At 61.9% G+C, this 56,020-nt stretch carries 53 protein-coding genes (2 of these 53 only partly in view); 31 read left to right on the top strand and 22 right to left on the bottom strand.

Translation table 11 applies throughout. The features are described from left to right. Both HMPREF3149_RS07895 and HMPREF3149_RS07890 read left to right on the top strand, forming a co-directional pair. A protein-coding gene (locus tag HMPREF3149_RS07895) for an AAA family ATPase (protein ID WP_070537390.1) crosses the window boundary here: on the top strand, window positions 1–1,289 show its 3' portion. 61 nt of this gene lie to the left of the window's left edge; the window shows 1,289 of its 1,350 coding nt (coding positions 62–1,350); its start codon lies off the left edge, out of view; it ends in the stop codon at window positions 1,287–1,289. Then, window positions 1,289–1,750: a hypothetical protein gene (locus HMPREF3149_RS07890; protein WP_070537373.1), complete on the top strand. Its 462-nt coding sequence runs from the start codon at window positions 1,289–1,291 to the stop codon at window positions 1,748–1,750. Before HMPREF3149_RS07895 ends, HMPREF3149_RS07890 begins: the two co-directional genes overlap by 1 nt. Before the next feature lie 35 nt (window positions 1,751–1,785). Here the strand turns inward: HMPREF3149_RS07890 and cls are convergent, their stop codons facing one another. Genes cls through HMPREF3149_RS07870 form a run of 4 tightly spaced genes read right to left on the bottom strand, consistent with a single transcriptional unit; the run spans window position 1,786 to window position 5,683 of the window. Continuing rightward, a complete protein-coding gene (gene cls, locus HMPREF3149_RS07885; protein ID WP_070537372.1) occupies window positions 1,786–3,249 on the bottom strand; it encodes a cardiolipin synthase in 1,464 nt (487 codons plus the stop codon). 6 nt (window positions 3,250–3,255) lie between these two features. After that, window positions 3,256–4,065: an exodeoxyribonuclease III gene (locus HMPREF3149_RS07880; protein ID WP_070537371.1), complete on the bottom strand. Its 810-nt coding sequence runs from the start codon at window positions 4,063–4,065 to the stop codon at window positions 3,256–3,258. Between the two features lie 5 nt (window positions 4,066–4,070). Next, window positions 4,071–5,069, bottom strand: coding sequence for an N-acetylglutamate synthase, CG3035 family (locus tag HMPREF3149_RS07875; protein ID WP_070537370.1), 999 nt, complete (start codon window positions 5,067–5,069; stop codon window positions 4,071–4,073). Beyond that, entirely contained in the window at window positions 5,069–5,683 is a 615-nt protein-coding gene (locus HMPREF3149_RS07870) for a peptide deformylase (protein WP_042533452.1), read from the bottom strand. Before HMPREF3149_RS07870 ends, HMPREF3149_RS07875 begins: the two co-directional genes overlap by 1 nt. 16 nt (window positions 5,684–5,699) lie before the next feature. Here HMPREF3149_RS07870 and HMPREF3149_RS07865 point away from each other — a divergent pair, with 16 nt between their 5' ends. From HMPREF3149_RS07865 to HMPREF3149_RS07855, 3 genes are read left to right on the top strand one after another with little or no spacing between them, the layout of a single operon-like run. After that, window positions 5,700–5,942: a DUF3263 domain-containing protein gene (locus tag HMPREF3149_RS07865; RefSeq protein WP_042532429.1), complete on the top strand. Its 243-nt coding sequence runs from the start codon at window positions 5,700–5,702 to the stop codon at window positions 5,940–5,942. A 42-nt stretch (window positions 5,943–5,984) separates the two neighbouring features. Continuing rightward, window positions 5,985–6,929, top strand: coding sequence for a LytR C-terminal domain-containing protein (locus tag HMPREF3149_RS07860; RefSeq protein ID WP_070537369.1), 945 nt, complete (start codon window positions 5,985–5,987; stop codon window positions 6,927–6,929). Window positions 6,930–6,977: 48 nt separating this feature from the next. Then, window positions 6,978–8,114: a glutamate--cysteine ligase gene (locus tag HMPREF3149_RS07855; RefSeq protein ID WP_070537368.1), complete on the top strand. Its 1,137-nt coding sequence runs from the start codon at window positions 6,978–6,980 to the stop codon at window positions 8,112–8,114. Window positions 8,115–8,146: 32 nt separating this feature from the next. On the opposite strand, the gene HMPREF3149_RS07850 is transcribed toward HMPREF3149_RS07855, so the two are convergent. The 8 genes from HMPREF3149_RS07850 to HMPREF3149_RS07815 all read right to left on the bottom strand — a co-directional run bounded on the left by HMPREF3149_RS07850 (window position 8,147) and on the right by HMPREF3149_RS07815 (window position 17,346). Beyond that, window positions 8,147–9,385: a glycosyltransferase 87 family protein gene (locus tag HMPREF3149_RS07850; RefSeq protein ID WP_070537367.1), complete on the bottom strand. Its 1,239-nt coding sequence runs from the start codon at window positions 9,383–9,385 to the stop codon at window positions 8,147–8,149. Between the two features lie 83 nt (window positions 9,386–9,468). Beyond that, on the bottom strand, window positions 9,469–9,849 hold the full coding sequence (locus tag HMPREF3149_RS07845) for a monovalent cation/H(+) antiporter subunit G (protein WP_042532420.1): 381 nt from the start codon (window positions 9,847–9,849) through the stop codon (window positions 9,469–9,471). Further along, on the bottom strand, window positions 9,846–10,118 hold the full coding sequence (locus HMPREF3149_RS07840; RefSeq protein WP_042532418.1) for a monovalent cation/H+ antiporter complex subunit F: 273 nt from the start codon (window positions 10,116–10,118) through the stop codon (window positions 9,846–9,848). Before HMPREF3149_RS07840 ends, HMPREF3149_RS07845 begins: the two co-directional genes overlap by 4 nt. Beyond that, entirely contained in the window at window positions 10,118–10,636 is a 519-nt protein-coding gene (locus tag HMPREF3149_RS07835) for a Na+/H+ antiporter subunit E (RefSeq protein WP_070537366.1), read from the bottom strand. Before HMPREF3149_RS07835 ends, HMPREF3149_RS07840 begins: the two co-directional genes overlap by 1 nt. Next, window positions 10,633–12,429, bottom strand: a complete 1,797-nt coding sequence (locus tag HMPREF3149_RS07830) for a Na+/H+ antiporter subunit D (RefSeq protein ID WP_070537365.1) — start codon at window positions 12,427–12,429, stop codon at window positions 10,633–10,635. Before HMPREF3149_RS07830 ends, HMPREF3149_RS07835 begins: the two co-directional genes overlap by 4 nt. After that, window positions 12,422–12,922 (bottom strand): Na(+)/H(+) antiporter subunit C, encoded by a 501-nt coding sequence (locus tag HMPREF3149_RS07825; protein ID WP_070537364.1) that lies wholly within the window; start codon window positions 12,920–12,922, stop codon window positions 12,422–12,424. Before HMPREF3149_RS07825 ends, HMPREF3149_RS07830 begins: the two co-directional genes overlap by 8 nt. Further along, a complete protein-coding gene (locus tag HMPREF3149_RS07820; RefSeq protein ID WP_070537363.1) occupies window positions 12,922–15,831 on the bottom strand; it encodes a Na+/H+ antiporter subunit A in 2,910 nt (969 codons plus the stop codon). Before HMPREF3149_RS07820 ends, HMPREF3149_RS07825 begins: the two co-directional genes overlap by 1 nt. A 147-nt stretch (window positions 15,832–15,978) precedes the next feature. After that, window positions 15,979–17,346, bottom strand: coding sequence for a dipeptidase (locus HMPREF3149_RS07815; RefSeq protein ID WP_070537362.1), 1,368 nt, complete (start codon window positions 17,344–17,346; stop codon window positions 15,979–15,981). 96 nt (window positions 17,347–17,442) lie between these two features. Here HMPREF3149_RS07815 and HMPREF3149_RS07810 point away from each other — a divergent pair, with 96 nt between their 5' ends. The 6 genes from HMPREF3149_RS07810 to HMPREF3149_RS07795 all read left to right on the top strand — a co-directional run bounded on the left by HMPREF3149_RS07810 (window position 17,443) and on the right by HMPREF3149_RS07795 (window position 25,259). After that, a complete protein-coding gene (locus HMPREF3149_RS07810) occupies window positions 17,443–19,416 on the top strand; it encodes an OPT family oligopeptide transporter (protein WP_070537361.1) in 1,974 nt (657 codons plus the stop codon). A 274-nt stretch (window positions 19,417–19,690) separates the two neighbouring features. Further along, window positions 19,691–21,340 (top strand): chaperonin GroEL, encoded by a 1,650-nt coding sequence (gene groL, locus HMPREF3149_RS07805; RefSeq protein WP_070537360.1) that lies wholly within the window; start codon window positions 19,691–19,693, stop codon window positions 21,338–21,340. A 485-nt stretch (window positions 21,341–21,825) separates the two neighbouring features. Next, on the top strand, window positions 21,826–22,002 hold the full coding sequence (locus tag HMPREF3149_RS13610; protein ID WP_168162192.1) for a PorH family porin: 177 nt from the start codon (window positions 21,826–21,828) through the stop codon (window positions 22,000–22,002). A 59-nt stretch (window positions 22,003–22,061) separates the two neighbouring features. Next, window positions 22,062–22,166: a porin gene (locus tag HMPREF3149_RS13755; RefSeq protein ID WP_210385430.1), complete on the top strand. Its 105-nt coding sequence runs from the start codon at window positions 22,062–22,064 to the stop codon at window positions 22,164–22,166. A 362-nt stretch (window positions 22,167–22,528) separates the two neighbouring features. Further along, window positions 22,529–23,428 (top strand): polyphosphate kinase 2, encoded by a 900-nt coding sequence (ppk2, locus tag HMPREF3149_RS07800; RefSeq protein WP_042532401.1) that lies wholly within the window; start codon window positions 22,529–22,531, stop codon window positions 23,426–23,428. Between the two features lie 172 nt (window positions 23,429–23,600). Next, the gene (locus HMPREF3149_RS07795) at window positions 23,601–25,259 is read left to right on the top strand and encodes a metallophosphoesterase family protein (RefSeq protein WP_070537359.1); all 1,659 of its coding nucleotides are present in this window, start codon (window positions 23,601–23,603) and stop codon (window positions 25,257–25,259) included. A 7-nt stretch (window positions 25,260–25,266) separates the two neighbouring features. Here HMPREF3149_RS07795 and HMPREF3149_RS07790 read toward each other — a convergent pair whose 3' ends face one another. The 4 genes from HMPREF3149_RS07790 to HMPREF3149_RS07775 all read right to left on the bottom strand — a co-directional run bounded on the left by HMPREF3149_RS07790 (window position 25,267) and on the right by HMPREF3149_RS07775 (window position 30,673). Beyond that, window positions 25,267–29,205 (bottom strand): Pls/PosA family non-ribosomal peptide synthetase, encoded by a 3,939-nt coding sequence (locus tag HMPREF3149_RS07790; RefSeq protein ID WP_070537358.1) that lies wholly within the window; start codon window positions 29,203–29,205, stop codon window positions 25,267–25,269. Further along, the gene (locus tag HMPREF3149_RS07785) at window positions 29,206–29,682 is read right to left on the bottom strand and encodes a MarR family winged helix-turn-helix transcriptional regulator (RefSeq protein WP_070537357.1); all 477 of its coding nucleotides are present in this window, start codon (window positions 29,680–29,682) and stop codon (window positions 29,206–29,208) included. Window positions 29,683–29,743: 61 nt separating this feature from the next. After that, entirely contained in the window at window positions 29,744–30,073 is a 330-nt protein-coding gene (locus HMPREF3149_RS07780; RefSeq protein ID WP_042532393.1) for a type II toxin-antitoxin system HicB family antitoxin, read from the bottom strand. Window positions 30,074–30,370: 297 nt separating this feature from the next. After that, entirely contained in the window at window positions 30,371–30,673 is a 303-nt protein-coding gene (locus HMPREF3149_RS07775; protein ID WP_070537356.1) for a rhodanese-like domain-containing protein, read from the bottom strand. A 94-nt stretch (window positions 30,674–30,767) separates the two neighbouring features. Between HMPREF3149_RS07775 and HMPREF3149_RS07770 the strand changes: the two genes are divergently transcribed. Next, on the top strand, window positions 30,768–31,580 hold the full coding sequence (locus HMPREF3149_RS07770) for an endonuclease domain-containing protein (protein WP_070537389.1): 813 nt from the start codon (window positions 30,768–30,770) through the stop codon (window positions 31,578–31,580). A gap of 142 nt (window positions 31,581–31,722) precedes the next feature. Here the strand turns inward: HMPREF3149_RS07770 and HMPREF3149_RS07765 are convergent, their stop codons facing one another. Further along, window positions 31,723–32,379, bottom strand: a complete 657-nt coding sequence (locus tag HMPREF3149_RS07765) for a LuxR C-terminal-related transcriptional regulator (protein WP_070537355.1) — start codon at window positions 32,377–32,379, stop codon at window positions 31,723–31,725. Further along, a complete protein-coding gene (locus tag HMPREF3149_RS07760) occupies window positions 32,376–33,074 on the bottom strand; it encodes a sensor histidine kinase (RefSeq protein WP_070537354.1) in 699 nt (232 codons plus the stop codon). Before HMPREF3149_RS07760 ends, HMPREF3149_RS07765 begins: the two co-directional genes overlap by 4 nt. 110 nt (window positions 33,075–33,184) lie before the next feature. Here HMPREF3149_RS07760 and HMPREF3149_RS07755 point away from each other — a divergent pair, with 110 nt between their 5' ends. The 3 genes from HMPREF3149_RS07755 to HMPREF3149_RS07745 are packed head-to-tail and all read left to right on the top strand — an operon-like array spanning window position 33,185 to window position 36,197. Further along, window positions 33,185–33,871, top strand: coding sequence for an ABC transporter ATP-binding protein (locus HMPREF3149_RS07755; protein ID WP_070537353.1), 687 nt, complete (start codon window positions 33,185–33,187; stop codon window positions 33,869–33,871). Beyond that, entirely contained in the window at window positions 33,868–35,268 is a 1,401-nt protein-coding gene (locus HMPREF3149_RS07750; protein WP_070537352.1) for an FtsX-like permease family protein, read from the top strand. The genes HMPREF3149_RS07755 and HMPREF3149_RS07750 overlap by 4 nt, the downstream gene beginning before the upstream one ends. Continuing rightward, entirely contained in the window at window positions 35,265–36,197 is a 933-nt protein-coding gene (locus HMPREF3149_RS07745) for a S41 family peptidase (RefSeq protein WP_070537351.1), read from the top strand. Before HMPREF3149_RS07750 ends, HMPREF3149_RS07745 begins: the two co-directional genes overlap by 4 nt. Before the next feature lie 11 nt (window positions 36,198–36,208). Here HMPREF3149_RS07745 and HMPREF3149_RS07740 read toward each other — a convergent pair whose 3' ends face one another. Both HMPREF3149_RS07740 and HMPREF3149_RS07735 read right to left on the bottom strand, forming a co-directional pair. Then, entirely contained in the window at window positions 36,209–37,048 is an 840-nt protein-coding gene (locus HMPREF3149_RS07740) for an endonuclease domain-containing protein (protein WP_246819965.1), read from the bottom strand. Between the two features lie 121 nt (window positions 37,049–37,169). Then, window positions 37,170–37,643: an inorganic diphosphatase gene (locus tag HMPREF3149_RS07735; RefSeq protein WP_042532375.1), complete on the bottom strand. Its 474-nt coding sequence runs from the start codon at window positions 37,641–37,643 to the stop codon at window positions 37,170–37,172. Window positions 37,644–37,712: 69 nt separating this feature from the next. On the opposite strand from HMPREF3149_RS07735, the gene dacB reads away from it, so the two are divergent. From dacB to HMPREF3149_RS07670, 13 genes are read left to right on the top strand one after another with little or no spacing between them, the layout of a single operon-like run. Continuing rightward, the gene (gene dacB, locus HMPREF3149_RS07730) at window positions 37,713–38,999 is read left to right on the top strand and encodes a D-alanyl-D-alanine carboxypeptidase/D-alanyl-D-alanine endopeptidase (RefSeq protein WP_070537350.1); all 1,287 of its coding nucleotides are present in this window, start codon (window positions 37,713–37,715) and stop codon (window positions 38,997–38,999) included. Next, on the top strand, window positions 38,989–39,972 hold the full coding sequence (tilS, locus tag HMPREF3149_RS07725) for a tRNA lysidine(34) synthetase TilS (RefSeq protein WP_070537349.1): 984 nt from the start codon (window positions 38,989–38,991) through the stop codon (window positions 39,970–39,972). The genes dacB and tilS overlap by 11 nt, the downstream gene beginning before the upstream one ends. Next, a complete protein-coding gene (hpt, locus tag HMPREF3149_RS07720) occupies window positions 39,956–40,543 on the top strand; it encodes a hypoxanthine phosphoribosyltransferase (RefSeq protein WP_042532369.1) in 588 nt (195 codons plus the stop codon). The genes tilS and hpt overlap by 17 nt, the downstream gene beginning before the upstream one ends. Window positions 40,544–40,591: 48 nt before the next feature. Further along, window positions 40,592–43,135, top strand: a complete 2,544-nt coding sequence (gene ftsH, locus HMPREF3149_RS07715) for an ATP-dependent zinc metalloprotease FtsH (protein WP_070537348.1) — start codon at window positions 40,592–40,594, stop codon at window positions 43,133–43,135. Continuing rightward, window positions 43,125–43,715: a GTP cyclohydrolase I FolE gene (gene folE / locus HMPREF3149_RS07710; protein WP_042532365.1), complete on the top strand. Its 591-nt coding sequence runs from the start codon at window positions 43,125–43,127 to the stop codon at window positions 43,713–43,715. Before ftsH ends, folE begins: the two co-directional genes overlap by 11 nt. Window positions 43,716–43,721: 6 nt before the next feature. Further along, complete coding sequence (gene folP / locus HMPREF3149_RS07705; protein ID WP_070537347.1) at window positions 43,722–44,651, top strand: dihydropteroate synthase; 930 nt, start codon at window positions 43,722–43,724, stop codon at window positions 44,649–44,651. 2 nt (window positions 44,652–44,653) lie between these two features. Next, the gene (gene folB, locus HMPREF3149_RS07700) at window positions 44,654–45,025 is read left to right on the top strand and encodes a dihydroneopterin aldolase (protein WP_070537346.1); all 372 of its coding nucleotides are present in this window, start codon (window positions 44,654–44,656) and stop codon (window positions 45,023–45,025) included. Then, entirely contained in the window at window positions 45,025–45,498 is a 474-nt protein-coding gene (gene folK, locus HMPREF3149_RS07695) for a 2-amino-4-hydroxy-6-hydroxymethyldihydropteridine diphosphokinase (RefSeq protein WP_042532359.1), read from the top strand. The genes folB and folK overlap by 1 nt, the downstream gene beginning before the upstream one ends. Then, complete coding sequence (locus HMPREF3149_RS07690; protein WP_070537345.1) at window positions 45,498–45,971, top strand: DUF3180 domain-containing protein; 474 nt, start codon at window positions 45,498–45,500, stop codon at window positions 45,969–45,971. Before folK ends, HMPREF3149_RS07690 begins: the two co-directional genes overlap by 1 nt. Before the next feature lie 5 nt (window positions 45,972–45,976). Then, the gene (locus tag HMPREF3149_RS07685) at window positions 45,977–47,281 is read left to right on the top strand and encodes a DUF6779 domain-containing protein (RefSeq protein WP_070537387.1); all 1,305 of its coding nucleotides are present in this window, start codon (window positions 45,977–45,979) and stop codon (window positions 47,279–47,281) included. Then, on the top strand, window positions 47,282–47,959 hold the full coding sequence (locus HMPREF3149_RS07680) for a Rossmann-fold NAD(P)-binding domain-containing protein (protein WP_083280807.1): 678 nt from the start codon (window positions 47,282–47,284) through the stop codon (window positions 47,957–47,959). Continuing rightward, window positions 47,941–48,714 (top strand): pantoate--beta-alanine ligase, encoded by a 774-nt coding sequence (locus tag HMPREF3149_RS07675; protein WP_256366433.1) that lies wholly within the window; start codon window positions 47,941–47,943, stop codon window positions 48,712–48,714. Before HMPREF3149_RS07680 ends, HMPREF3149_RS07675 begins: the two co-directional genes overlap by 19 nt. Before the next feature lie 40 nt (window positions 48,715–48,754). After that, window positions 48,755–49,702, top strand: coding sequence for a 2-dehydropantoate 2-reductase (locus HMPREF3149_RS07670; protein ID WP_070537344.1), 948 nt, complete (start codon window positions 48,755–48,757; stop codon window positions 49,700–49,702). A 14-nt stretch (window positions 49,703–49,716) separates the two neighbouring features. Here the strand turns inward: HMPREF3149_RS07670 and HMPREF3149_RS07665 are convergent, their stop codons facing one another. Further along, window positions 49,717–51,819, bottom strand: a complete 2,103-nt coding sequence (locus HMPREF3149_RS07665) for a PhoX family protein (RefSeq protein WP_070537343.1) — start codon at window positions 51,817–51,819, stop codon at window positions 49,717–49,719. Between the two features lie 168 nt (window positions 51,820–51,987). Between HMPREF3149_RS07665 and lysS the strand changes: the two genes are divergently transcribed. Both lysS and HMPREF3149_RS07655 read left to right on the top strand, forming a co-directional pair. Further along, entirely contained in the window at window positions 51,988–53,562 is a 1,575-nt protein-coding gene (lysS, locus tag HMPREF3149_RS07660) for a lysine--tRNA ligase (protein WP_070537342.1), read from the top strand. Between the two features lie 251 nt (window positions 53,563–53,813). After that, window positions 53,814–54,749: a hypothetical protein gene (locus HMPREF3149_RS07655; protein WP_070537341.1), complete on the top strand. Its 936-nt coding sequence runs from the start codon at window positions 53,814–53,816 to the stop codon at window positions 54,747–54,749. Window positions 54,750–54,753: 4 nt separating this feature from the next. On the opposite strand, the gene HMPREF3149_RS07650 is transcribed toward HMPREF3149_RS07655, so the two are convergent. Then, window positions 54,754–55,095, bottom strand: a complete 342-nt coding sequence (locus HMPREF3149_RS07650) for a hypothetical protein (RefSeq protein WP_070537340.1) — start codon at window positions 55,093–55,095, stop codon at window positions 54,754–54,756. A 203-nt stretch (window positions 55,096–55,298) separates the two neighbouring features. Between HMPREF3149_RS07650 and HMPREF3149_RS07645 the strand changes: the two genes are divergently transcribed. After that, window positions 55,299–56,020, top strand: partial view of an MDR family MFS transporter gene (locus HMPREF3149_RS07645; protein ID WP_070537339.1) — the 5' portion only. Its footprint extends 679 nt past the window's final position; the window shows 722 of its 1,401 coding nt (coding positions 1–722); its start codon is at window positions 55,299–55,301; the stop codon falls past the right edge of the window.

Genomic DNA, 56,020 nt, shown 5'->3' with positions numbered 1-56,020 from the left:
TACTCACGCTACATCCGGTGACTTTTCTTACAGGTTTAAACAGCTCCGGCAAGTCGAACGCCTTAGATGGGCTTGAGGTTTTGTCGCGGTTATCTTTGGGCTCGGAGCTCAGCGATGCTCTTGATGGACGTATGACGCACGCAGGGCCAATTAGGGGAGGCTCCCGTGGCTGTGCACCACACGGCGAAGATAGTTTTGAGTTGGGCTGCACTGTCGAAGCTGGAAAAGATGTTTTTCGCTTTGACGTAGAAATACAGGTGCTTCCGGAACTGCGAGTGCTAAAGGAAAGCCTGGTGGGGCCAGGGTATTCCGTAAAAAGTGGGGTCAGAACTGAAGAAGCAGAGCTTTTCAAGACTCAACCTGCGGCAGATAAGCTTGCTGGAATTTATACGGAGATTTTCAACGGAAAGCGTGGCGCGAACCCAGCAACCCTTATGCGGGACTCCCGTCTAATTCTAGGGCAGGTAAATGCAGTTCTTGCAGGGAAAAACCGCGCGGAGAATTCAGTGTTGAAGGGCGCATCGATTGTGAGTACTGCACTTCGATCTGTGTTTCACCTTGACCCGGTGCCAAGTCTTATGCGCACTTACGTTGCGAAGAAGAACGCTCAGCTCAAACGTAGTGGCGAAAATCTGTCGGCGGTACTGTGGCAATTACGCAGAGATTCGCCTGAGACCTTCCACGATTTAGGGCAGTTGGCGGCACACGTTACCGGCGTGGACTCTACTTTGGATTTCATTGACACTCAGCTGGATGAAGTGATGCTAACTCTCGTCGAGCACTTTGCGGATGGAAGGCATGAAAGCACACCCGCACGTGAAATGAGCGATGGGCTTCTTCGATTCCTGGCGATTGCAACGGCATTAAAAACAGCTCCCAGAGATTTGGATATCGAGCAGCCTCTTTCAAGCGGAGATGATGTGGACAGCGCCGTAGCGCAAATCGTCGTCGAGGAAATGGAAAACGGTCTCCACCCGTCACAGGCGCAAAGAGTTATGCACATGCTTAACGAATCAGCACACAAGCATGACTCTCAGGTTCTTGTAACAACTCATAGCCCCGCGATTTTGGATCAGATTTCTGGTGAAACTAACGGTCAGGTTGCGGTGTGTTACCGAGATGAGAAAACCGGGAATAGTGAACTTTCACCATTGGTGGAATTACCGGATTTCGTGGATTCTATTTCGAAACACAGTCTGGGAGCTGCTGTAACTGCCGGCGAATTGGTCGATGACACCGATACGAAGGCTAGCTTCGACAACCTGAATAAGCTTTTTGGGATTGGCTGATGCGCGTTTACTTCATCGACACTTCTGTGCTGGACAATCTGCTTGAGATTCCGAAAAAATGCCAGGATCGAGAACAAGTGAAGTACGACTTTTCTCAGCGTCAGTCCGAAGACTCTAGGTTTATCTTGCCTATCACTGCTGTTATCGAAACCGGAAATCATATTGCGCAGCTTTCGGACGGTCGGGTAAGACGCGATATTGCGGAGAAGTTTTCGAGCATGCTCGAACTGACAGCGCAACGGCAAGCTCCGTGGATTCTGCACGATTTTCAGTGGAATAAGGAATTTATTACTGAGTTGATTTCACAACATCGAGCGGGTCAAACGATGGTGGAATTGATGATGCAGCAGGTCGGCGGTGGAGACCTTTGTATTTTGACGGAACGGGAGCTGTACAGGCGAGCTACCGGAATAACCGCAGAGGTGTGGACATATGACGCCATGCTCGCCAGTAGTTCCTAGCGGGAGTGTCTGAGCGCTGAGCAGCTTAAGGCGCTCTACTGCAGCGCCGAGGTCAGGCGCATGACGTTGTCCACGTAGCGGCGCAGCAGGCCGCGCTTGTTCCACTCTTCAAGGGTCAGCTCGTGGCAGACCTTCTTGTAGTTAATGGCCAGCTGGGTGAAATGCTCGATGAGGTCGCCCTTGGCCACGAGCATGGTGGACTCATAGTTGAGGCCGAAGGAGCGCATGTCCATGTTGGAGGAGCCGAACATGCACAGCGGATCGCGGTTCGGCAGGTTCGGATCCGCCAGCATGAACTTCGAGTGCAAGACAAACGGTTCAGGAAACTGGAAAATGCGCACGCCTGCTTCCAGAAGGGCCTGGTAGTAGGAGGACTGCGCGTGGTCGACCATGAACTGGTCAGCTTTCTTCGAGACCAGGAGATGGACCTCCACGTCGCGGTAGCAGGCGGTGGTGACGGCTTCGAGCAGGGACTCGTCCGGGATGAAGTACGGTGAGCACATCACCAGCTTCTCCTTGGCATGGTGTACCACAGAGTTGAACATGCGCAGGTTCGGCTCAGTGGTGTAACCGGGACCGGAGGGGACAAGCTGGAGGTGGTTGGCATCGGGCGTCACAGCATCGTCATAAGGCTGCATGTCCAGGGAAAGCTGTTCCTCGGACTCCAAGTACCAGTCCACCGCGAAGACGGCGGCCAGGGAGGTGACTGCCGGGCCCGTGATTTCCACCATGTAGTCAATCCACGCGCGGTCCTTGGTCTTGTACTGGCGTTTGATCATGTTCATCGAGCCGAGGAAACCCGTGTGACCATCAATGACCACGATCTTGCGGTGGTTGCGCAGATCGGGGCGGCGGAAACGGCCCTTGTGTAGCTGTAGCGGCAGCATGAGGTGCCATTCCACGCCAATCTCCGTCAAGCGCTTGCCCAGGGAAAAGTAGCCCTTGTACTTGTAGCTTCCAATCTGGTCCAGCAACAGCTTGACCTCCACGCCGCGCTCGCGGGCGCGCTTGAGGGACTGGAAGAAGACATCCGTGACCTCGTCCCAGGACTGGATGTAGATCTCAACGAGCACGTATTTCTCGGCGCGATCCACAGCCCGTGCCATGGCCATGATGGCCTCGTTATAGGAAGCATGAAGCCCCTTGTTGTGTCCAATGAGTGCCGGGTGCCCGGTGAGGTTGCGGTTGAGCTGGATAAGTGACTCGATTTCTGGGGACAACCTGCCCTTCGGGTGGTTCGGTGTGGAGGCGGTGACGTCAGCTATCAGCGCGTTGGCCTCTTGTTGAATGCGGTGACGCCGCCGGTTGATGTAGGGCGAGCCCATGAGCAAGAACAGGGGCAGGCCTACGATGGGCAGCACGAGAATGGCCAGCAACCAGGCGGTAGAGCTGGATGGCCGGCGGCCTTCGGGGACGACGCCGATGGCGACAATCTTGATGCCATAGTCAAGGATGAGCAACGCCAACTGCCATGCAGAGAGATCAATATTCAGGCTCATATTTGCCTACCGCACCGAGTCGAAATCAGGAACGTCGAAATCAGCAATGAGTGGCACATGGTCTGAGGTTTTATCACCCGCACGTTCCACCAGATCCACCTGGGCGCCCTGCACGAGCTCGGCCAAGGGGGCGGTGGCCAGCTGGAAGTCAATCCGCATGCCTTCGTTCTTCTGGAAGCGCAGGGACTTGTAATCGAAGTAGGTCCAACGCTCTTTCTCCGTGAAGCGGCGAGTGACCTCTTCCAAGCCGGCCTCTTCAAGCATCTGGAAGGCCGCGCGCTCCGGTTCGGTGACATGAGTCTTGCCGCGGAACAGGCTCATGTCCCACACGTCCTCATCGCGTGGGGCAATGTTGAAATCGCCCGTGAGCAGCAGCTTCGACTGCGCGCGGGTCTCCACATAGCGCGCGAGCGCGTAGAGGAACTGCAGCTTGTAGTCGTAGTGCGGGTCAGTCATTTCGCGCCCATTTGGGATGTAGAGCGACCAGATTTCGATTCCGCGGATGCGCGCAGATACCGCTCGGGCCTCGCGCTTTTGCTCCTGTGCCGGGTCCTTGTGAAACCCGGGCTGGCCGGGGAAGAAGGTCTGGACCTCGTCCGGCTCGTCCTTGGACACAATGGCTACGCCATTCCACTGGTTCAGACCGTGGCTGGTGACGTGGTAGCCGGCCTCCTCGAAGGGCGCGCGGGGAAACTTCTCATCCGACACCTTGGTTTCCTGAAGACAGAGCACGTCGATATCGTGCTTGGCCAGCAGATCCACCGCGCGGCCGACGCGGGTGCGGACGGAGTTGATGTTCCACGAAGCGATGCGCATGTGAATCAGGGTACTTGAGCAACGCGGCAGGCGTAACGGTGGCGGTGCTGCTCCAGGAAGCCGAGCTTCTCGTAGAGACCAATCCCGGCTACGTTGTGCGCCACGACCTGCAGGTAGGCCTTCTGTGCGCCGTGCTCCTTGCCCCACGCCAGCATGTGCGCGCCGAGCGCTGTTCCCAGCCCCTTGCGCCGCCAGCCTTCAGCCACCTCAACGGCCGAGTAGCCTAACCACAGCGTGCCATCGCCGGATTCGGTGAGCGTGCCGCGCGTAATGGCAATTGTTTCGCCCGCGTCGGACAGCAGGCGGCCAAAGCCCATCGTGCCGTCAATGTGGCTGCGCAGATACTCCAACGCCAGTGGTGGGAGTGACTGACCGCGGAAATGGTAAAGGCTGAGCCACTCGGGGTCGGGTTGCTTGTCGACGACAAAGTGGACGTCGCTAAGCTCCGGCAACTCCCCGAGCTCCCGCACCATGACCAGGATCTCCGGCTCCAAGGACCACGCCTCGGGCGAAGCCGCGATGAGCTTCTCGGCAGGATTGCCAATGCGCTCCGGGATGGCCAGGCGCGTGGGCAGGTCATGGCGGGCATAGAAAGCGTCGATCTCCTCGATGGGCACCGGCATAAAGCCCGCCGAGGGGCCCAGGGGAATGGCCGAGTTGGAGCGTCCCGTCACGCCGTCACCAGCGCGCATGAGCCACTGGCTATCGGCGGTCCACGTGTGCTCCTTGCCCGGGAAGGCGGCGGCGGTGGCGACCTCGACGGCGCGGATATCGGAATTGCGCACCGTGCGCGGCGAGAGGCGCTTAATAATCTTGAGCTGCTCCTGCGGGATCTCTACTGCCTCCAGCGAGGAGGGGTATCCGCCCACCTCCTGTGGGCGGATGACCAGTGGATCCACGCTCACCACGTGGCCAATGACATCGCTGTGAACCCCGCCAAAATCGCGCCGGGCCACAACGCGCTCGCCCACGGAGACGGCGTCGGAGCGGAAAATGCGGGACATTAGTCGTCGTGCCCGAAAGGATCCTCGTCCTCGCCTGGAACCCAGGTCAGGCCCGCTTCGGTCCACCCGTTGCGCTTAATGGTCTTCTTGGCCTGGCGCTTGTAGCGGCCGGTGAGAACGTCGGTGTAGACGAAACCATCAAGGTGGCCGGTCTCGTGCTGCAGCATGCGCGCGAAGAAACCGTAGCCCTCGATGGAGATGTCTTCGCCCTTTTCATTCTTGCCGGTCACGCGCGCCCAGTCGGCACGGCCGGTGGGGAAGCCCTCGCCAGGAACGGAGAGGCAGCCTTCGTCCTCGGTGCCATCATCGGCCGGCATGGTTTCTGGGATTTCGGAGGTCTCCAGAACGGGGTTGATGACGCAGCCGCGGCGCATGCCGCCCTCCGGCAGCTCGGTGCCGTCGGGCCCGTCGGTGTCGGGGCAGTGATAGACAAAGAGGCGCTTGTTTACGCCAACTTGGTTGGCGGCCAAACCAACGCCGTGCGCGGCGTCCATGGTTTCGTGCATGTCCGCGATGAGCTCCTGCAGCTCGGGGGAGTCAATGGCTTCGGTCACGGGCTCGGTCGGATTGTGGAGGACCGGGTCGCCGTGGATAACGATGGGGCGAATAGTCATGGCATACAGTTTAAGCATGCAGTCCCTGTCAGACCTAGACGCCGCCATTTTGGAGTTCGAGTCCCACGCTCCGCGTGATATCAGTGCCAAGGAGGAGGCCATCCGCGCGCAGTTGGATATGTCACCGGTGCGTTATCATCAGCGCCTCAATGTGCTTCTCGACGCCCCAGCGGCCCACGCGTCCCACCCTCTCCTCGTCACGCGCCTTCGCCGGCTTCGGGATGCCCGCGAGGACGTTCGCCGCGCCGCGCCGCGCTAAGCAATCCACGCTACGCCCGTTGCAGATACTAGAGTTTCCTGTGTGACTAATGTGAATCCGGAAAACTCTGCTTCGTCCGTTAACGGCGCGCGCCCCGCCGCCGATTCCACCGACCCTGCTGCAGCTGGCGTCAACCCTGATGCTCGCGCTGGAGATCCAGTTGCCGCACCGGCTACTGCATCGGCTGCCGCACCAGCTGCCGCACCGGCTGAGGCGCCAGCCGCCGAGCCTGTCGCTGCGGGTACTGATGCCGGCGCTGCCGCAGCACCCGCCACTAAGCTGCCCGTCCGTGGCCTCGCCATGGTGCTCATCGCCGTGGCCGTGATGTTGGGCATGTGGGCCCTCTATGCCATGACCTCGGATAACTCCGAGAACGTTGCCGAGGATGGCGGCAATAACGATTCCGCCGTTTCAGGTCCCGCCAACGGTGGCGCCGAAGGCGAGGGACAGGGCGGCCAGGCGGGCGCCGGCAACAAGGATGCCGGCGCGGCTGGCGGCGCGGCTGGCGCCGATGCTGATAAGGACGGCAACGCAGCAGGCAGCGACGCCAAGAAAGACTCCGGCAAGGATACTGATGCGGCCGGCGGTGACGCCGATGCCGGTCAGGATGCTGCTGCCGAAGGCGACGACGCCGCTGAGCGCGACGGTGCCGCGGCAGACCGCGAACAGGCCGATATCCCGGTCAACGTCTACAACAACTCCGGCCGCGCCAACTTCGCCGCCGATGAAGCCGAGCGCCTGAAGTCCCAGAACTTCAAGGTTTCCGAGGTAGGCAACCTGAGCGGCGAGGTTCTCGTTGCACCGCAGACCACCGTCTACTACCCGGAGGGTGACGCCGCCGCGGAGAACCTGGCCAAGGAGCTTGCTGCCCAGTACTACGGCGGTAGCGTCCCAGGCGGTGCCATCGCGCCCTACCCGGCCGAGCTGATCGGTGATTACACCAAGGGTGACGCCGTCGTCGTGGTCCTCGCCGTGCCGCAGGCTTAAGGAATAAAATCTTATTAAATTCATCCGCTCGACAGATAAGATGAGTGGGTGAATATTCCGGAAGAGAACTTCGCCCGCTCCCTCGAGCCAACACTTGGGGTTGAGTGGGAGGTAGCCCTCGTAGATCCAGTGACCTGGGATCTCGTGCCGCGTGGCGCGGAGCTCATCGACTCCGTCCGTGCCGCCCACCCTGATATCCACTTGGAGAAAGAGTTTCTCCAGAACACCGTGGAACTGGTCACTGGGGTCTGTCGGACCGTGCCGGAGGCGATGGGGGACTTGGGGGCGTCGCTCAGCGCAGTGCGTGAGGCGGCCACCGCTATGGACGTGCGTCTGTGGGCCTCCGGCGGGCACCCCTTCACCGATTTCCGGAAGAACCCCGTCTCCAACAAGGCAAGCTACTCCGAAATCATCAACCGCACCCAGTACTGGGGGCAGCAGATGCTGCTGTGGGGCACGCACGTGCACGTGGGCATTCGCCACGAAGACCGCGTGTGGCCCATCATCAACGCGCTGATGACGAAGTACCCGCACCTGCTGGCCATCTCTGCGTGCTCCCCGGCATGGGAGGGCCTCGATACCGGCTATGCCTCCAATCGCACGATGCTGTACCAGCAGCTGCCCACTGCCGGCATGCCCTATCAGTTTGAGAACTGGACACAGTGGCAGTCCTACATGCGTGACCAGGCCATTTCGGGTGTTATCAACCACACGGGCTCGATGCATTTCGATATCCGCCCGGCCTCCAAATGGGGCACGATTGAGGTGCGCATCTCTGACGCCACCTCCAACCTGCGCGAGCTCTCCGCCATCGTAGCGCTGACTCACTGTCTGGTGGTGCACTTTGACCGCATGCTGGATGCCGGCGACACGCTGCCGACACTCCAGCCATGGCACGTGGCAGAAAACAAGTGGCGCGGCGCGCGCTATGGCATGGACGCGCTGGTCATCACGTCGCGCGAGACCGACGAGCGGTGGGTCAAGGACGAGCTGGCGGACATGCTAGAGGAGCTCGCGCCGCTATCCCAGGAGCTGGGCTGTGCCCGCGAGCTGCAGCTAGTCCAAGAAATCATCGACTCGGGTGCGGGCTACCAGCGGCAGCGCCGCCTCTACGAGGAGACCGGCAGCTGGCAGAAGGTGGTCAAGGCCACCGCAGATGAGATGGAGCAGCTGCTGCCACTTTAAGCCTGAGGTGGACGATATGGGTATTGATATCGCTACTGCTTCGACGCCGGAACTGCCGTTCCAGCCTTGTAGCGCGGGGCGATGAAGCCCCACAGGGCGTAGGCAGCGATGAAGAGCACGCAGGACAGAGTCCACAGGGACGTTGCCCACGGCTGGAAGGACTCGAGGGTGTCGAGGTTCGCGGAGGACATGGTAAACCACACCGGCACCGACATGAACGGCAGCGACACCACGACAAGCGCTGCCAGCGCTGCCAGGCCGGCGAGCTGCTCACCGAACTTGCCGGACACACGCGCGCCCACCGCCTGGTTCACCGTCACGAAGACCAAGACCGCAAAGGGGATGGTCCACACGAAGTGGTGGTACCAAGAAAACGGGGACACCAAGCAGGTGCTCAGGCCCGTCAGAGCGAAGGCTGCGGTACGGTTGCCCCGCTTGTAGGCCGTGCGCAGCGCCAGGCAGGTGAGCACGAAAACGGTGAGGACGGCCAGGAGCCACCACATACCGCCGTCGATGCCCAGAACGCGGAACATCAGCGAGCGCAGCGACTTCGCACCGGGGTTGGCATGCTCGCCCACGCGGGAGGAGTTGAACATGGCATCGGTCCAGAAGTCCAGAGCATCCGGAACGAAGATGAAGCCCAGCACCACCGTCACCAGGAAGGTGACGATGGAGCCGACCGCAGCCCACCAGCGCTTTTCAAAGAGCAGCGCCAAGCCCATGTAGGCCGGGGTGAGCTTGATGCCCGCCGCCAAGCCGATACCCACGCCGGGGAGGCGGCGCTTCATCGGCAGGAAGTCAAGGGCCACGAGGAGCATGAGGAAGACATTGATCTGTCCGTAGTACAGCGAACCGTGCATCGACTCGTTCGCCGGCGTCAGTGCCGTCAGCAGAACCGCAACGACAATGGCTGCAGGGCTGAGCTTGATGCCGCGCTCGCGGAAAATCATCACCACAATCGCCAGCACTGCCAGGAACATGAGTGCCGGCCAGAGGATGGTCAACGCGCCCTCGCTAAAGAAGGGCAGAACCTGGAAGAGGATGCCGGCGAAGGGTGGGTAGGTGAAGGGGAATTCGTAGATATAGGGGGCGTCGTACAGCAGCCCGCCCGCGTTGAGGTCTGCGCCCGCCATGCGGTAAATGGCCAGGTCAAAGGGGAGGATGTAGGTGAACGCTTTGTGGCCGTCGAACTGGATGATGCGGTAGACCATCACCGCGATGCCCAGTGCCAGGACAGTACACAGTGTGGGGATGCCCTGCAGCTTCTTCACGTGAATTCTCCTCGGCCGATGAAAGGTGTCCCTAGGAGAATATAGTAGGGGCCTTTCATCGAAGGGGAACGAACCACCGTTAACTACTTGCGGCGCATGGAGCGCGTAGCCGGGTGTTCGTTGCGCGACATGGACTCCGCGGGGCCGTAGAGGCCTTCTCGGCGAGCGATACGCGAGGTCCGCTGGGCCGTCACCGGGCTGGTGATCATGGCAAAGAGCACGAGCAGGATGAGAATACCCAAGTCGCCGCGCTCAGCCACGCTGAAGTCCTCCGAGCCCGTCACCTTGATGAGCGCGCCCAGGATGGTGAAGATGAGCCCGGTCGTCTGCGGTTTCGAGATGGCATGTACGCGCGCCATGGTGTCGCTGAACCTCGCGACGCCGATCGCTGCCGCCAACGTGAGAATCGAGCCGGCGAGGATGAGGATGATCGAGAGGACATCGGCAATCAGTGCGTAACTCATGAATCCCTCTTCCTGAAACGTGTCACGGATACCGTGGAGATGAAACCCAACAGCGCCACGACGAGCATCGCGTTGGATACCGTGGTGTCCAGGCTCCAGCAGATGTAGGTGGCCATGGCGCATTGGAACATGGCCACGAAACCGTCCATGGCCACGAGCCGGTCGAGCGAGTTTGGCCCGACCACGATGCGCCACGTCGTGATGAGGAAGGCCACCACGAGGAAGCCAGCAGCCACGGTGAGCAGGATGTTATAGAGTCCCGTATCCATTAGAGGTGGCTCCTTTCAAAGATGGCAATCATGTCCGCCTCCAGTTTGCGCACGGCAGCGATTTCGCGCTCGAGGTGGCCTTCGGAGTCGGCGTTGAGCAGGTGGATGGTGAGCATGCGGTTCGCAATATCGATATCGGACACCGTACCGCCCGGCTGCAGGTTATACAGGCTCACTGCCAGCGAGAGAACGAACTCATTTTCCACGCGCATCGGCACTTTCACAATCGCGGTCTTCGGTACCGCCTGTGGGCGCACAGCCAGCCACCCAACCTTGACGGAGGCCTCCAGCAGCTCCACGAACCAGCCGGCAGCGAAGCGTACAAGTTTGCCCCAACTCACCGACATCCCCGCCACGGGCATGGCCGGAAGCGGCAGGGCCAGCACGATGAACAGGCCTACCAGCAGGCCGCCGACGAGGTTCGCCACGGTCACCTCGCCCATGAGCAGGCACCACATGACCACAATCCACACCACAAACCACGGATGGAAGCGGTGCTTGATCCCGGAAAGCTTCATCGTGCTACCTCCTTCTCATCGTCGTCCACGTGGGTGGGCAGGGGAGCCGTCACGCTTTCCGACGTCACCCTCGTCGGCGCCGCCGGCAGCGGCTCCGGCAGGGGATTGTTGCGGTTCTCCAGCGAGTCCGCACCGCTGTCGTAGCGATCCTTCGGGTCGAGGTGGCGGGTCGGGTCATCAGAAGAATCACCCAGAACGGCGTAGCGGTAGATGGAATCATCCTGGGCTGACGTCGCGGCGCGGGTGGTGACACCGGAGATGGGGCCCGCCAGGAAACTCATGGATACCGAGGCGATCACCAGCAGGGAGGTAGAGGCTAGCATGCCAAAGGGCAATCGTCCGACGTCGTCGCGTTCCTCCAACTCGACGTATTCGGTGACCTCCGCGAGCGGGGAGGGCCGGGCCATCGCAAGGTGACCTTCAGGGGCATCGGCGCGGTCACGCAGGAAGCCCTTGGCCCATACCAGCACCATGACGTAGAGGGTCAGCAGCGAGGTCACCACGGCACCGCCGATGAGCACCCAGGAGAGCCAGGAGCCTTCGTTGGCGCCGGCCTGCAGGAGCATGACTTTGCCCAGGAAGCCGGAGAAGGGCGGGATACCGCCGAGGTTGATCGCCGGGATGAAGTACAAGATGGCGATGAGCGGTGCGGTGTAGATAAGCGAGCCGAGTCGGCGCAGCGAGGAGGTACCGGCCTGGCGCTCAATGAGCCCCACGACAAGGAAGAGTGCGGTTTGCACCAGAATGTGGTGCACGGCGTAGAAAATGGCACCAGACAGTCCCTGCGCGGTGCCCAGAGCAACGCCGAAAACCATGTATCCGATGTGGCTGACCAGGGTAAAAGACAGCAAACGCTTGATATCAGATTGGGCGATAGCGCCTAAGATACCCACGAGCATCGTTGCCAGCGCGACCCACATGAGCAGGCCGTCGAGCCCGCCATCGGTGAAGATGGAGGTACGTGCGCGAATGATGGAATAGACGCCGACCTTGGTCAGCAGACCCGCGAACACCGCGGTGACGAGCGACGGCGCCGTGGGGTAGGAATCCGGAAGCCAGGCATCGAGCGGGAAAATGGCGGCCTTAATGCCAAAGGCAATGAGCAGCACGGAGAAAACCGCGGTGCGCGTTCCCGCCGGTACGTCCTCCATACGTATGCCAATCTGCGCCATGTTCATCGTGCCCACCGTGGCGTAGACATAACCCAAGGCCAGCACGAAGATGAGCGAGGAGGCCATGGACACCATGACGTAGCCCACGCCGGCGCGCACACGCGCTTGGGAGGCTCCTAGGGTGAGCAGCACGTAGGAGGCCACGAGGAAGATCTCGAATCCGACGTACAGGTTGAACAAGTCACCCGCCAAGAAGGACACGTTCACGCCCATGGTGAGCAGCATGTACGTCGGCAGGAAGACCGCCACCGGCTGGTCCTTCGTGCCATCGCGCACACCCTGTGAGATGGCATACCACATCACGGAGAACAGGACGACGGAGGAGGTGAAGAGCATGACCGTTGACAAGCGGTCAGCCACCAGCGTGATACCCACCGGTGCATCCCAGCCGCCCACCTGCAGGGTCTGAATTCCGGCGGTATCTGCGATGAAGATCAATGCGGCATTCACCGTGGCCATCGTCAGCAGGGAGAAGAAAGCAATGCGACGCTGGGCGTTAACGCTGCGCGCACACAGAATGGCCAAGACGGCAGCTAATGCCGGAATGATGATCGGCAGTGGAATGAGGTAGCTGACGTAAGGCAGCAACGCTCGTACGAGCGCCGCGATGGTCTCAGTCATCGGTGGCCTCCTTTACGGGAGCCTCAAAGACGGTGGGGCCAAACTTATCGCCTTCCTTGGTGGCGCGGCCGGTGGTCGGATCGTTAGAGGCATCGTGGTCAGGTGCGGCGGAGGCATTACCTGGGCGTGAGGCCATGGCCGCAATGGCGGTGTCCTCCGTGTCATCCTCAATGACGTCAGCACTACGGTAACGGTACTGGCGGTACGCCAAGGTGAGGATGAAGCCGGTCAGTGCCATGGAGATCACGATGGCGGTGAGGATCATGCCCTGCGCCAGTGGGTCGGCGATCTGCTCACCGTAGGGTGCGGAACCGCGGCCGTCGATAGGCGGCGAGCCCGCCTGGCCGCCGGCCATGAGCATGAAGAGGTTGGCGCCGTTGCCCAGCAACAGAATGCCCAGCAGCATCTTGGTCATCGCGCGATCCAGCATGAGGTAGACCCCAGCGCCGCAGAGCGTGCCGGCGGCCAGCAGAAGCATCAGATTGGCATCCATTAGGCGCGCTCCTTCTCTTTCGCTTGTTCCTTCGCCTTGGTGCGGCGCGCCAGCGAGCGGGCTCGGTCACGGGCGCGCTGCTTACGCATCTCTTCTTCCTGGTCAAGTTTCGCACCCAAAGAGGAGAGGACGTAGAGTGTGAGGCCCACGACGATGAGGTAGACGCCGGCGTCGAAAAGCAGCGCCGACGGCAGCGAGACATCCCCGATGAGAGGAATGCCCACCTTTGTGTAGGCCGTGGTCAGTGGCGGGTGCCCAAAGAACAGTGGGGTGACCACCGCACCGAGGGAGAGCAGCAAGCCCACTGCCATGGTGCGGCCGCCGTCGAGAGGCAGCGCCTCATCGAGCTCCGCGCGCCCGCCCGCAAGGTAGCGCAGGATGAGCGCCAAGGCCGCGACCAGGCCACCGGCGAAACCGCCGCCGGGGGCGTTGTGGCCGCTGAAGAAAAAGTAGAACGACAGCACAATCATGGAGGGGAACAGGAGGCGCGTGCTCACATCCACCATGAGGGAACGGTTGAGAGCCTTCTCAGATTCCACCTCCGCGGCCAGCCAACGGCGGCCAGTGGCGCGGAGGATGGGGCGGCGCGACTCACGAGCGAAACTTTGCGTGCGGTAAATGAGCGAGGCAATACCCGTGGCCGCGATGATGAGAACCGTGATTTCGCCGAAGGTATCCCACGCGCGCAGGTCCACGAGCAGGACGTTGACGGTGTTCGCGCCGTGGCCAATCTCCTTGGCCAACTCTGGCATGTACTGCGAAATAGGCTCCTCGCGGCGTGCGTTGACGGCGAACATGCCCACGACGGTCACGGTCAGGCCGACGCCCACGGCAAGCCAGGCGCGCAGGCGCCCCACCTTGGGGTCCTGCTTCCACTCGGTATTGGCTGGCATGCGGCGCAGAACCAGCATGAAGAGCACCATGATGATGGTTTCCACGAGTAGCTGGGTCAGGGCCAAGTCCGGTGCGCCGTGCAGGGCGAAGATGAAGGACAATGCGTAGCCGGTGACACCCACAACGATGACTCCGGAGAGACGGTTATCCAGCACCGTGGCACCCACCGCGGCGATGATAATGATGGAGGCGGCGATGGCCTGCCAGGGGTTCTCGGCCACAATCATGTGAACGTTGGTGAGGTCACCGTTAATCAGCATGACCATGGGAAGCACCATGAGGGTGGCAAAAATGACCGTCAGGTTGAACTGCAGCGAACCGCGCTGGGTGGACGCGGTGGTGCGCAGGGAGAGCTGGCGCAGGGAGTTGATGATGGCGTCGTACGCCTTGTCCGCCGAGCCCAGCGCGGGGTAGGTGAATTGCGCCTTGCTGAGGGCTTGGCGCTGCCAGTGCATGAGCGCACCGGCGGCGACAATCACCGCAGACAGGAGAAGCGCGATGGTCCAGCCGTGCCAGAGCGCCAGGTGGGAGGCCTCCTCCACACCGAAGGTGTTGTCGAGGTGTTGCGTGATGCCGTGTGACAGGGGAGTGGGCAGCAGGCCAAAGAAGATGGTGAGCAGGGTCAGCGCCGCCGGCGGGATCCACAGGAACGGGCCTACCGGGTGCATCTCGGCGACGGCCTCGGAGGGCTCCTCCTGGCCCTTGGATGCGAAGGCTCCCCACAGGAAGCGCAGCGCGTAGGCCATGGTCAGCGCCGAACCCGCAACAACGGCCACCAGCAGCATGTTGCGGGGCATGCCGACGAGCAGGTCCTCACCCATGATGGCCTCCAGCGTGGCCTCCTTCGCCACGAAGCCCAGCAGTGGTGGGATTCCAGCCATCGACATCGCCGGAATGATGGCGAGGAGATACAGCGCGGGTTTCTTCTTGCCCAGGCCCGCCAGCTTATCGATGTCCCTCGTTCCCGCCGCATGGTCAATGGCACCGACGATCATGAAGAGCGCGGCCTTAAAAAGGGAATGCGCGATAGTGAGCGCGAGGCCTGCCTGCATCGCTTCGCGTGAGCCAATGGCGATGATGGCGGTGATGAAGCCCAACTGGGAGACAGTGCCGTACGCCAGGATGAGCTTGAGATCACGCTGCTTGAGTGCCATCCAGCCGCCGAGCAGCATGGTGAACGCGCCCAGCGGGAGCACGACGAGGTGCCACGTGGAGATGTCGTGCATGGAGGGCGCCAGGCGGGCGACGAGATAGATGCCAGCCTTGACCATGGCGGCGGAGTGCAGGTAGGCCGACACCGGGGTCGGGGCGGCCATGGCGCCCGGCAACCAGAAATGCGCCGGGGCGATGGCAGATTTCGACAGAGCTCCGCAGAGAATCAGCACGATGGCCACCGTGAGGTACGGCGTGTTCGCCAGCTGGTCGGTGGCCGCTATTGCGGTGAAGGACCACGCACCGGTCTGGCGGCCCAGCAGGACGATTCCCATGAGCATGGTCAAACCACCGAGTGCGGTGACCATCAGAGCTTGCTGCGCGGCACGGCGCGAGGAAGCGCGCTCGCCGTAATAGCTCACCAGCAGGAAAGAGAGCAGGGAGGTAATTTCCCAGAAGACGTACAGCAGCAGAAAGTTATCCGCAATGACCAGGCCAAACATGACCGTGGCAAAGCCCACCATCTGCCCACCGAATAGCGCGAGACGGCGCCGTGACTGGTCAAAATAGCCCCAGCAGTAGACCAGTACCAAAGCGCCTACGCCGAGGATGATGAGGCTGAATAACGCGGACAGCGCATCCATGCGAAAACTAATATCGAGGTGCGCGGCCGGCATCCATTCGGCGTCGAAGGCCAACTGGTTGCCATCACGAAGCGTGCCGTCAGTGAGCTGACGTAGAACCCAGAAGAACCCGACGGCGGGCACAATGGCGAGAAGGCCGAAGGCTCGGCGGCCGAGATAAAAGATGAGAAATGGAGCGACGATGGTGGTGATCACCAAGGCGCTGAAGAGAGTGAGCACGGCGGTTGCGGGGGCGTCCTTTCCAAACGTGGGACGGGGGCTACACCCACCGCAATGGCAGGCATTGGCTAGTGCTCACCCTACAGAGTGGAACTCCAGTTTTCACTTTTTCTGTTCACACAGTTATATCTGTGTGCTCTGCGCTCCTTAAGCGAAGCGCTGAAGGAAGAGCGCCTCGGCGATGGCGATCTTTTCAATCTCGTTCGGGTCGACCGACTCGTTGGCGGAGTGGATGGTGCACTGCGGCTCCTCGACGCCAAAGAGCGCAATCTCCGCGTTCGGGTGCTTCTGCTGCAACTCCACGGTCAGCGGGATGGAGCCACCCATGCCCTGGGTGATGGTCTCACCGTCATAAGCCTCGCCCAGGCACTCGCCGAGGAGCGCCACAGCAGGCTTGGTCGGGTCGGTCTCGAAGCCCAGGTTGGCCTCCAGGATGGTCACCTCGATGTGGGCGCCGAAGGGGACGTGCTTCTTAAGGTGCTCCGCCAGGGCTTCGGCCGTGGTGCGCGGATCCATGGTGGCCGGGGTTCGCAGGTTGATGTTGGCCTCCGCGGTGGCAGGGATAGCGTTGACGGCTTCGGAAACCGGGGTAGAGGTAAAACCAGTGATGGTCACGGCCGGGCGTGCCCAAATCATGTCGGCGATGGCGGTGGCGCCAGCCGGGTCCTTCGCGCCCATGATCTCCGTGCCCTCGAGCATTTGGGCATCGGCGCGGAAATCTTCCTCCGTGTAGGCGGTGTCCTGGCCCTCGGCCAGCGGCCAGGTGCTGGCACAGTCGACGCCGTCGATAGTCGTGCGGCCGTACTCATCTGTGAGGGAGTCGAGGGTGCGCATGAGTGCCTTGACAGCATCCGGGGCTGCGCCACCGAACTGGCCTGAGTGCACCGCGGAGTTGAGGGTCGACACCTTGACGTTGATCTGGGAGCCACCGCGCAGGGACGTGGTGAGCGTCGGGACGCCAGCCTTGGCGTTGCCGGCATCGGCAATGAGGATGGCGTCGGCAGCAAAAAGCTCCGGGCGCTCCTCGATGAGCGCAGACAGGCCCTCGCCGCCGCGCTCCTCTGAACCCTCGATGAGGACGGTGAGGTTGAGGTCGGTGCCACCGGCCGCATCCAGGGCGCGCAGGGCGGCGAGGTGCATGGCCACGTTGCCCTTGCAGTCAGCGGCGCCGCGTCCGTACCAGCGGCCATCGCGCTCAGTGAGCGTAAACGGATCGGAGTCCCACGCCTCCGGGTTACCGGCTGGCACCACGTCATAGTGGGAGTAGAGCAGCACCGTCTTCGCGCCCTCCTTGCCGGGGCGCTTGGCGACGATCGCTGTGGAACCATCGGCGGTAGTGATGGCTTCGGGGGTGAAACCGGCGTCGGCAAGCGTGGCGTGAACCCACTCCGCTGCTTTCGCGGTCTGATCTTCCAGACCCGGCTCATTGTGGACAGAGTTGAAGGAGACCAGCTCCTTGAGCTGGCCGAAGATGGTCTCGCGGTCGTTGGTCACAAAATCAGAAATGTTGGTCATGCCCTCCAACCTACTCGCCTCCTAAAATCGGTCTATTGAACAGTAGGGAGTAATATATACCCGGTTCGAGTACGTATTCCTTAGAAAGGACCTTTCATGGCGACGACGACCGCCGAGGGTTCCCAGTCCACACTTCGCGAGCTCACGCTTCGCGGCATCATCATTGGTGGGCTTATCACTCTGATCTTCACCGCCGCGAACGTGTACCTGGGTCTCAAAGTGGGCCTGACGTTCGCCACCTCCATCCCCGCAGCCGTGATTTCCATGGCGGTACTGCGTCGCTTTGCCGGGCACAATGTTAAAGAAAACAACATCGTGCAGACCATCGCCTCGGCGGCTGGCACGCTCTCTGCCATCATCTTCGTCCTGCCTGGCCTGGTCATGGTGGGCTACTGGCAGGGCTTTTCCTTCGTCGATACAGCCGCGGTGTGTGCCATCGGCGGTGTCCTCGGCGTCATGTATTCCATCCCTCTGCGCCGCGCGCTGGTGACCGGCTCCGATCTGCCGTACCCAGAAGGCGTAGCTGCGGCTGAGGTCCTCAAGGTGGGCGATAGCACCGGCACGGAAGGCGAGGCTGCACACGAGGAGAACACGAAGGGGCTGCACGTTATCCTCTTCGGCGGCATCCTGTCCGCCATTATGGCGCTGCTCGCCGCGATGAAGGCCGCGGCCTCTGAGGTTGCTGCCTACTTCAAATTGGGTGCCGGTGCCACGACGCTGGGTACGTCTCTGTCCTTGGCGCTCATCGGCGTGGGCCACCTCGTTGGATTGGCCGTGGGTATCGCCATGCTCGTGGGCGTGGTCATCTCCTACCTCTTCTTGCTGCCGATCTTTACCAGCGGTGAGGGGCTGGGTGATCCGGCCACTGTGATGGAGACCGTTGATACGGTCTTCTCCGGCCAGATCCGCTTCGTCGGTGTGGGCACCATGGCGATTGCCGCCATCTGGACGCTCATCAAGATCGCTGGCCCGATTGCTAAGGGTATGGCCGAGTCCTTCGCGTCGTCCCGTAACCGCAAGGACGGTCAGCAGGTCGACGTCGTGGAGCAGGACATTCCCGCTCCCTACGTCATCGGCACGATCATCGTGCTGATGTTCCCGATTGGCCTGCTGCTGTGGAACTTCGTCCGCGGCACCGATATCCATGATCACATGGCTGTTCTCATCGCGGTCTCCGTGCTTTTCACCCTCTTGGTGGGCCTTATCATTGCCTCGGTCTGTGGTTACATGGCAGGTCTTATCGGCGCCTCTAACTCGCCGATTTCCTCCATCGGCATCATCGCCGTCATCGTCGCGGCTCTCATCATCGCGGCCGTGACCCGCGGAACCGACGCTGAGCCGCTTTCGCTCGTGGCCTACACGCTGTTCACCGCGGCCATCGTCTTCGGTATCGCCACCATTTCCAATGACAACCTCCAGGACCTCAAGACCGGTCAGCTTGTGGGCGCTACCCCGTGGAAGCAGCAGGTAGCACTCATTATTGGTGTCCTCTTTGGTTCTCTGGTCATCCCGCCGATTCTGCAGATTATGCTGACCGGTTTCGGCTTCCAAGGCATGGAGGGCGCCGGTGAGGATGCCCTGGCTGCCCCGCAGGCAGCGCTGATGTCCTCGGTGGCATCCGGCATCTTTGATAACTCCCTTCCGTGGAATCTCATTGGCCTAGGCGCAGCCATCGGCGCGGTCATCATCGTCATCGACGAATGCCTGCGCCACTTCACCGGCAAGCACTCCTTGTCACCGTTGGCCGTGGGCATGGGCATGTACCTGCCGGCTGCCATCACCATCGTGGTGCCGACTGGTGCACTCTTGGGCTACTTCTACAACCGCTGGGCCTCCCGCCAGTCCAACCCGGACTTCAGCAAGCGCATGGGTACCCTGTTGGCCACCGGCCTCATCGTTGGTGAGTCCCTATTTGGTGTGCTTAATGCCGGCATCATTGCGGCGTCGGCAGGCGAATCCCCGCTGGAAATCTTTAGTGGTGGCACCGCTGCCAACGTCATCGGCATCATTCTCTTTGTTGCAGGCATCGCCGCGGCGTACACGTGGACCTCGAAGAAGGCGGCTTCTTAAACTCACGGTTCATTAATCATGACGGGCGGTACCTTTGTGTGCGGGCGGTGCGGAAGCACCGCCCGTTCGCTTATAGCGTTCGTGTTGAACCTTGCAGTCGACGGGGCTGAGTGCCAGAATGGTCGCTAGCACTTCCACATGGCAAGTGCCAGAAATAAACCGAGTCATCTATGTGGTTGGGGCTGGAGAACACTCGCCAGCCGTGCCGTCGCGGGCGTCCGTCATAGATCAGACGTGAGTGTCGTCCTCAACAAAGCTTAAGGAGCACAAACACATGGCAAAGATTATTGCCTTCGATGAAGAGGCACGTCGCGGCCTCGAGCGTGGTCTCAACACGCTTGCCGACGCCGTCAAGGTCACCCTCGGCCCCAAGGGCCGCAACGTTGTCCTGGAGAAGTCCTGGGGCGCCCCGACCATCACCAACGACGGTGTCTCCATCGCGCGCGAGATCGAGCTCGAGGACCCCTACGAGAAGATCGGCGCTGAGCTGGTTAAGGAAGTAGCCAAGAAGACCGACGACGTCGCCGGTGACGGCACCACCACCGCTACCGTTCTGGCCCAGGCCCTTGTTCGCGAGGGTCTGCGCAACGTCGCTGCTGGCTCCAACCCGATGGGCATCAAGCGCGGCATTGAGACCGCTACCAAGAAGGTTGTTGACTCCCTGCTCTCCTCCGCCAAGGAAGTAGAAACTCAGGAAGAGATCGCCACCACCGCTGGCATCTCCGCCGCTGACCCGGCAATCGGCGAGAAGATCGCTGAAGCTATGTACACCGTGGGTAACGGTTCCGTGAACAAGGATTCCGTTATCACCGTGGAGGAGTCCAACACCTTCGGCGTTGATCTTGAGGTCACCGAAGGTATGCGCTTCGACAAGGGCTACATCTCTGGTTACTTCGCCACCGACATGGAGCGCCAGGAGGCAGTCCTGGAGGATCCGTACATCCTGCTGGTTTCCTCCAAGATCTCCAACATTAAGGACTTCGTCCCGCTGCTGGAGAAGGTCATGCAGACCGGCAAGCCGCTGCTCATCATCGCTGAGGACGTCGAGGGCGAGGCGCTGTCCACCCTCGTCGTGAACAAGATTCGCGGCACCTTCAAGTCCGTTGCTGTGAAGGCTCCGGGCTTTGGTGACCGCCGCAAGGCCACCCTGCAGGACATGGCTATCCTCACCGGCGGCCAGGTCATCTCCGAGGAGGTCGGCCTCTCCCTCGAGACCGCCGAGCTCGAGTACTTGGGCCAGGCCCGCAAGGTTGTTGTCACCAAGGACGAGACCACCATTGTTCAGGGCGCAGGCGCTCAGGAGCAGATTGATGGCCGCATCAAGCAGATCCGCGCCGAGATCGACAACTCCGACTCTGACTACGACCGCGAGAAGCTGCAGGAGCGCCTTGCCAAGCTGGCCGGCGGTGTCGCAGTCCTCAAGGTTGGTGCCGCCACCGAGGTTGAGCTCAAGGAGCGCAAGCACCGCATCGAGGACGCCGTGCGTAACGCCAAGGCTGCCGTGGAGGAAGGAATCGTTGCCGGCGGTGGCGTAGCACTCCTGCAGGCCGCTGAGGTTCTGGATTCCCTGTCTGACCTCACTGGTGACGAGGCTACCGGCGTCAAGATTGTCCGCGAGGCGCTGTCTGCACCGCTGAAGCAGATTGCTCAGAACGCTGGCTTGGAGCCGGGCGTTGTGGCTGACAAGGTTTCTTCCCTGCCGGCTGGCCAGGGTCTCAACGCCGCTACCGGCGAGTACGTCGACCTCATGGCCGCGGGTATCAACGACCCGGTCAAGGTCACCCGCTCCGCCCTGCAGAACGCTGCGTCCATCGCTGCACTGTTCCTCACCACTGAGGCAGTGGTGGCTGACAAGCCTGAGCCGGCCGGTGCTGCTGGCGCTGGTATGCCGGATGCTGACGCTATGGGCGGTATGGGCTTCTAATCTCAATGCCTGGGCGTTGTGTCCCAGATGGCTATATCAAAGAGAATGCTCCTCACGGTTTTCCGTGGGGAGCTTTCTCTGTGTTGAGACACTTTCGTGTCTTTTCTCCACCCTATATGGGGGTATTTTTCCGGAGTGTGCTGGAAAATTTTTCAGATTTTTCAGGTTCTGCGCGCACCTTTCAATCGGAAGGTTACGGGATGGTGTTACGTATTTCGGGCCACATTCTGGATCTGTGTGTCCACTGTTCCGCATTTGCCCAGTTAGTGGGGTTTTCGCAGGTAAGGTGAACATTAGGTTAATTGATAACATCTTCTGAATGCTGGTGTGGGAGTCTAGTTTGGCCGAAAAATTAACACCGGCATCCACTTGCAATGTGGGGGAGCTGTGCCAAAATAGTTTCTTGTGACGCCCGCTGAGGGTGTCTGCAAACCGCAAACCCCCTCCGGGCACTTTCTACCCGGACTTCACAAAAGGAGACCATAATGGATCTTTCTTTCATCGGCGACCAGCTCGACAACTTCGCCACCTTCGCTGGCGGCATCAAGGACCTGTTCAAGGGCTTTGCTGGCGCCTTCGACGCCATTGCTGGCGCTGCTACCTCCGAGGACGCTGACTTCGGCGTTCACACCGAGGGCCTCGAGGCTCTGTCCTCCAAGTAAGCCTGATGCGCCTTAGGGCGCACTGAGAACATAAACTTTCAATCCCAAGGAGATTTATAATGGGTACCCTTTCTTCCTCCGGCATCATCGGCCTCGTTCTGAACGTTCTGTACAACCTCGGCGACATGGCCGGCGGCGCTTCCGACCTGATCGGCCTGCTCTAAACAGCACGCTGTTCACGCAGAACTAAGCGTTAAACCCCGCTGCCTGTTAAGGCGAGCGGGGTTTCTCATGTTTTGCGAGAGGTGCGGGCTTGAAGTCGGCTCTACGGTACGTTTTCGTAAATATGGCAGCGTAAACACCAGAATTTCGGGACTTGTTTGCGAAAACGTACCGCGGCGTTAGTGGCAGGTACGGACCGGTCATTAGAGGCCCTGGATCTTCAGGGCACCATGTGGAAGAAGCGCAGTAGTTGTGGCGGGTTACGTGTGGTGATGCCGCCGTTGTTTCGAGAGTGGGGGTAAATGGGGCCGCTGGGGCAAGGTTTACTCAGCCAGATGTCTGGTTCATAGATAGAATTATGGGCATGGCTGACATTAAAGACGACGAACTCCCCGAGATCGACCTTGCACAGACCGACGGCTACGTCGTCGACGACTCCGATGAAGATGACCCTGCGCTGATCATGCCGGATGGCTCGCCAGTCGAGACCTGGCGCGAGAACTACCCGTATGAAGAACGTATGACGCGCGACGAGTACGAAAGCATTAAGCGCGCTCTGCAGATTGAGCTGCTGAAGTGGCAGAACTGGACCAAGGAAACCGGCCAGCGCCACATCATCATCTTCGAGGGTCGTGACGCTGCCGGCAAGGGCGGCACCATTAAGCGCTTCAACGAGCACCTCAACCCGCGTGGTGCCCGCACCGTGGCGCTGGAAAAGCCCTCTCCGCGTGAGTCCACCTCCTGGTACTTCCAGCGCTACATCGAGCACTTCCCGTCCGGCGGCGAGATCGTCTTCTTCGACCGCTCCTGGTACAACCGCTCCGGTGTTGAGCGCGTCATGGGCTTCTGCACCGAGTCCCAGCATGCAGAGTTCCTCCGTGAGGTTCCGATGTTGGAAAACATGCTCTTGGGCTCAGGCATCTCTCTGACCAAGTTGTGGTTCTCCGTGACCCGCAAGGAGCAGCGCACCCGCTTCGCCATTCGCCAGATCGACCCAGTCCGCCAGTGGAAGCTGTCCCCGATGGACTTGGCCTCCCTGGATAAGTGGGATGACTACACCCGCGCGAAGGAAGAGCAGTTCCGCTACACGGATACCGATGAGTCCCCGTGGATCACCATCAAGTCGAATGACAAGAAGCGTGCCCGCATCAACGCCATGCGCTACGTACTGTCCAAGTTCGAGTACACGAACAAGGACCACGAGCTCGTAGGCCAGGTCGATGAGAAGATTGTGAAGCGCGGTCGTGAGCAGATTGGTGATTAATCACCACGCCTAGTGCGCCTTTTCAGCAATTCAGGCAGAAAAAAGGAGGCGGCAGGGAATCCCTGCCGCCTCCGTGCAGTTCTCGGCAGAGAAATGAGTGGGTGTAAGAAAAGACCAAAAAGTTCATGTCAGTGTTACCCTGCCGTTGCTCAGGCAGGATATCCATTTCATTATGAAATATCACCTTCTTGCACCTGCTGCGCTCGCCGTCGTGGGTCTGTGCACCATATCGCCGGTAGCGGCTGCCCAGTCATCCTTTAGCACGCTGTCCTCTTCGTCTAGCTTCTCGTCCTCACTCTTTAACTGGAATTCCTCAAGTAACTCCAAGAAGCCGGAAGATGTCGCTCCGGGGGACGTGGAGGAAGCTGAGACTCCACTGACGCCGACGGGCAACCGAGTCATCTGGCACGAGAGCTTTGATGAGTTGGAGAATCCCGCCCGCTTTACGCACCGTATGCCGGAGGGGTGGTCCTCCTCCGTCGACGGCGTAAACTCTGGTGAAGCTCGGTGGAAGGGCTGGACTACGTCAACGATCCGAGACTGGACGTGGGCTGCTCAGACGGACATGCGTCATTGGTTTACTCAAGCCCACGACAATCTGGTCATTATTGACAGCAAGCAGCAGCGCCTCAATGACACCGATGCCATGACCGCACAGTTGACGTCCCCGAGCATTCCTGTGGCGGGCCAAGGTGACATCAACCTCGAGTTTGATCATCATTATCGCCAAGGAAAAGAAGGCCAAAACGCTATGGTGCAGGTCTCCTTTGACGGGGCCGCAGCGCAGACTCTTGCCACGTTTGATCGCGATGTCTTCTCCAAACATGAGTCGCTGCCTATTGAGGTTCCCGTAGGCGCGCAGTCCATGCAAGTCACGTTCACTTACGCCAACGGCAACGATGACTGGTGGTGGGCTGTCGATAATGTAGGCGTTGTCAAACGCCTGCCAGAGGTTACTGGCAAGCCACAGGCCATTGTCGATGTATTATCCGATGTCCAAGGCGACCCCGAAGACTATAAAGAAGCAATTGGTCTGCTCAACGCAATGGACGACACAGCCGGTGCGTTGGTCCTCAATGGTGACATTGTGGATGATGGTTCCCAAGGGCAGTGGGACACGTTCTTGCAGGCACAGAAGGACGCACCTCATGCTGCGGGAACGCAGCTGTGGACTATCGGCAACCACGAGATGTACGGTCCTGAAGGCTCAGAGACTTATCTGAAGCGCTTCCTCACCTACGCAGGCCAGGACAAACCATGGAATGAGATTGTGGTCGACGGTGTGCCGCTCATCTCTGTCAATACGGAATACTATTCCGACATTGACCGTGGCGGAAAGGAACCGTTCCAGAGGCTGAGCAAGGAACAATTGGACTGGCTCGATGAGCGTTTGAACTATTGGGATGAAAAGGGAACTCCGGCGTTGGTATTTAGCCACCCTCTGCTGCCGCAGACCGTGTCCATGTCCCATTCGGCCTGGTATCAGAACGACTTTGAGGACCTTGAAGCCCTGTCCAATGTAGTGAATAAGTACACCAACATCGTGTGGTTTAGCAGCCACAGTCATTCTTCCCTTCGGCAGAATAACTGGTGGGGTGTGCGCCGTTACGACGGCACTGGCGAGGCCGGGCGCACCGGATTCCCCGTGGTAAACACTGGCGCAATTCTCAATGAGTACCTGCCGGATGGCGATCACGACGAAAAGGTTGTTAAGGAAAAGGAAGAGGCCTCCAGCGGACTGCGGGTCAAGGTGTTCTCTGACCGCGTCCGCGTGGAGGCCTGGGATTTCAAAGCCAACGAGATTATTGATGTCGTTGACTTTGCCCGTTAATTGGTCCCTACTTCTTCCATGGCTCAATCGGGTTGCCTTGCCACTCGGAGTTGCGCGGGACCTGGTCACCGCGCATGACGAGCGAACCGGGGCCCACCGTGGCGGTGGAGCCGATGACGGAGGCCGGCAGCGCGACGGAGTGCGCGGCGAGGGTGGCACCGGCGTCGATAGTCACGGTGTCCAGGCTCATGACGCGGTCCTGGAACAGGTGGGTCTGCACCACGGTGCCCGGGCCCACGGAGGCACCAGCACCGACGGAGCACAGATCCGTCTCGGGGAACCAGTAGGAGTCAATCCACGCGCCGTGGCCAATCTTGACGCCGAGTGCGCGCAGGCCCTGGTTGATTTCACCGGCACCGTAGGTGTGGGTGAAGAACCACGGGGCAGCGACGGCCTCAACGAAGGTGTCCTGCAGCTCGTTGAGCCACACAAACGCCGACCAGAGGGGGTGGTCACCCGGGGTCTGCGTGCCGACGCAGATCCACTTCACGGCCACGGTCACCGTCATCGCGATGGCACCAGCCACCATGAGGATGAGTCCGCCAAGAGCCCAGGCGAGCGCGATACCAAAGGTGCTAGCCAGGGCGTAGAGCGTGGCCAGCGTGCCAGCCAGCAGCATGGCTGACGTCATCGGTGCCAGCAGACGCATGGTTTCAATCGCGCCACGCGCAGCCTTGACCTTGAAGCCCGGGTTGTAGGTGAGGGACTCGCCCTCCACGCCCTCGACGTGGGCCTCAACGCGGCGCATACGCTCCGGCGGGGAACCCCACCAGTTCGCGCCAGACTTGGTCTTCTTCGGCGTCGAGGAAAGCACGGCCACCAGCGAGTTCTTGGACAGCTTGCGGCCCGGGCCGGTGATACCGGAGTTGCCCACGAAGGAGCGCTTGCCCACCTTGGTCTCACCGGTCAGCATCCAGCCGCCGCCGAGCTCGTAGCCACCAATCATGGTGTCATCCGCCAGGAAGGCGCCGTCCTTGACCTCGGTGAGCTTGGGCACCATAACGGCCGTGGAAATCTCCACGTCCTTGCCAATCGTGGCGCCCAGCGAGCGCAGCCAGGTCGGGGTCAACTGGGAAGCGTACAGCGGGAAGAGCTGCGTGCGGGCCTCATCCATGAGACGCTCCACAGCCCACAGGCGCCAGCCCTTGGCCGAGCGCACCGGTGCCACGCCCGGCGTGAGACCGAGCGAGAGCACGCGGACACCGAGCCAGGTCTGCAGCATGAATGTCAAGAATGCCGCCAAGGCGCCCAATGGCGCGAAGAACAGGGAGCCGATGAAGGCAGAGCCATCCGTCAGAGCAATGAGGCCTACGACCACGGCCGTGCCCACCGCCAGCGCCACGATGGGCTGCAGGGCCAGCATGATGGAGGTCGCGCCATAGATGGCGACCCACCACGGACGGCGCTTCGGCGCATGGGACGGGAAGCGGTGCTTGGAGCGGCCCACCTTCTGAGCGGGCGACCCGGACCAGCGCTGACCGTCCTTGATTTTCTTGCGTCCGGTCACGGTGGAACCAGCCTCGACGTGGGCGTCCTTGCCTACGACGGTGCCTGGCAGCAGGGTCGAGCGCGCGCCCACGCGAGCACCTTCCTTGACTTCAATGGCGCCGACGCGCAGGATGTCGCCGTCGAGCCAGTAGCCGGTGAGGTCCACCTCTGGTTCGATGGCCGCATGCTTGCCCAAGGTGAGCAAGCCCGTTACTGGCGGCAGGGAGTGCAGGTCCACGCCGCGGCCCATCTTCACGCCCAGGGCACGGGCGTAGTTGTTCACCCAGGTAGCGCCCGCAATAGAGCGCGAACCGGAGGCATCCGCCCAGCGTTCCGCGGCCCAAATGCGCAGGTGTGTGGAGCCACCACGTGGGTACTCACCGGGTTTGATGCCTGCGGTGATCACACGTGCACCGAAACCACCGATGGGGATGCGCCCCACCGGGGTGACGAAGATGATGAGGAGCACGGCCACGAGCCACCACGGGGTGGTCATGGCCCAGTCCAGGCCCAGCAGGTTCGCCACGTTGGAGCCCAGCAGTAGCCAGGACAGCCACGTCGTAGCGGCGAGCGTCATGACGGGGATCTGAATGAGTGTCTGCGCAATGCGCGTGCCTGCGCCCACTGGCTTGACCTCACGGGCGGGGCCGGCATCCTCAACGGATTCGGCGCCGGCGAGCTGCTCAGCTAGGGAACCCAGGCGCGGGTGGTCATAGAGATCACGCACGGCCACAGTGGGGAAGCGCTCGCGGATGCGGCCGACGAGCGTTGCCGCGGCCAGCGAGGTGCCGCCGAGGGAGAAGAAATCAGCATTGACATCCTCGACGGACACACCGAGGGTGTCCACCCACAGCTCGGCTAGCCACTGCTCGGTCGGGGTGAGGCCCGCAGCCTCCACGCCCACTCCAGGCAGCGGCCACGGCAGGGCCTTCTTATCCACCTTGCCGGAGGTGCGAATCGGCAGCTCATCCATCACGCAAATGCGCGGAACGAGGGCGGCCGGCATGGTTTCCGCTAGGCGGCTGTGTGCCGCTTCGTGGTCGAAGCCTAGGTCAGGGTCATCCAGTGAGACGTAGCCGACGAGCACGGACTCGCCGCCGGGCGTCTTCTGCACGGCGACGGCAGAGTTGTACACGTTCGGCAGGGCGGCCACGTTGGCCTCCACCTCACCAAGCTCGATGCGGCGGCCACCAATCTTGACCTGGTCATCGACGCGGCCCACGAAGTACAGACCGTCCTCTTCCAGACGCACGTGGTCACCGGTGCGGTAGGCGCGCTCCCAGCCCATGGACTCCAGCGGCGCATATTTCTCCGCATCCTTCACGGGGTCCAGGTAGGCAGCCAGGCCTACACCACCAATGACGAGTTCGCCCACCTCACCGATGTTCACGGGGGCGCCGTGCTTATCGACGACCACCAGATCCCAACCATTCAGCGGCAAACCAATCGATACCGGCTGGCCGGGCAACATGCGCTTTGCGCAGGCCACGACGGTGGCTTCGGTGGGGCCGTAGGTGTTCCACATTTCGCGTTCGTCGGTGGCCAGGCGGTCCGTGAGCTCCTGGGAGCAAGCTTCGCCGCCGACGATGAGGAGGCGGATGTTATCCAGAGCCTCGGCGGGCCAGAGACCGGCCAAGGTCGGCACGGTGGAGACCACCGTGATGTCACGGCGGATGAGCCACGGGCCTAGGTCCATACCGGAGCGCACGAGGGAGCGTGGGGCCGGGACCAGGCAAGCGCCGTGGCCCCACGCCAGCCACATTTCCTCGCAGGAGGCGTCGAATGCCACGGACAGGCCGGCCAGGACGCGGTCATCCGGGCCGAGTGGGCCCTGCGGGCTATCAACCAGGAAGAGGGCGGCTTCGGCGTCGACGAAGGCGGCCGCCGAGCGGTGGCTCACGGCCACGCCCTTGGGCTTGCCGGTCGAACCGGAGGTGAAGATGATCCACGCGGTGTCCTCCGGGCGCGGCTCATCAAAGGCCACGTCGTCTGCTTTGGAGCCCGTGTCGTTTCCGCCGCGCTCGCGCAGCATGCGGAAGCCCTCGTCGGTGAACACACCGTCGATGTCAGCCTCGCCGAAGACCATCTCGGCGCGCTCGTCCGGGTCGTCGGCGTCAACAGGCACGTAGGCAGCACCGGCGGCGAGCGTGGCCAGGATGGCCAGGTAGAGTTCGCGCTTGCCGGAGGTCATGCGGATGCCGATGCGGTCGCCGCGGCGCACGCCGTTAGCGTGGAGCTCGGAGGCCCAGGCGGAGACGTCGGCAAGCAGCTCAGCGTAGGTGAGGATCTCGCCGTCATCGAGGGCTGCGGCGTCCGGGTACAGCTCCGCGGAGGTGCGCACGATGTCCCACAAGGTGCGGGACGGTGCGGCCTCGGAGCCGAGGAGGTACTGCTCAGGAACGCGGGGTTCCTCGGTCTTCAGGGCGTGGCGGCCCTGGCTAGTATCGGATTCCTCCATTTAGGCATCACCACCTTCGCCATCGCCGGGGGCGTCTGCCGCGATGATGGCCTTTGCCAACTTGCGCAGGTGCTTGAGCTGCTTGTTCGTGGACTCGTCAAGGGCAGCGTCCTCTGCCTCGGCGACGAGCGCGGCGAGCTCCTTGTGGGCTTTCACGCCCTTCTTGGTGGCGGCAATGATCTGGCGGCGGCGGTCCTTGGCGTCGCGCTCACGCTTGACCCAGTTGCGGGACTCCAGCGAGTCGAGGAGGCGCACCATGTCGGAGGCATCGATGGCCAAGGTCTCAGACAGCGCGGACTGGGAGGACGCAGCGTCTGCGACAAGGCAGGTGAGCACCCAGTATTCGCGCAGCGTGGTCTGCTGGGTCTGCAGCGCGGCCTCGACGCCATCGCGGGTGCGGCGGCGGAGGCGCTCCAACTGGAAGGAGGGGGACTCCAACAGAGCGGTAGGAATAGTAACAGAATTTGATGAAGACATGCCGATGATATTAGTCCGCCTACCGTCTGAATCCTAAATTATGGGCCGTGCCCCACTAGTTTTATGCTGAGGCTAACTTCTGGACGATGAGAGTGTTGAGAGATACGCCCTCTCGTTCGGCTTCGATGGTGAGGTTTCGGTGTAGCGATTGAGGGATGCGAAGGTTGAACTTCCCTGAAAAGCTGCGCTGGCCAAACGGCTCTGGGGCTTGCTCATTGTTGCGGTGCATATCTTCTAGCGCTTCCTCGACGACACTGCGCAGCTCGGATTCTGCGGTGGCTGCAGAGGCGTCGAGCCATGACAGGGAAGGGAACTCTAGAACGGTGGCAACGAATTCTCCGTCTTCTTCGGACCAGGCGGTTTGGTAGGTGTACTTGTCTGCGGGGTTCATGAAGTGCTCCTAATTGAGGCGGTCGATGGCATCTAGGACTTGGCGGACTTGAAAAGGCTTGGCTTTTCCGTGGCGCCCTTCCTGGATGTTTACTCGGGGGTCGCCCTGCCATGGGGTTTTGTAAACGATGTGTGACGTGCCTCTTCGTTTTCGGCCGGCGCTTTCTTGGCGTTCGAAGTAGAAATCGCACACAAGCTGCAGTTCTGAGAAGTGGACGTTATTTCGTGACGTCCGCATCTTCGTGAGGATCTTTTGTATCTTGGATACCACACTTGAATGGTACCGAAAATAGTACCACTACTGGTTGGGGTAAACCATGGGGCAGCCCTGAGCCTTCCACGCATCCGTGCCGCCGTCGACATTGATGACGTCCCAGCCCTTCGCGTGTTCAAGGTACTGGCACACCTGCATACTGCGGCCGCCCAGGTGGCAGATGACGTAGATGTCTCGGTCCGGGTCAATCTCATCGAGGCGCTCGACCAGCTCTCCCATGGGGATGTGGGTCGCGCCTTGAGCGTGTTCGGTGTTCCATTCGTGGTCCTCGCGGACGTCGATAAGCTGGGCGTTCTCTGGTACTTCAGTGGGTTGTACATTCTGCATGTGCCCCAGCTTACGTTGCTGCGGTTGCCGGGTTCTCTGGGGCAGTTTATGGTGAGCAGCAATGGGGGAGGGGCTTTTCATCGGAGGGGATTACATGGAGAAAATTGTTGGCCGTGCCGGGGCGCTAGCGGCGGCCAAGGGGGAGGCAATAAAAATCACGCGGGGGCTCTACCTGCCAAGCGAGCCAACGCCGGTGGAATTGGCCAAGGTAGTCAGTGAACACTGGCCGGACTGCGCACTCGATGGTTACTCCGCGGCGATGATTTTTCTCGGGCGAAAACCAGGATTTCCGTTGCAGCTCATCCGGGAGAAAGGTTTAGAAGATACTCGCTACTACCGGTGCCGTCGCGCGCGGCCGAAGGGCGTCTTTCCATACGACGGCATCAACGTATGCAATCCGCTGCAGGCGGTGGAAGCTATGGAAGAGAAGCACGGGGTGATGTTTCTGGAGGAGTATCTTGCCGGCGGCGATGCGGAAGGGCGGCTAAAGCTACTGGCTATGGACTTTCGGCGGTTCCCACAGCACACCCGGCGCGTGTTGGACAAGGCTGTGATCGGTGCGGATAGCGTTCCAGAGCGGGCACTTACCCGCGCGTTGGAGCCCTATTTCGTGGTTCGCAATAACGTTAAAATCGGGCCGTATCGGTGGGACTTGTTCTTGGAGAAACATCGCATTGCCATCGAGGTTGATGGCTACGCCTATCACAGAGGAGAAAACCGCCGCCAATTCGAGCTTGACCGCCAGAAACTCAATGACGTTGTCCATCGTGGGTATACCCCTCTGCATTTCACTGCGACCACGATCGAGCACCATCTGGACAAGGTGGTAGAGCAGGTGCGCGGGGTGGCGCGAGGGACTAGACCGTATCTGGACCCGCCGTGGATGTGGCACCGGATGTTCGTGTGAGGAGTCACTGTCGTTCACGGTAAATAGTGACGAAAAATTGCGAGTTTTTGTGGCTTATTTACCGTGAGCGTAACGCGGAAGTCCGGCGGCGGTTCTCGTGCGGTGCTTGGGGCAGAATTTCAGGGGAGGGCAAACACAGGCCTCAGCGGTGCGCTGAGAGGTACTCCAGGATGGCCTTGACGCGGCGGTTGTCCTCGCTGGGATCTAAACGGAGCTTGGTGAAGATGTTGGACACGTGCTTGGCCACTGCGGCAGAAGAAAGGACGAGCTCGGCGGCGATGTCTTTGTTGGATTTGCCGCGGGACATTAACTCGAGGACCTCGCGCTCGCGCGGGGTGAGCTCGCCCAGGCCGCTGCGCCCGGAGCTCATGAGAGCCTGCGCCACGGTGGGGTCGATGACGGTGCCACCCTGGGCAACGACCTCCAGGCTGGCCAGGAAGTCGCGCACCTCGGAGACACGGTCTTTCAGAAGGTAGCCGGTGCCGGCCTCGGGGGAGTCGAAGAGCTCCACCGCGTATGCAGGGGCCACGTACTGGGAGAGCACCATGACGGGCAGGCCCGGGTACGCGTTTCTCAAGTTCACGGCGGCTTTCAAGCCATCATCGCCCATTCCCGGTGGCATGCGTACGTCGGTGATGACGATGTCCGGAAGGTCCTCGCGGAGTTGGTCCACCACCGCCTCGAGCGAAGGGGCAGAATCAGCCTGGCCGACGATTAAATGCCCGCGGCGTTCCAAAAGGCCGGCGAGGCCCTCGCGCAGAATGGCGGAGTCATCCGCCACGATGATTCTTAAACTCATGCTTGAACTCCTGGTTGTCCGCGGTCGAGAAGAAGGGGGATAGAGCCGGCTAGTCTCGTTGGCCCGCCCGGGGGAGAAGAAAGGGTCATCTCCCCACCGAAGGCAGCGAGGCGCTCGGCCATTCCCGCCAGACCATGCCCCGGCACCACCCGCGCACCGCCGGGGCCCTCATCCACCACAGTGATCTTTAGGGACGCATCCGCGGTCACTAAAACGGAGACCGGCGCGCCGGGTGCATATTTCGCCGCATTGGTGAGCGCTTCCGTGCCGAAGAAGTAGCCGCAGGCTAGCACCGAGGCGGAAAGCTCGGGCAGCGGGTGCGGGGCGAAGACGCTGACGTGGGGGCCGTGGGAAGAGGCGGCGTCGGCAAGCGCGGCCACCAAACCGTGATCCTGCAGCACCTGGGGGTGGATACCATGCACCGTGGCGCGCAGGGAGTGCAGGCCGCGGTCCACGTCCTGCTTGGCGGCGGTGAGGAGCTCAGCGAGGGGCTCGTGGGCATCAAGCAGTGCCTCGCCCAGCTTCATGCTGGCTGCCACAAGGTACTGCTGGGCACCATCGTGCAAGTCGCGCTCGATGCGGGCGCGCTCCACCTCGTAGGCGTCCGCGATGACGCGGCGCGAGGCTGTGAGCTGCGCAATCTTCTCTGCCTGCTGCTGCTCGTTCGTGGTGGTCTGGGGTTTTCTTCGGAACACGCCTCACAGCATATCGGGCGGTGGCCGCGCGAGGGGTAGTGCTGGCACTACCTTAAAAAGCAACGCTAGGACTGTTCTGAACGCGGGCTCGAGACGGTGAAATGAGAGGCATGGCACAAACACTTTCCCTGACAGACATCACCAAGGATTTCGGCGGCGGCCCGGTGCTCGCTGGAATCTCCCTCGACATCGCGCCGGGCGAGCTCGTGGCCGTCATGGGGCCGTCCGGCTCCGGCAAGTCCACGCTGCTGCACTGCATGTCCGGCGTGCTCACCCCCACGCACGGCAGCGTGCGCTACGGGGATGAGGAGCTCTCCGCGCTTGGCGACGGCCCCCGCTCCCGCCTCCGCCTTCGCAACTTCGGCTTCGTCTTCCAAGATGGCCAGCTCCTGCCGGAGCTGAGCAACGTGGACAACGTGGCGCTGCCCGCAATGCTCAACGGTATGGGGCGGAGTGCCGCCCGCAAGCGAGCACTGGAGCTGCTGGACCAACTGGGCCTGGGCGATTTGGCGGACCGCCGCCCGGCGCAGGTTTCCGGTGGTCAAGCGCAGCGCGTGACCATCGCGCGTGCGCTGGTGGCGAATCCGGGCGTGGTCTTCGCCGATGAGCCCACCGGTGCCCTGGACCAGTCCACCGGTCATGAGGTGATGCAGATGCTGACCACCATCGTGCGCCAGTCGGGTGCCAGCCTGGTCATGGTCACGCACGACCCGAAGGTGGCCGACTGGATGCAGCGCCGCGTGGAGATTCGCGATGGCATCATCCACGACGACCGCCGCCTTGGGGTGATTCGATGAACACCGCAACCTTGGTCTTTGACCTGCAGCGCGAATCGATACGCGCGCGCTCCGGTACTGGAATTGTCTCGGTGCTGGCGATTGTGAGCCTGACCATTGGTTCCGCCATTGCCTTCCTCGTTGCGGGTGGCACCTGGATGTTCTGGGAGCGCGCCCAGCACGTCGAGGAGGCTGCGCCGGCTTTGAAGGAGGCGTTTGGTAACGAGATGGAAGGCTTCCTCTACCCGTGGTTCGCCTTAGCCTTGTTGGCCTGCGTGTTCATCCTTCCCGCGCTGTTTAACCTCACAGCCCAGGCAGCCGTGCTCGGTGCTTCCGGCAGGGAGCAGCGCCTGGCCACCTTACGCCTATTGGGGCTGAGCGCCCGCCAGGTGGAGCGCATGGCCATTGTGGAGACCGGACTGCAGGCGCTGGTTGGCATCGTGCTCGGCGGGCTCATCAGCTTGCTGGTTGCGCCGGTCTTTACCCGGCTGGACTTTCAGATGCGTCCCATCGCTTTGTCTGAGCTCCTGCTTCCCTGGTGGGGCTACCTGGCCGTGGCCGGCGTGCTTTTCCTGCTGGCCATCGGCGCAGCACTGGCCGGCATGCGCCGGGTGCGTGTGAGCCCGCTGGGTGTGGCCAAGCGTCAGATGCCTGCTGCCTATCGCTGGTGGCGCGCCATCGTATTCCTCATCATCGTGGCAATTGGTGGTGCGTTCCTTTCCGGCAAGGGGGGCTCACTCACCGCGATGGTCATCGTGGTCATGTTTGGCATGGTGATGAGCATCAACCTCATCTCTCCTTTCATTCTGCAGCTCGGCGCGCACATCATGTCGCTTTTCCCAGGCACCGCGCACTTTGTGGCCTGCCACCGCGTGGCCGGCAATGCCCGCCCAGCGTGGCGGCGGAGTGCTGCCATCGGTTTCTTCGGTTACCTCACGGGTTTCCTTGTTGCCGCCCCGCTGGGCTCCGACGCCTTGGCTGCGGTTCTCAAGGAAGACCCTGGCATGAACGTGGTGTTCAAGGACATATCCACCGGCGTGCTGCTGACTCTCATCTTTGGCTTCACGCTGACCAGCATGTCCATCATCCTGGGCCAGGTCTCCGGCATCTTCGAAGACAAGGAGCTCATCCGCTCATTAGACCTGATGGGCGTGCCGCGCGGATTCCAGTTCCGCTCCGGGGCCCTGACGGTGATGGGCCCGGTAGTGGGCCTGAGCTTCTTCGGTTTCCTGTTCGGCGGTGGGATCGCCTCGCTGATGTTCTTCTCCAGCGTCGATCAAAGTGATGTCGACGTTCCCGGCCGCTTGCTCATGTCCTTCGCCTTCTTAGTAGTGGGCTGGCTGGTCACGCTTCTCGCCATTGTCATTGTTGAACCTTTGCGCGGCTACGTGCTGCGGACTGGAGGTAGAAAAGAATGAAAACCGTACTGAAAATCTTCGGCGGTCTCTGTGCTGTGGCTGTGGTTGTGGTGCTGGCGGCCATGTATTTCTTCGGACCCTCGTACGGCGGGGCGCTGTTCAGCAAACCCGTCTTCCTCTTCAATGCCAGCGAAAAGCGCATCAACACCGCGATGGTGGACACCGCAGCTTTCACCGGCATTTACGGCGACAGCGAAGAATTCCAGAAAGCCCGCGAGGCCTTTGAGGAGGACCCCACGAACCCGGATCTCCTCGATGCCGCCATTGACGCTGCCGGCGGCAAACACTCCAAGGTCTTTAGCGCCGAAGAGGAAAAGGCCATTGAGAAGACCGACCCCTCCGTTGACTACGACGACGGCGTCCTGCGCGCCACCGTTCCGTCCATCGGCCGGCACGATGACGGCCAGGCTTACGCGGATACCCTGGCCACAGGGTTGACCGCGCACCCGGAGACGTGTGCCGCCGTGGTGGACCTGCGCGGCAACGATGGCGGCGACATGGGGCCGATGTATGCGGGCTTGAGCCCCCTGCTGCCGGATGGCCCGGCTTTGTCCTTCGTCTCCCGCATGGGCACGACGGATGTCACCATCGACGGCAACTCCGTCACCGGTGGCGGCACACCCACCACCACGTCCGGCGGCAAGCTCGAGGTCCCCGTCGCAGTGCTCACCGACGGTGTCACCGCCTCCTCCGCAGAAGCGACCCTCCTGGCCTTCCGCGGCCTGGACAACGTGCGTACCTTTGGCGAACCGACGGCCGGATACGCCTCCGCCAACACCGTCATTGATTACCCGGATGGCCGCTCCCTCATGCTCACCACGGCCAAGGACAAGGCCCGCACCGGCGAAGAATTCGCCGAGGACCCCATTGCTCCCGACGCGCCAGAGTCTGAGCTCGACGGCTGGCTGGCCACTCACTGCGGCTCCTAAGCACGGTGCGGCTAGCTAGCCCACCGCTCGCGCTCCCAGCGCCAGTAGTGGTGCCACCTCCACGGCGGCTCCACGAACTCGCCCCGTCCGCGCACCACCGCGAGTACCTGCCGGACAGCGACCTCGCGGTGGTGCTCGATCGTGGCGGCGGTGAAATGTAAGGGCTGGTAGCCGCGCTGGACGGCATCGTTAAGCTTCTGGCGGTCAATCTCGAAGCGCTGCCGATTCTCGCCCTTGTGGTAGGCGTATCCGTCCACCTCGATGGCCACCTTGTACTCCTCTAGCACCAGATCCCAACGATAAGGCCCAATCTTGATGTTGTTGCGCACCTTAACGTGCGGCTCGAGGGCCCGGGTGAGGTCGCGCTCCGGCTTACTATCCGCTCCGACGATGGCCTTCTCCAACACCTCACGCGTGTGCTGGGGCAGGCGGCGAAAATCCAGCTGCTCGGTTTCAATGCGCGAGGGCCCATGCGCTCCAGCAAAGAACGCCTCAATAAAGGCCACTGCATCCCCGTGGTCCATGGTCTCAATGATTTGCAGCGGGCTGCACACATTCACCCCGTCCATGCTGCCGAGTGCTTTCGGGCGCGCCCGGCGGCTGCGAAAATACGTGCTTGATGGGAGAGTGGAGCCGCGAATGAACTCGAGCGGGAATTGAAGGGGCTGGTCTAGGTACCGGCGCGCGGCGGAGTATCCATCAAGTGCTAAGTCAGGCCATTCGCGTGACATGATTTGCGCTAGCTGAAGCGGTGTGGGCTCCTGCGAAAGATAAAAGCCATTGGCAATCTTGATGGCGCCTTTGCGCCGAGCCTCGCGGGAGACATCGCGCCCCCGAAAAATCTCGATCATTGTTCCCCCGGAACGAAAAAGGTACGTTTTCGCAAATAGTGGTGAAAAACTGGTAGGTTTTCAGCCTCTATTTACCAAAACGTACCTGACTGTGCCGCCGCTGGCGCGCGGAAGCGGTGGCTTACTTGAAGCGGGCCTTGGCCTCTTCGAAGATCTTCTCTGCCTCAGCCTTGTCGCCCCAGCCGGAGCCGGTAACTTCCTTGTTCGGCTCCAGGTCCTTGTAGCGGGTGAAGAAGTGCTCGATCTCGTCCTTGATGTGCTGCTCCACATCGGTGATGTCCTGGTAGCGCTCCCAGCGCGGGTCATCAACAACCGCGAGGAGCTTGTCATCGCCGCCGGCCTCATCGGTCATCTTGAACACGCCGACGATGCGAGCCTCAACCACGACACCCGGGAAGACCGGCTCCGGGAGAATGACCAGTGCGTCGAGCGGGTCGCCGTCTTCGCCCAGGGTGTGGTCGATGAAGCCGTAGTCAGCCGGGTAGGCCATCGGGGTGAACAGGTAGCGGTCGAGGTGGACCTTGCCGGTCTCGTGGTCGATCTCGTACTTGTTGCGGGAGCCCTTGGGGATCTCGATGGTTACTTCAACGCTCACGGCTGATTCCTCCATAACGTATAGGTTGATATGTGCTCCGCTTAGTCTACCGCGCTAGTGTAAAGGGCGATGAAAGCGAAGCATGTCTGGTGGAGTACTGCGGCCCTCGTCACGGCGGGAGCCGTTGCGGCGACGGCCGCGTTGGGTGTGAAAATTCAGCGCACCTACGATCACTTGGACCACGGCGAGCCCTATGTGCAGGCAGCGCCTGAGACCCTGGTGCAGCCGGTCGAGGCAGGGGAGCTCGACACCGCGGCGCTGAAGAAGCGCCTCGATGAGCTGGGCAAGAACAAGGACCTGGCAACCTTCGGTGCCCAGGTCATCGATACCGAAACCCATGAAGTGGTGTGGGAGCGCGAGCCGGCTAAGCCGCTGACCCCGGCCTCCGCGACCAAGGTGCTGACCGTTGCCGCTGCTACGCTTGCTCTCGACGAGGACAAGCGCATCACCACCGAAGTTCTTAAAGGAGAGAAGGACGGCGAGGTGGTCATCAAGGCCGCCGGCGATGTCTGGCTCACGGAGGAGCGCCTGGATGACCTGGCGGAGCAGATTAAGCAGAAGATGGGAACCGTCTCCCGCGTCTCCATCGATACCTCCGCCTGGGCTGGCGCCGACCAAGCCCCCGGCTGGGATGATGACAACATCGACGGCGGCTATGTCGCTCCCATCCAGCCTGCCATGCTCTATGGCGGCCGCATCGAGGAGAAGACCGGCGATGTCCCGCGCTCTCACGAGCCGGCCCTCGACGTCGCCCGTGCACTCGCCGCAAGATTGGGCACCGACAAAGCAGACATCGCGGCTGTTCCTGCCGGGGCGGAGGTCATCGCCAGCAGCGACTCTGAACCTTTAGCCCTGCGCGCCCAGCAAGCAATCAAGGATTCGGACAACGTGATGGCGGAAGCCATCGCCCGTGAACTCGCCAGCCACGAGCGTGCCGAAGCCAGCTTCGAGGGCGCGGCGAAAACCACGCTTGACGTGCTCGAACACAATGGCATTGACGTCAGTGGAGTTGTCCTGAAGGATGGTTCCGGCCTCTCGCGCGATAATCGCATCCCGGCCGGCGTGCTGGCCCACATTCTGGACAAGGCCGTAGCCGCCGAGGAGCTGCGCCCGCTGTTGGGCTACCTCCCGCTGGCGGGCGGCGAAGGAACCCTCTACCAGCGCTATCCCGAGTCACCTGCGCGCGGCTTCGTGCGTGCGAAGACCGGCACCCTGACCGAGACGTCTGCCCTCGCCGGCACGGCGCAAGGCCAGTCGGGCCACGTCTACGCTTTTGCTTTCCTCGTCAACGATGGTGAGGTCATGTCCGCTCGCCAAGCCCAAGACGCTCTGGCCGCCGCCCTCCATGATTTCTAACGAACCTTTCTGGCCCAGGCAGAGCCCCAACTTCTTGGCCTGCCGCGTCGCAGTCCGCTCTGTCGTGGGCGCGCGCCCACGACGGCTGGCCGTGGGGCTGTCCGGAGGGGCCGATTCCCTGGCGCTCACCGCAGCACTCGTTGCCGAAGGCCACGACGTCACCGCCCTCTGCGTTGACCACGGCCTGCAGGAGGGCTCAGCCGAGCAGGCGCGCCGGGCAGCCGACCAGGCCCAGGCCTGGGGAGCGGGGGCGGAGGTGATTCGGGTGGACGTCGACAAGCACGGCTCTGTTGAGGCTGCCGCCCGCACCGCGCGGTACCGTGCCTTCGCGCCGTGGGGTGAAGTCGCCGTGGCGCACACCGCCGATGACCAGGCCGAAACTCTGCTCCTGGGGGCCCTCCGTGGGAAGGTGTCGGGGATGCTCGAGCGTGCTGTGGTGGAGGGCGCGCACGTTCTGCGTCCGCTGCTGACCGTGCGTCGCGCCCACACCGAGGCCGCCTGCGCGGAGCTGAACGTTGAGCCCTGGCAGGACCCGCACAACGTGGACCCCACCTTTCGCCGCGTGGCACTGCGCCGAGACATTCTTCCGCGCCTGGCGGACATCGTCGGTGGTGACCCCATCCCGGCCCTGGCCCAGGCCGCCCAGGACGCCGCGCTTGACGATGCCTCCCTTCTCACCCCACCCACCAACTCCTGCGTCGAACTGGCCGCGATGCCGGAGCCTAAGCGCCGCCGAGCGATTGCCGCATGGCTGCGCGAGCAGGGCATAGAGGTCACCCGCGAGGCCATTCGCGGCGTGGATAACCTGTGCACGCAGTGGCATGGACAAGGCGGTGTTGCGGTGAGCGCCGCCGCCGGCCACGAGGGTAGGGGAGAAAAGGTGGGCACAAGGTTGGAAGTCTTTCGCGTTGGTGGCACACTGTCACTATTGCCTCGGTCATCAAAGGAGCGCTCACGTGCACGACAATCATGATTCAGCCGTCCCGGCTCACCCGTACGGAGAGGACATCGAGAACGTCCTCGTCGCCGAAGACTCCCTCCAGGAACGCATCCAGGAGATGGCGGATCGCGTCTCCGAAAAGTACAGCAACGCTGAGGATGACCTCATCCTCGTGTGTGTGCTCAAAGGTGCGGTATTCTTCCTTACTGACTTCGCCCGCAAGCTGACTATCCCCTCCCAGCTGGAGTTTATGGCCGTGTCTTCCTACGGCAATTCGGCCTCGTCCTCCGGAGTGGTGCGGATCCTCAAGGACCTGGACCGCGACATTGAGGGGCGCGACGTGGTGATTGTGGAGGACATCATCGACTCCGGCCTGACTCTGTCTTGGCTCATCCGCAACCTGCGAGGCCGCCAGCCGCGTTCTCTGGAAGTGGTGACGCTGCTGCGCAAGCCAGAGGTTGTGAAGGCAGAGCTCGATCTCTTTGATGTTGGCTTCGACATCCCCAACGAGTTCGTTGTGGGCTATGGTCTGGATTTTGCTGAGCGCTACCGCGACCTGCCTTATGTGGGCACGCTGCGTCCGGCGGTCTACAGCAACGATTAAGTCCTTTTTCTTGTCCGGCGTTCCAGCCGCAACTGTGCAAGGTAGTTAATGAAAAACAAGAACATCATCCGCTATGGCTCCATCGCGGGCCTCGTCCTCATCCTGCTGTACGCGTTCACGTTCTTTACCAATGACGCCCGCAGCTTCAAACAGGTGGACACCTCGGTGGCCATGGCGCAGCTGACGGAGAAGAACGTCGAGGAAGCGCAAATCGATGACCGCGAGCAGCAGCTGCGTCTCAAGCTCAAGAAACCGGTAACGGTGGAAGAGCAGGAGGGCATCGAGGAGGTCATTGCCAAGTATCCGGCTCGCGCCTCCGAGCAGGTCTTCAACGCGGTGAAGGATTCCGGCGCGGAGAAGTACGAGACGAAGGTCACGCAAGATTCCTTCATCGGTTCGATGGTCAGCTTCCTGCTGCCGATGCTGCTGCTCTTCGCGCTGTTGTTCTGGATGATGTCCCGCATGCAGCAGGGCGCTGGCGGGATGTTCGGTATCGGCGGCTCCAAGGCCAAGGAGCTGACCAAGGATATGCCCACCAACACCTTCGCTGATGTTGCCGGTGCCGATGAGGCCGTGGATGAGCTGCAGGAAATCAAGGACTTCCTCGATGATCCGGAGCGCTATCACGCGCTTGGCGCCAAGATTCCGCGCGGTGTGCTGCTCTACGGCCCTCCGGGTACTGGTAAGACTTTGCTGGCTCGCGCCGTCGCGGGTGAGGCGGGCGTGCCTTTCTACTCCATCTCCGGTTCAGACTTCGTGGAGATGTTTGTTGGTGTGGGCGCCTCCCGCGTGCGTGACCTGTTCAAGCAGGCCAAGGAGAACAGCCCCTGCATTATCTTCGTCGATGAGATTGACGCCGTGGGCCGCCAGCGTGGCTCCGGCACAGGCGGTGGCCACGACGAGCGCGAGCAGACCCTGAACCAGCTGCTCGTGGAGATGGACGGCTTCGGTGACCGCGAGGGCGTCATTCTTATTGCCGCCACCAACCGCCCGGACATCCTGGACCCGGCACTCCTGCGCCCAGGCCGCTTCGACCGCCAAATCCCGGTGACCAACCCGGACCTGGCCGGCCGCGAGCAGATCCTGCGCGTGCATGCGAAGGACAAGCCGCTGGCCAAGGAAGTGGACGTGGCGCAGCTGGCCAAGCGCACTGCCGGCATGTCCGGCGCGGACCTGGCTAACGTGCTCAATGAGGCTGCCCTGCTCACCGCGCGTATCGGCGGCAACGTCATTACCTATGATGCGCTGGAGGAGGCCACCGACCGCGTCGTGGGCGGCCCGCGCCGCCAGGGCAAGATCATCTCCGAGCACGAGAAGAAGGTCACCGCCTATCACGAGGGCGGCCACACCTTGGCCGCGTGGGCGCTCAAGGATATTGAGCGCGTGTACAAGGTCACTATCCTGGCCCGCGGCCGCACCGGTGGCCACGCCATGACCTCGCAGGAAGATGACAAGGGCATGTACACCCGCGATGAGCTGTTCTCCCGCCTCGTCTTCGCCATGGGCGGCCGCGCGGCCGAGGAGCTCGTCTTCGGCGCGCCGACCACCGGTGCCTCTTCCGATATCGAGCACGCAACCAAGATTGCGCGTTCTATGCTGACGGAGTACGGCTTCTCCCCGGACCTGGGCACCGTCAAGTACGGCCAGGAGCAAGGCGATCCGTTCAGCCACTTGGGTGGTGGCGGGTCCATCGATTACTCCGATGCCGTGGCTGCCAAGATTGATGAGCAGATGGCCTACCTCCTCGACAGTGCGCACCGTCAGGCCTATGACATCTTGGCCGCGAACCGCGACTATCTGGACACGTTGGCTGAGATGCTCCTGGAGAAGGAGACTCTGCGCCGTCCGGACCTCGAGGGCATCTTCGAGGGCATTGAGCCGCGCGAGGCCTTTGAGGTCTTCCCGAACGAGGACGAGCGCTTCCCGCGCCAGGCCGGCCGTGAGCCGGTGAAGACTCCGGTGGAGTTGGCCAAGGAGCGCGGTGAGGAGCTTCCGAAGCGCATGACGCTTCTCGACGCCTCCCGTGCCGCCCGCGAGCGCCGCCTCGCCGCCCAGGAGAACGGTCAGCCCGCTCCAAACTCCACCTCGGAGGAAATTGGTTTCAGCTTTGGCCAGCATGCCGGTGACGTTGTGGACCCAGAGAAGGGCAACACCTTCTTCGGCGACCCTGACAGCGCTGCTAGCTCCCACACTGTAACCGCCTCCGGCAGCGCAGCTCACCCTGAGACCGAGACTGTCACGGACCCAGCCGGCCGCGAGCAGGAGGTCCCTGAGGAGGAGCTCCGTGAGCAGCGCCGCGAGCACGCTGAGGCCTCCGGAAGCTCCCAGAGTGGCTTCAGCAACGACGAGACCCGTGTCATCCCGCGCGTGACGAAAGGCACCGAGCCGCGTCAGCCGCAGGCCGAGCCTGTGCGCCGCGGACGCCACGCCAAGCCCGAAGCCCAGGCAGGCCAGGCAGGCCAGGAAGCCCAGGCAGGTCAGGCTGACAAGAACACAAGCGGCTGGGACGCTTCCGGTTGGGGAGCACCCGGCTGGGGCGAGCAGGAACACCGCAACAACCCGTACAAGGACGGTCGGAACAATGAGCGATAACATCCCAGCCACGCGCGACTTCGACCACGAGCGTGCCGAAGCGGCCGTGCGTGAACTGCTCATCGCCGTGGGCGAGGACCCTGACCGCGAGGGTCTGCGGGAGACCCCGGGCCGAGTGGCCCGCGCCTACGCGGAGGTCTTTGCAGGTCTGCACGAGGACCCCACAGAGGTTCTCCACAAGACCTTCGCGGAGGAGCACCAGGAGCTGGTTCTCGTGCGCGATATCCCTATTTACTCCACGTGCGAGCACCACCTCGTGCCCTTCTACGGCAAGGCACACATTGGTTATATTCCGGGCCCAGACGGCCACGTCACCGGCCTGTCCAAGCTGGCCCGCCTGGCGGACATGTACGCCAAGCGCCCGCAGGTCCAGGAGCGCCTCACCAGCCAGATCGCAGATGCCCTCGTGGAGGTGCTCCACGCCCAGTCCGTCATCGTGGTTATCGAGTGCGAGCACCTGTGCATGGCCATGCGTGGTATTCGGAAGCCGGGTGCGACCACGACGACGTCCGCGGTCCGCGGCGGATTCAAGAAGAACGCAGCCTCCCGCGCGGAGGTCATGAGCCTGATCAGGAGTTAACCCGCAATGGCAGTCAGTAACCTCACTGTCCCCGGCCGCACGGTGGTCATGGGAATCCTCAACGTCACGGAGGATTCCTTCTCTGACGGCGGGCGTTGGATCAACGTCGACGATGCCTTAAACCATGCTCACCACCTTGTGGCGTCGGGGGCGGACATGATCGATGTTGGTGGCGAGTCCACCCGCCCAGGCGCGGTGCGCGTGGCTGCTGAGGAGGAGGAGCGTCGCGTGGTTCCCGTCATCAAGGCGCTGCACGAGGAGGGGATTAGGACCTCGGTGGATACGATGCGGGCGTCGGTAGCCGCGGCGGCAGCCGAGGCCGGCGTGGACATGATCAACGACGTCTCCGGCGGTGCTGCTGACCCTGACATGTACCGCACCATGGCAGATACGGGCCTGCCGGTCTGCCTCATGCACTGGCGTACTGTCCAGTTCGGCAGTGCGGCCGGCGTGGCGGACCATGGCGGGGATGTCGTGCGTGATGTGCACGAGTCCTTGGCCGCGCTTGCCGACGCCGCCCTCACCGCCGGCGTCAGCCACGACAACATCGTCGTCGACCCGGGGCTTGGTTTTGCCAAGTCTCCGCAGGATAACTGGGCGCTGCTCAAGGCACTGCCAGAGTTCCTGCAGGGTGAGTTCCCGCTGCTCGTGGGCGCGTCCCGCAAGCGTTTCCTCGCCGCTATTAGGGAGGACCGCGGCGCTGAGTCCAGCCCGCTCCTGGCAGACCCCGCCACCGCAGCCGTCACCGCCATCTCCGCGCAGATGGGCGCCTGGGGCGTGCGCGTGCACGAGGTGGATGTCTCGCGTGATGCTGTGGACGTGGCCGCCGCGTGGAACGCGGGCGCGGCCTATGCCGGTGGCGCGCATGCCTCCGGCAGCTACGCCAACGGTGCCGATGGTGGCACCGTGGTGTCGACATCCTTGGGGAGGGTCTAAACATGGCGGACCGCATCGAGCTCACCGGGTTGGAATGCTTTGGCTACCACGGCGTCTTCGAGGAAGAAAAGAAGACCGGGCAGCCCTTCATCGTGGACGTGACCTGCTGGCTGGACACCGCGGGCATCGAGGACGACCTGAACCGCACGGTGAATTACGCCGAGCTTGCCGACGTCACCGCACGCATCGTCGAAGGCCCTTCCCGTGATCTCATCGAGACCGTGGCGGCCGAAGTCGCCGAGACCGCGATGCAGCGTTTCGAGATTCTGCATGCCATCGAGGTGACCATCCACAAGCCGAAGGCACCCATCCCGCGCAATTTTGCGGATGTGGCTGTGGTGGCACGCCGTTCCCGGAAACGGATGGCCGGCTAATGCGCGCGGTCCTGTCCATCGGCTCCAACATGGAGGATCGCCGCGCGCTCCTCCAGACTGTCTTCGACGAGTTTGCTGATGAGACCGTCGCCGCCTCTCCGGTCTATGCCACCCCACCGTGGGGAGTGACAGACCAGGGAGATTTCCTCAACGCGGTGCTCATTGTGGACGTGGACTGCACTCCGCTTGAACTGCTGCGCCGCGGGCAGAAGTTAGAGGAGGCAGCCGAGCGCGTGCGTGTGCGGCGCTGGGGGCCGCGCACGTTGGACGTGGACATCGTGCAGATTGACGGCGTGACCTCCGATGATCCGGAGCTCACCCTCCCACACCCTTATGCCCACGAGCGGGCCTTTGTGCTCGTGCCGTGGCTGGCTGCGGATCCCGATGCGGCGCTCGATGGCACCCCCGTGCGTGAACTCGTGGCTAGCTTGGACAGCGATGAGGTGGCCGCGGTGAGGGAACTGGGGGAGTGATGAAGAGGACGTCGATAAGCGCGCTCATCGGCACGGCCCTGTTTGTGGCCGCCGCAGCCGCCATCCTCACCACCCGCTTTTATGGCTCCATGCTGGCGATCCCGGCAACCGTCTCGATTTCCCTGTGGGCCATGGCGCTGGTGTGCGTGCTATTGACCCTCAAGGTACGCAGCGCCAAGGACGATGAGCACGGCATCGGACTGGATAACTCGCAGCTTAACCCCATGACCATTGCGCAGTTCCTGCTCGTGGGCAAAGCCTCCGCGTGGACCGGCGCGATTGTGGGCGGAGCCTACGCGGGAATGGCGGTCTATGTGGTGCCGCGCGCCGGCGAGCTCGTTGCGGCGGCCGGTGACCTGGCTGGGGTGGTGAGCTCTGCATTGGGTGGTGCGGCGATGTGCGTTGCCGGAGTGGTGTTGGAGCGACACTGCGAGGTGCCACCTCCAACTGACGGTGCACAGGCGGTAAGTTAGTGGGCATGACGAGCCCGCAGCATTCCCCCGAGCCCCCGCACGAGCCGGCCCCGGATAATCGCCCGACGTCCCAGTTTTCTGCGCAGCCGGACTCTCAGCCGCCCACGCCGGCGACGTCATCCCAGACCGAATCGAAGACGGATGTTGGGTCGATTGGTCTTATCATCCTGGTCATCCTTGCGGTCATTGCCAGCCTGATCATGCTGATTTCGGGTTCGGCGAATGCTCTGAAGATCGCCTTGCTTGCCTCTCTCTGGGCGGCAGTCGTGGGCTTCTTCCTCGTGGTGCGCTACCGCCGCCAGGCCCAGGAGGCCACGGAGCTTCTGGCGGTCGAGCGCGCCCATACCGCCTCCACGCTGACAGCCTCTGGTTCTGCCACCGCTGATAACAGCGAGGTTCTCGCAGAAATCCGCTCTGAGCTCGAAGCCATCCGCACCCAGATTGAGGAGATCTCAGGCCGCGAGTGGGTCTACGAGCCCGCAGCCCTGTATGCGGAGGCTCGCCGCATACAGGAGTTGGAGCGCAAGGCTGGTGGCGCCGGTGTAGACGAGCGCGGCGATGCACCTCAGGTGAACTTCACACAGAAGTCTGGCGGCGCGCCGTCTGCCGACGCCGTCGCGGGCCGCCTCGGTTCCCAGCCCACCCACCCAGTGAGCAACCCGCTGGACAACCTGCTGGCGGATAACGCGCGAAGCAATGCTCAGCAGCCTGCTCCGAAGCCAGCCGCGAAGCCCGCTCCGAAACCCACTCCGAAGCCAGCCGAGCAGCCTGCCGCGAAGCCGGCCGGCCAGCAGGACACCCGCCCGGCCCCGTCTTCCTTCGGTGCACCGCACCCCTCTCAGGGGCGTCCCCCGGCTTTCCGTCCCGTGGGCGAGCCGCAGCCGAAACCGCAACCGAAACCGCAGGCTGCCCCGCACTCGCAGCCCAAGGCCGACAAGCCACAGGCGCGTACCGAGCAGAAGCCGCCGCAGCAGCCCCAGCCGAAATCACAGCCCAAGCCCCAGCCGAATGCGGCACCTCAGCCACAGCAGAAGGCACCGGAGTTCAAGACCGATAGCTTCCAGGCTGTGCGCTGGAACCAGGGTGCCGCAGGTACACAGCACATCAAGGAGGATGCGGGCCTCGCACAACAGCACCACCGTCATCGCAAGCCGGAGGTAGAGACCACGCAGCAGGGTCAGCTGGCGGAATCGAGCAGCCGCGGCCGCCGCCGCAGTGATGAGAAGCGGGAAGGCGCGGTTTCGGTGGCTGAGCTCATGGCGCGCAGCAAGCGCCGTGAGGAGCAGCAGAACACGGGCGACAAGAAGTAGATGCAGGCACCACGTATGCGCGTGGCGGTGTGGGGTAGCTCCCGGGCCGGCATCAACTTTGCCCACCGTCTGGAGATGGCTGGCCACACCATCGAATACCTTGAGAACCCCGCCGAGCTGGGCCGCTTCGATGCGCTGATTCTTGCCGCGACGGCGCGGGACCTGGAGGCGGCTGTGGGGGACGTCGAAAAGCACGTGCGTCCCAAGCAAATCGTCATCCACACCTCACTGCTCGCCGGGGTGGAAGCCCTCGACGAGCTGGAAACGCGCGGGTGCCTGACGATTGCCGCAGCTCCCCTGGGCGACTCCTACGCGGTGGGCACTCTCGATGAGGTGGCAGAAACCGTCATTGGGCTGCTGCTCTCGGAGATTCATCAGACTTCAGAAACGGTGCCTGAGGCGCAACGAGCTGAGCGAGCCGCGCGGCTGTACTACGCTGAAATGCTCGGTGCGCTCTGTGCCTGGGCATCGATTAAGGCGAAGGTCATCGAAGACTTCGGGCATAGCGCCTTTGATCTTGATGCCGGCGACATCATTGCGGCCTATCCCGCCGCCGTGGAACTCGGTATGGCGCGCAACTACCGTGACGTTGCCCGCATGGTGGGCGAGCAGGAGAAGATTGAAGAACTGGAACTGTGGGCACTAGGAAAGGAAGCGCCGTGGCAGAACAACTCCTAGTGGAGGATATCGAGCGCATCCGCATGGTCGGCAGCGCCTACCGCAAGACGGGCAAGCGCGTGGTGCTCGTGCCTTTGGGGCGCGACATCCATGCCGGGCACCTGGCACTCGTACAGGCAGCGCAGCGCGTGCGCGGCGGCGTCGTGGTCGTGGCCGTGGACCCAGAAGCGGACATCTCTGCCCTTGACGACGTTGATGTGGTCTGGCGCTATGGCGAGCAGAACCAGCGCACGCGGGTGCTTGCACCCGACCACGGCATGGAAGACGTCAGTGCGGAGCTGACCCGGATTGTGGCGCTGACCTGTGCTTTGGGTCCCAGTGATGTGTTCATGGGGGAGAAAGACTACGGGCTGCTCGTGGCCACCCAGCAGGCTTTTACGGACCTTAACATCGGCGCGCGCGTGCAGGGGGTGCCGCCGGTACGCATGCCGGATGGAGTGGTGATGAGCCTGCGCAACGCTGACGTGGCACCCGAAGCACGCGAGCAAGCCAGCGCCTTGTCAGCGGCACTCACCGCCGGTGCCTACGCGGCGGAGTCCGGGGCCGAGGAAGTTGTCCGCGTGGCCCACGAGGTGCTCACCGCCGCCGGCGTGGAGCCCGAGTACGTGGAGCTGCGCGGACGAGACCTGGGTGAGGCACCTGCAGAGGGCGATGCCCGCCTCTTTATTGCCGCCACCGTTGGTGGTGTGCGGCTCATCGATAACGCGGGCGTGCCGTTGGGGATTGGGTTCCGCAATCTGGAGCAGCGCGGATAAAAACCTGTGGTGTGCGTTACAACCGGCTAGGTTGTAAGGCATGAAGATTGGAATTTTGGGAGCCGGTGCCATCGGTGGATACTTTGGCGGAAAACTGAAAGCAGCGGGCCACGATGTCGCCTTCGTTGCTCGTGGTGAGACCTTGCGGGTGCTGGGGGAGACGGGCGTGACGCTCGTCGACGCCCACGCAGAGCCCACCACCACCGAGGTCATAAAGGTCCCGGCCGCGCGCACCTTTGCCGAGGTCAAGGAGCTCCTGGGTGGGCTGGACGTGGCGATTATCGCGTCGAAGGCGCTGCCGGGTAACGAGACGTTTGGCAGCGCTGAGGATCGGCAGGCCCTGCAGGGCATCCCGGTGGTGACTACACACAACTCGGTGGAGATTCCGTATTTGGCGGCCGAGGAGTTCGGGGAAGAGAATATTCTTGCTGGTGTGGCACGCGTGTACGCCACCCGCTTGGGTCCGGCCCGGATCAAGCGCAATCCAGGGCCACTATCTCTGGCCTTTGGGCCGCTGAGTGCGGAGGCGCCGGAGTCGCTGCGTGACACTGGCCAGGAGCTGGCGGCGGCGCTGAAGGAAGCAGGTGCCTCCAGTAAATTCCACGACGCAGCGCTTGTCGACATCTGGTCGAAAGCCATGTTCGTGACCTCCACCGGTACCTTGGGTGCCTTGGTGGATAAACCGATTGGGTATCTCTGCCAAGAAATCCCGGAGCAGCTGGAGGCCTTCATGAAGGAAGTCGAGGCGGCTGGACGTGGCATGGGCGTGGAGCTGCCAGAGGACGTCGTGCAGCAAACTATGGAGTTCGCACGCCAGCAGCACCCGGACAATACGTCGTCGATGCAGCGCGATATCAAAGAAGGTCTACCAAATGAACTTGACGCCCAGGTCGGAGCAATCCGACGCATGGGCGCCAAGGCTGGGGTCATAACCCCGCTGTGGGACTTCGCGCAGGATGTGCTCGAAGCCCAGCTGCGCTCGTCCTAGGACGAGCGGGTTCTTTACTTAGAACCGATCTTGCCGTCCTTCTTCCAGACCACAACGACGGCCGGGCGCGGGGTGGAGTTGCCACCGTCAGGCCAGTGCGAGGTGGCCTTCTCGAAGGTGGCGTCATCGGCCTCACCCGGGTGCTGAACGTTGACCATGACGCGGTCATCATCAACGATCGGGCCACAGGTCTCTGCACCCGCCGGGACGGTGAGGAAGCACTTGAGCTCGCCGCGGGTTTCGCCATCAACGGTTACGGCGTACAGACCATCATTGGAGTCCAGCGCGTTGCCGTCAGTGGAAATCCACAGGTTGCCATGGCTATCGAAGGCCAGGTTATCCGGGCAGGAAATCGGGGAGACCTTCTCCTTGTCGAAACCACCGAAGTAGGTGTTGGCTTCCTTCGGGTCACCGCAGACCAGCAGGAGGTTCCAGGTGAACTTCTCACCGGCGTGGTCGTCCTCGATCTCCATGACGAGGCCGTTCTTGTTCTCCTTGACCGGAGCGTACTCCATCGGGTCTTCCTGGTTCTTCTTGGCGTTCTCACCAGTAGCACCACGGTACTTGTTGTTGGTCAGAGCAACGTAGACCTTGTCGTTGGCCGGGCTGACCTCAACGTCTTCTGGACGGTCCATCTTGGTGGCGCCAACCTTGTCGGCAGCCTCACGGGTGAAGACAGCAACTTCCTCAGCGGACATGCCATCAACGTGGGAATCGAACTTGTTGTTTTCGGTGTCGGAGGTCAGCAGCTTGACCCAGGTGCCCTTGCCGTCGAAGGCGCCGTCCTCCGGCAGGACGCCGGAGCCATCGATTTCCTTCTCCGGGGAGTTACCCTCCATCTTGGCCACGTACAGGGTGCCGTGGTCCAGAATGGACATGTTGTGCTTCAGATCGCCTTCCTTGTACTTCTTGGAGGAGACGAACTTGTAGATGTACTCGAAGCGGGAGTCATCGCCGGAGTAGCACACCACAGTGCCATCCTTGGTGATGTGGATGTTGCCGGCCTCGTGCTTGTAGCGGCCCACAGCGGTGTGCTTTACCGGGGTGGACTCCGGATCCAGCGGGTTGATCTCTACCAGCCAGCCGAAGCGGTTCGGCTCGTTCGGCTCCTTGGCGACGTCGAAGCGGTCGTCGTACTTCTCCCACTTACGCTCAGACGGTCCTTCCTTGATGCCGAAACGCTTGAGGGACTCAGCAGCCTTCTCATCCTTGACGTCGCCACCAGCGAAGTACTGGTCGAAGTTCTCCTCGCCGGACAGCATGGTGTTCCACGGAGTCACGCCACCGGAGCAGTTGTTGAGGGTGCCGAGGACCTTCTCGCCCTTCTGGTCAGCGGAGGTCTTGACCAGGTCGGAGCCCTTCGCCGGACCAACCAGGGTGAAGGGGGTGGTGGCGGTAATGCGACGGTTGAGCGGGCCGAACTCGCGCTTGAGCTCACCGGTGTCACCTACCTTGGAAACCTCGAGGATGGTGTGGCCGTGGCCAGCCCAACCAATCTTGACCTGCTCTTCGGTCGGGTTCTCCGGGTCATAATCTGGGAACATCATCGGCTCGGTGGTGTACTCGTGGGAGCACATGTAGATGAGGCGGTTCTTGTCATTCGGGTGCTCGATAAGACCAGCGAAGTCATTGTTGAAGCCGAACTGCTTCTCAGCGTCAGCAGCGGTCTGATTGTTGACGTCGAACTCCGGTGCGCCCTCGATAACCGGGTCGCCCCAAGCGATAAGAACGGACTGCTCGTAGCCCTTCGGGATGACAACTTCATCCTTCTCGTTCGGCTCGACCTTCTCGAAGTGCATGCCTTCAGCGGAGGTCAGCTTGATTTCAGACTCCTTGACCTCAGAGGTCTTCCCAGCGGCGCTGCTGCCAGCAGCAGCGGAATCTTCTTCACTCGGTGCAGCACATGCAGCCAAGGCAGAGGAACCGCCAACAGCTACGACAGCGAGGCCGCCGGCACGCAGTGCGGTACGGCGGGAGAACTGATCACCAAAGTACGGGTTGTCAGAAGAGTTCTCGCACTCGCCGAAGCAGGCGTTACCGCACTTGTAGGTGCAGGTAAGGGAGGAACGAGAAGAGGTAAACATGTTGGTCAAAAGGTTGCGGCCTTGCAGTGCCATGGGATGCTCCAGAGGTCGTAATCATTGAGATGCGCAGAAATGTCGCGTCGGACGTCCTGAGTTAATCCTGTAAAGGTGGCTGTTTTCTTGATCTCCCGTGACTATTGGGTGAACTCTCTGTGAACCAGGATCGCGCCCCCTTGCGGGGATCGGCTACCCTAGACATTCGTGAGCGAGAAGAAGAATACTGAAGTTAACGACGTCCCAGAGCAGCTGCGCATTCGCCGCGAAAAGCGTGCCCGTTTACTGGAGTCCGGCACCGATGCCTACCCGGTGACCGTTGACCGCACGATCTCCATGAAGGAGCTACGTGAGAAGTACCAGGTGGTTGCCGAAGGCGAAGAACCCGCCGGTGCCGAAGGCGTGACCTATCTCAATGCTGGCGAGGAGACCGACGTTGAGGTTGCCATCGCTGGCCGCCTAATCTTTATGCGCAACACCGGCAAGCTGTGCTTTGCCACTTTGCAGGACGGCGATGGCACGCAGGTGCAGGCGATGCTCTCCCTGGCTGAGGTTGGTGAGGAGCGCCTTGCTGCCTGGAAGTCCGATGTTGACTTGGGTGACTTCATCTCTGTGCGCGGACGCGTCATTGCGTCTCGCCGCGGCGAGCTTTCGGTCATGGCATCGCAGTGGACCATGGCTGCTAAGTCCCTGCGTCCGCTGCCGGTGTCTTTCGCGGACATGAACGAGGAAACGCGCGTTCGCCAGCGCTACAACGATCTCATTGTGCGAGAGGAAGCTCGCAAGAACGCCATGACCCGCGTGAAGGTTATGCGTGCCCTGCGTAATTACCTGGAAGGCGAAGGCTTCGTGGAGATCGAAACCCCGATGCTGCAGACCATCCACGGTGGTGCCGCTGCCCGCCCGTTTGTGACGCACTCCAATGCTCTGGACATTGACTTGTACTTGCGCATCGCACCGGAGCTGTTCCTCAAGCGCGCCGTTGTCGGCGGCATCGACCGCGTTTTTGAGATCAACCGCAACTTCCGCAACGAGGGCGTCGACCGTTCGCACTCCCCGGAGTTCGCCATGCTGGAGACCTACGCGGCATGGGGCGATTACAACGACTGTGCTCGCACCACCCGCGAGTCCATCCAGGCCGTTGCTCGCGCCGTCTTTGGATCCACCACCGTCACCTTGGCCGACGGCACTGAGTACGACTTCGGCGGCGAAGAGTGGCCGGAGATTGAGATGTACCCCTCCCTCAATGAGGCTCTGCAGCGCAAGTTCCCGGGCCAGCCTGAGGTCACCATCGATACCGATGTGGACACGCTTAAGGGCATCGCAGACGTCATTGGTCTCGACGTTCCGAAGAACGGTGGCTGGGGCCACGGCAAGCTTGTTGAGGAAATCTGGGAGGTTCTCTGTGAGGATCAGCTCGAGGGCCCCATCTTTGTGAAGAACTTCCCGGTTGAAACCTCCCCGCTGACCCGCCAGCACCGTTCCGAGCCGGGTGTGACCGAGAAATGGGATCTTTATGTCCGCGGCTTCGAGCTGGCCACCGGCTACTCAGAGTTGGTTGACCCGGTCATCCAGCGCGAGCGCTTCGAGGATCAGGCTCGCCTGGCGGCCGGTGGCGATGAGGAAGCCATGGTTTTGGATGAGGACTTCCTCGCTGCCATGGAACAGGGCATGCCGCCGACGGCCGGCACCGGTATGGGCGTTGACCGTCTGCTCATGGCCCTGACCGGCCTGGGTATCCGTGAGACCGTTCTCTTCCCGATTGTGAAGCCGGAAGCCTAAACCCACTCGATCAACACAGCCCGCGCACGCCGCCATCCTGGCTGCGCGGGCTTTCTCATGCCCACGGCCTGTGGTTTCGGGTGCTTCATGTGGTGAGAGTCTGGGGCTATATTTGTTCCGATCAACGAAGACCTCACAGCAGCCGCCGGTTGTCAGACCTGATTTGTCAGGTATGTACATCCCGGCAGCCCAGGACAGGGAAAATGCGTCGATGTGCTGCATGGAGGCCGGAATCGTGGAACGATTCAGGTATGAAGAAGTTTCTCCCTATCCTCTCCATTGCGATGATCGCCTGCACGGCGGCGTCCTGCTCTTCTCCTGACGACACTGCCAGCGATGAGCCCCAATTCCACCAGACCTCCACTGCAGCCTCCCCGTCCTCCGACGCCACTGAGTCGTCGGAGGAGAGTCCGTCACCGACGACCTCTCAGGAAAAAGAGAAAGAAGACCCAGGGCTGCAGGAGCGAGACAAAGAAGCGTTCATTGCGACCAACCTGGGTCATGCGACCTCAAAAGTCTATGGAATCAGTAGTCCGGATGACCGCGTTGCCTGCACGGTTACTGAAGCTGGGGGAATGCTCGGGTGTAACGTTCTGTTTGCTGATCCGCCTTTGTACCCAGCAACCGGCCAGCCAGGCTGGCTGTCCAACGCCGTCAACTTCGATGAAGACAAAGGCTTCTATCCCACCATGACGCTGGGCGGTGATAACGCTGCTCCCACAACGCTTGAGGTGGGTAGCATAGTCACCATGAGTGGTGTGACCTTTGAAGCCACGAGCGCCGATGAGTTCACGGTGAAGATGGACGGTCATTACTTCACGGTTAAGGACCAGGGCCAGTATTACTCGGATACGTTTCCACCGAAGCCGGATTCGGCAGGTCGCTCTATCACCGGAACCATCTGTGGTGATGTAGGCAATGGCGAGTACGTCTATGCACAAGAGCACGGTACGGACTGTAAGAGGGCGATGGAAGTTGTTGATTACTACAAGAATTATGATTTCGCACCGATGGAAGGCGGCAGCCGCGGTTACCTCATGGAAGACGACTTCAGCTGCTCGTATAACGCGGATTCCGGCTGGCCCGACAAGCCAGAATACCGCTGGCTGCACTGCAGCATTGAGGATGCCGGTTCGGTCGTAGTCCTCGATTCGAATGCGCGCGAACTAATCTCAGCGCGGAGTTAAACAACTAAAACTGGCTGCGCGTCACCGTGAGTTCGTAGGAACCACTGGGCGTCGTAAAGCACAGCATCGAGGTGCCTTCAGGGATGGCGGCGGTGCTGTGCGGAACGAGCCGAATTGGCCCATGGGTGCGGATACACGGTGACGAGAGCTCCGCCGCGAGGAAGCTGCCCACGTTGCTCACCATCCAATTGTCCTCCTGCTGCCAGAAGCGGAGGAAATGGCGGTGCATGGCGGCATCATCGGGAGCGAGAGGAAAGTCGCCCGCACGGCCCGCCACGAGCTGCTCGCCCGGACGCACGACCGTACTGTCGCCGGCAGGGCTGGTGAGGAGGAGCTCCCGCTGCATGCGATGGGCCTTTCTCTAGCGGGCATGATGGTGCCCACCCTGCCACCTTCCCCGTTCCGTCCGCTGAGATTTTGGGGAGTGTCACCCGAAACGCAGTCTTAGCGGTTTGTGTGGAAACGCTGCACAGTGAGGAGTACGCTGGCTCTCCTGCATGCTCGCCGCTCTGGCGAGCTTCGTGTTTGTGGAAAGGTGTTGCTGGCCGCATGTCCGCCGAGATCCCCGCCAAGGTCATCATTAATCTCAGCATCCTCGTCTTGGGTGCCATGGTCATGATTCTCAATGAGACGTCACTGTCGGTGGCGTTGCCGACGATCATGGCGGATTTTGGCATCCCCGCTACCAGTGCGCAGTGGCTGCTTACCGGCTTTATGCTGACCATGGCCGTGGTGATTCCTACGACCGGTTTCCTCATCGAAAGGCTCAGCACACGCCAGATTTTCCTGGTCTCGACGGGACTTTTCCTCGCCGGAACGGTGGTGGCGGCGCTGGCACCGAATTTCCTCATCCTGTTGGGTGGCCGTGTGCTTCAGGCGGGTGGTACCGCGCTCATGATTCCCACGCTCATGACCGTGGCCATGACCCTGGTGCCGGCGCAGCGCCGTGGCACAGTGATGGGAATTATCTCCGTTGTGATCTCGGTGGCGCCAGCGCTGGGGCCCACGGTCGGTGGCGCGATTCTTAACCGCTTTACCTGGCATGTCATCTTCTGGGCCATGGTTCCCCTCATGGCGCTCATCCTGCTGGCAGGCCTGTGGCGCCTCACCAACGTAGGGGAGAGCCGGGATGTGCCGCTCGATGGGGTTTCAGTGGTCTTGTCGGCTTTTGCCTTCGGCGGCCTGGTTTACGGTCTGTCGTCGATTGAGAAGATGCTCACGGGTGGCGCATGGACCGAGATCCTCATAAGCCTTGTGGGCGTTGTGGCGCT

Source organism: Corynebacterium sp. HMSC05E07 (assembly GCF_001807225.1).
Lineage (GTDB): Bacteria > Actinomycetota > Actinomycetes > Mycobacteriales > Mycobacteriaceae > Corynebacterium > Corynebacterium singulare.
This window is presented reverse-complemented; position numbering and strand designations above follow the sequence as displayed.

Excerpts from the sequence above, each read along its gene's own strand:
- HMPREF3149_RS07890 (WP_070537373.1), top strand. The coding sequence starts at position 1,289 with ATGCGCGTTTACTTCATCGACACTTCTGTGCTGGACAATCTGCTTGAG.
- cls (WP_070537372.1), bottom strand. The coding sequence starts at position 3,249 with ATGAGCCTGAATATTGATCTCTCTGCATGGCAGTTGGCGTTGCTCATC.
- HMPREF3149_RS07880 (WP_070537371.1), bottom strand. The coding sequence starts at position 4,065 with ATGCGCATCGCTTCGTGGAACATCAACTCCGTCCGCACCCGCGTCGGC.
- HMPREF3149_RS07875 (WP_070537370.1), bottom strand. The coding sequence starts at position 5,069 with ATGTCCCGCATTTTCCGCTCCGACGCCGTCTCCGTGGGCGAGCGCGTT.
- HMPREF3149_RS07870 (WP_042533452.1), bottom strand. The coding sequence starts at position 5,683 with ATGACTATTCGCCCCATCGTTATCCACGGCGACCCGGTCCTCCACAAT.
- HMPREF3149_RS07865 (WP_042532429.1), top strand. The coding sequence starts at position 5,700 with ATGCAGTCCCTGTCAGACCTAGACGCCGCCATTTTGGAGTTCGAGTCC.
- HMPREF3149_RS07845 (WP_042532420.1), bottom strand. The coding sequence starts at position 9,849 with ATGAGTTACGCACTGATTGCCGATGTCCTCTCGATCATCCTCATCCTC.
- HMPREF3149_RS07840 (WP_042532418.1), bottom strand. The coding sequence starts at position 10,118 with ATGGATACGGGACTCTATAACATCCTGCTCACCGTGGCTGCTGGCTTC.
- HMPREF3149_RS07835 (WP_070537366.1), bottom strand. The coding sequence starts at position 10,636 with ATGAAGCTTTCCGGGATCAAGCACCGCTTCCATCCGTGGTTTGTGGTG.
- HMPREF3149_RS07830 (WP_070537365.1), bottom strand. The coding sequence starts at position 12,429 with ATGACTGAGACCATCGCGGCGCTCGTACGAGCGTTGCTGCCTTACGTC.
- HMPREF3149_RS07825 (WP_070537364.1), bottom strand. The coding sequence starts at position 12,922 with ATGGATGCCAATCTGATGCTTCTGCTGGCCGCCGGCACGCTCTGCGGC.
- HMPREF3149_RS07815 (WP_070537362.1), bottom strand. The coding sequence starts at position 17,346 with ATGACCAACATTTCTGATTTTGTGACCAACGACCGCGAGACCATCTTC.
- HMPREF3149_RS07810 (WP_070537361.1), top strand. The coding sequence starts at position 17,443 with ATGGCGACGACGACCGCCGAGGGTTCCCAGTCCACACTTCGCGAGCTC.
- groL (WP_070537360.1), top strand. The coding sequence starts at position 19,691 with ATGGCAAAGATTATTGCCTTCGATGAAGAGGCACGTCGCGGCCTCGAG.
- HMPREF3149_RS13610 (WP_168162192.1), top strand. The coding sequence starts at position 21,826 with ATGGATCTTTCTTTCATCGGCGACCAGCTCGACAACTTCGCCACCTTC.
- HMPREF3149_RS13755 (WP_210385430.1), top strand. The coding sequence starts at position 22,062 with ATGGGTACCCTTTCTTCCTCCGGCATCATCGGCCTCGTTCTGAACGTT.
- ppk2 (WP_042532401.1), top strand. The coding sequence starts at position 22,529 with ATGGCTGACATTAAAGACGACGAACTCCCCGAGATCGACCTTGCACAG.
- HMPREF3149_RS07795 (WP_070537359.1), top strand. The coding sequence starts at position 23,601 with ATGAAATATCACCTTCTTGCACCTGCTGCGCTCGCCGTCGTGGGTCTG.
- HMPREF3149_RS07790 (WP_070537358.1), bottom strand. The coding sequence starts at position 29,205 with ATGGAGGAATCCGATACTAGCCAGGGCCGCCACGCCCTGAAGACCGAG.
- HMPREF3149_RS07785 (WP_070537357.1), bottom strand. The coding sequence starts at position 29,682 with ATGTCTTCATCAAATTCTGTTACTATTCCTACCGCTCTGTTGGAGTCC.
- HMPREF3149_RS07780 (WP_042532393.1), bottom strand. The coding sequence starts at position 30,073 with ATGAACCCCGCAGACAAGTACACCTACCAAACCGCCTGGTCCGAAGAA.
- HMPREF3149_RS07775 (WP_070537356.1), bottom strand. The coding sequence starts at position 30,673 with ATGCAGAATGTACAACCCACTGAAGTACCAGAGAACGCCCAGCTTATC.
- HMPREF3149_RS07770 (WP_070537389.1), top strand. The coding sequence starts at position 30,768 with ATGGAGAAAATTGTTGGCCGTGCCGGGGCGCTAGCGGCGGCCAAGGGG.
- HMPREF3149_RS07765 (WP_070537355.1), bottom strand. The coding sequence starts at position 32,379 with ATGAGTTTAAGAATCATCGTGGCGGATGACTCCGCCATTCTGCGCGAG.
- HMPREF3149_RS07755 (WP_070537353.1), top strand. The coding sequence starts at position 33,185 with ATGGCACAAACACTTTCCCTGACAGACATCACCAAGGATTTCGGCGGC.
- HMPREF3149_RS07750 (WP_070537352.1), top strand. The coding sequence starts at position 33,868 with ATGAACACCGCAACCTTGGTCTTTGACCTGCAGCGCGAATCGATACGC.
- HMPREF3149_RS07745 (WP_070537351.1), top strand. The coding sequence starts at position 35,265 with ATGAAAACCGTACTGAAAATCTTCGGCGGTCTCTGTGCTGTGGCTGTG.
- HMPREF3149_RS07740 (WP_246819965.1), bottom strand. The coding sequence starts at position 37,048 with ATGATCGAGATTTTTCGGGGGCGCGATGTCTCCCGCGAGGCTCGGCGC.
- dacB (WP_070537350.1), top strand. The coding sequence starts at position 37,713 with ATGAAAGCGAAGCATGTCTGGTGGAGTACTGCGGCCCTCGTCACGGCG.
- tilS (WP_070537349.1), top strand. The coding sequence starts at position 38,989 with ATGATTTCTAACGAACCTTTCTGGCCCAGGCAGAGCCCCAACTTCTTG.
- ftsH (WP_070537348.1), top strand. The coding sequence starts at position 40,592 with ATGAAAAACAAGAACATCATCCGCTATGGCTCCATCGCGGGCCTCGTC.
- folE (WP_042532365.1), top strand. The coding sequence starts at position 43,125 with ATGAGCGATAACATCCCAGCCACGCGCGACTTCGACCACGAGCGTGCC.
- folP (WP_070537347.1), top strand. The coding sequence starts at position 43,722 with ATGGCAGTCAGTAACCTCACTGTCCCCGGCCGCACGGTGGTCATGGGA.
- folB (WP_070537346.1), top strand. The coding sequence starts at position 44,654 with ATGGCGGACCGCATCGAGCTCACCGGGTTGGAATGCTTTGGCTACCAC.
- folK (WP_042532359.1), top strand. The coding sequence starts at position 45,025 with ATGCGCGCGGTCCTGTCCATCGGCTCCAACATGGAGGATCGCCGCGCG.
- HMPREF3149_RS07690 (WP_070537345.1), top strand. The coding sequence starts at position 45,498 with ATGAAGAGGACGTCGATAAGCGCGCTCATCGGCACGGCCCTGTTTGTG.
- HMPREF3149_RS07685 (WP_070537387.1), top strand. The coding sequence starts at position 45,977 with ATGACGAGCCCGCAGCATTCCCCCGAGCCCCCGCACGAGCCGGCCCCG.
- HMPREF3149_RS07680 (WP_083280807.1), top strand. The coding sequence starts at position 47,282 with ATGCAGGCACCACGTATGCGCGTGGCGGTGTGGGGTAGCTCCCGGGCC.
- HMPREF3149_RS07670 (WP_070537344.1), top strand. The coding sequence starts at position 48,755 with ATGAAGATTGGAATTTTGGGAGCCGGTGCCATCGGTGGATACTTTGGC.
- HMPREF3149_RS07665 (WP_070537343.1), bottom strand. The coding sequence starts at position 51,819 with ATGGCACTGCAAGGCCGCAACCTTTTGACCAACATGTTTACCTCTTCT.
- HMPREF3149_RS07655 (WP_070537341.1), top strand. The coding sequence starts at position 53,814 with ATGAAGAAGTTTCTCCCTATCCTCTCCATTGCGATGATCGCCTGCACG.
- HMPREF3149_RS07650 (WP_070537340.1), bottom strand. The coding sequence starts at position 55,095 with ATGCAGCGGGAGCTCCTCCTCACCAGCCCTGCCGGCGACAGTACGGTC.